Below are 57,671 nucleotides of genomic sequence, written 5' to 3'. Positions count from 1 at the left end.
CTGCACGCGGAACTGCTGCGGCCCCGGGAACACACCGGCCGCGCCCCAGGGCCCGCCCCGCACGGCACCGCGGCCGACGGGCCCGCACCGCACGGCACAGCGGCCGACGGGCCCGCACCGCACGGCACAGCGGCCGACGGGCCCGCGCCCGGCGTACGGCACCCGGACGGCCGGCGGCCGCGGGCCGCGGCACCCGACGGGGGCGGCGGCCCGCCGGTCCCCGGGAACCTGCCCGCCCGGCTCACCTCCTTCGTCGGGCGGGAGGGCGACATCGAGACGATCCGCGGCGACCTCGCGGCGGCCCGGCTCGTGACCCTGCTCGGGCCCGGCGGGGCCGGCAAGACCCGGCTGTCGCTGGAGGCCGCCGAAAGCATGCGGCACACCACCCCGGACGGGGTGTGGCTGGCCGAACTGGCGCCCGTCGACGACCCGGCCGCCGTACCGGAGGCCGTGCTCACCGCGATCGGCGCCCGCGAGACCGTGCTGCACGGCGCCGGCGCCGAGGGCATGCGGGCCGTCGGCGACCGCCATGACGACCCCGTCGGCCGGCTGGTCGAACACTGCGGCAGGCGCCGCATGCTGATCGTCCTCGACAACTGCGAGCACATCGTGGACGCGGCGGCCCGGCTGGCGGCCCGGCTCCTGGAGCGCTGCCCCGAGCTGACCGTGCTGGCCACCAGCCGCGAACCCCTCGGCGTACCGGGCGAGTTGGTGCGTCCCGTGCAGCCGCTGTCCGAGCCGGCCGCGCTGCGGCTGCTCGCCGACCGGGGCGCCGCGGCCCGGCCCGGCTTCCGTATCGAGGCCGACGAGGAGACCGCGGCGGCCTGCGCCGAGATATGCCGGCGCCTGGACGGGCTGCCCCTCGCCATCGAACTGGCCGCCGCCCGGCTGCGCCTGATGACACCGCGGCAGATCGCGGACCGGCTGGACGACCGCTTCCGGCTGCTGACCTCCGGCAGCCGCACCGTACGGCCCCGCCAGCAGACCCTGCGGGCCGTGGTCGACTGGTCCTGGGACCTGCTGGACGACGACGAACGGGACGTGCTGCGCCGGCTTTCGGTCTTCGCGGGCGGCTGCGACCTCGCCGCCGCCGAGGCCGTCTGCGGCCCGGGCGCCCTCGACGCGCTCGGCTCGCTGGTCGACAAGTCCCTGGTGGTGGCGGCCCCGGCACCCGACGGCGCGATGCGCTACCGGCTCCTGGAGACCGTCGCCGAGTACGCCGGCGAACGCCTGGAGCAGGCCGGACAGCGTGCGCGGGCCGAACGCGACCATCTGACGTACTACCGTGAACTCGCCCGCACCACCGACCCGTTGCTGCGCGGCCCGGGCCAGCGCGCGGCCATCCAACGGCTGGAGCTCGAGTACGAGAACCTGCGCACGGCCCTGCGCCACGCGGTCGCCGCCCGCGACGAGCAGGAGGGCCTGAGCCTCGTCCTCTCCCTGGTCTGGTACTGGCAGATGCGCGACCTGCGCGGCGAGGTCCGGCACTGGTGCGGCGAGGTCATGGCCCTCGGCCCCGACCCGTTCGCCGAACCCGTCCGCCCGGCCCGGCCGGTGTGGCAGCGCTGCACCGAGACCCCGCCCCCGCTGACCGGCGAACTCCTCGCCGAAGCCCGGCGCGGTGTCCATCTCGCCCATCTGGCCTGCATGGACAGCGAGATGGACGCCCTGCAGACCCCCGAGGCCCTGGCGAAGCTGCGCGTCATCACCCGCACCTACGAACCCGGCCTGCCGCAGACCTGTCACGCCCCCGGAATGATCTGGTTCTACGCCGTGATCCTGACCGGCGACATCGATCGGCTGCACACGATCCTGGACGTCTGCGTGCGCACCTGCCGGGAGACACCGGGCTACGACTGGAACCTCGCCAGCACCCTCCAGCTCCGCGCCGGCATGCGCGCCAACCGCACCGCCTGGGCGGGCGACGCGGTGCGTGACGCCGACGAGGCCCTGGGGATCTACCGGCGGCTCGGGGATGCCTGGGGCGCCGCCGAGGCGCTGTCCGCGCGCGGCGAGGCCCATGAACGCAAGGGCGACTTCGGCGCCGCCGCGGCCGACTTCGAGGCGGCCGTCGAGCACGCCGAAATCCTCGGCGCCCGCGCCCAGGTGGCGATCCTCACCGCCCGGCTCGGCGGGGTACTCCTCGAAGCGGGCGAGACGGAACGCGGCGAGCGGCTGCTGCGCGAGGTGCTGGCCCGCAAGGACGGCGTCGGCAACGAGGCGATGCCCGCCGCCCGGCTCTTCCTCGCCGGCTGGTTCGCCGCGGACGGCCGCGTCGCCGAGGCGCGCGAACAACTCCGGCTGGTGCGCGAGGAGTCCAAGGTGGTGCACTTCATCGTCTTCGACACCCTGCTGCTCGGCCAGGAAGCCTGGGTGGACGCCGCCGACGGCCGGCACGAGGACGCCCTTGGCAAGATCCGCGCGTCGCTGGCGCAGTGCACCGAACCGCTGGCCCAGGCGATCATGCCGCAGCTGCCGTCCATCGATCTGAGCGTCGCCGCGGTGTCCCTGGCCCGGGTCGACGGCGGCAGCCGTGCCGCGGACGCCGCCCGCTGTCTGGGCGCTGCCGACGCGCTGCTGCCGGCCGGTCACTTCCCGGCCGGCATGGAACGCGCGGTGCGCGGGCGGGCCCTGGACGGCATCCGCGCGGTGCTCGACGAGGCGGCCTACGAGGCCGCGTACACCGAGGGCGGTGGCCTCTCCCTCGCGGAGGCCATCGCCCTGGTCTGATCCGCGCCCCCCACCGGAGCCCGCAACGTCAGCTCTTCGTACGGAACTTGTGGATCGCGACCGGTGCCATGACCGCGGTGATGGCCGCCGACCAGGCCAGCGTGATCCACAGATCGTGGGCGACGGGACCGCCCACCATCAGTCCGCGGGCCGCGTCGGCCAGCGTGGACAGCGGGTTGTAGTCGGTGAAGGCCTGGAGCCAGCCCGGCATCGACTGGGTCGGCGCGAAGATCGACGAGCCGAACTGGAGCGGGAACAGCACCAGGAAGCCCATCGCCTGCACGGACTGCGCGTTCTTCAGGACCACGCCCAGGGTGAGGAACACCCACATGATCGACGAGGCGAACGCCGCGGACAGCCCCACGGCCGCGAACAGCCCGCCCCAGTGGTCGATGTGAAAACCGACCAGGACGGCCACGACCATCAGCACGGCGGTCGCGAACAGCATCCGCGCCAGTTCCACCGAGATCTTCGCGAAGAGCACCGAGCCGCGCCCGATGGGCAGCGAGCGGAAGCGGTCCATGACACCGGAGTTGAAGTCCTGGCTGAAGCCGGTGCCGACGCCCTGGGACAGCGTCATGCTCATCATCGCGATCATGCCGGGGATCACATACTGCACATACCCGTCCTGGCCGCCGCCCAGGGCCTGTCCGATCGAGCCGCCGAAGACGTACACGAACAGCAGCGTGAAGACGATCGGCATCAGCAGGGCGTCGAACATCGACTCCGGGTCCTGCCGGATCCACAGCAGATTGCGGCGGATCAGGGCCCCGGTGTGCCGCAGATGGCCGCGCAGCGGGATCCGGGCGTCGGATGCGGAAGCAGAAGTGGAAGCGGTGGCCGTACTCATACGGCGACCTCCTGGCGGGTGTCGGTGGGCGCGGCATCCTGCGGGGCACTGGCACGGTGGCCGGTCAGCGACAGGAACACCTCGTCCAGGCTGGGCAGTTCGGTGGTGATCGAGGAGACGGTGATGCCGCGCGCGGCGACCGCGCCGACCACGGCGGTCAGCTGCTCGTCGCTGAGGATCGGCACCAGCAGGCTGCCGGCCTCGCTGTCCACGGTCGTCGCGGCGAGCCCGGTGATGCCCAGTTCGTCCAGCATCCCGGCGAGCGGGCGCAGCTCCAGCGGGTCGGCGGGCCGGATCCGCAGCGTGCGGCCGCCGACCTTCGCCTTCAGCTCCTCGATGCCGCCGTTCGCGATGACCTTCCCGCGGTCCACGACGGTCAGCTCGGAGGCGAGTTGTTCGGCCTCCTCCATGTACTGGGTGGTCAGCAGGACGGTGACCCCGTCCCCGACCATGGCCTTGACCTCGTCCCACACCTCGTTGCGGGTCCGGGGGTCGAGACCGGTCGTCGGCTCGTCCAGGTACAGCACCTCGGGCCGTCCGATCATGGAGGCGGCCAGGTCGAGCCGGCGCCGCATGCCGCCGGAGTAGGTGGCTGCGGGCCGCTTGGCGGCGTCCGTCAGCGAGAACCGCTCCAGCAGTTCGTCGGCGCGGGCGCGGGCCTCCTTGCGGGGCAGGTCGAGCAGCCGCCCGATCATGTACAGGTTCTCCCAGCCCGGGAGCTTCTCGTCGACGGAGGCGTACTGCCCGGTCAGGCCGATCACCCGGCGCAGCTGGCGGGGCTGGCGTAGGACGTCGTAGCCGGCGACGGTCGCCTGGCCGGCGTCCGGTGCCAGCAGGGTGGACAGGATCCGTACGAGGGTGGTCTTGCCGGCCCCGTTGGGACCGAGCACCCCCATCACGGTGCCCTCGCGCACGTCCAGGTCCACGCCGTCCAGTGCCTTGGTCTCGCCGTAGTGCTTGACCAGCCCCCGCACGGTCACGGCGTCCCCACGCCCGCTGGGCTTGTTGTCGTTTCGTGTCATGCCGAAGACACTGCCACCCCCCACCGACAAACTCCCTACAGGCCACCGACAGCCCCGCGTACCGCCCCTGACGAAACCGCGACGAGCGACCGCCCCTGACGAAACCGCGACGAGCGACCGCCCCCGCCGGATTGAGCAACCACTCATCGAGCAACCCCGACGGCGAGCAACCACGTCCGCGAGAGCGGCGCCGGTTCAGGCGCAAAGAGGGGACGGCCCGCCGACGGGGGAAGATCGGCGGGCCGTCCTTGGTGTTTCCGAGATGGTCTCAAGGGGCGCGGGAACTGCGCGGAGCGCCTAATGAACCGAGTGCTCCTCCTGAGGGAATGTGCCGCCGACGACGTCCTCGGCGAAAGCCTTCGCCGCGCCACCCATCACCGCACGCAGATCCGCGTACTTCTTCACGAACTTGGGGACCCGACCGCCGGTCAGGCCCAGCATGTCGGTCCACACCAGCACCTGCGCGTCCGTCTCGGGTCCGGCGCCGATGCCGACGGTCGGGATGTGCAGCACCCGGGTCACCTCGGCGGCCAGCTCCGCCGGCACCAGCTCCAGCACCACCGCGAACGCGCCCGCGTCCTGTACCGCCTTGGCGTCGCGCAGCAACTGCTGGGCCGCCTCCTCGCCGCGCCCCTGCACGCGGTAGCCCATGGAGTGCACGGACTGCGGGGTCAGGCCGATGTGCGCCATGACCGGGATGCCGGACTCCACCAGCAGCCGGATCTGTTCGTGCGAGCGCTCGCCGCCCTCCAGCTTGACGGCGCCGACACCGGCCTCCTTCACCAGCCGGGTCGCCGAGCGCAGCGCCTGCACCGGGCCCTCCTGGTAGGAGCCGAAGGGCAGGTCGCCCACGATCAGGGCGCGCCGGGTGCCGCGCACGACCGCGGCCGACAGCATGGTCATCTCGTCGAGGGTGACGGGCACGGTCGTCTCGTACCCGAGGTGGCAGTTGCCCGCCGAGTCGCCGACCAGCATCACGGGGATGCCCGCCTCGTCGAAGACGGACGCGGTCATGGCGTCGTAGGCCGTGAGCATGGGCCACTTCTCGCCCCGCTCCTTGGCGAGGGCGATGTCGCGGACGGTGATGCGGCGGGTGCCCTTGCCCCCGTACAGCGCGTTGCTGCCGTCGGAGGACTTGGTCGGGGCAGCCGAAAGCTGCGTCATTGCAACAGCTCCTTCAGGTCATCTCGAAGCGCCCTGACGGCGTCTCCGGATCCCCTCCATGGTGGCACCTCGTGCCGGCGACGGCCAGGGGACCTCCGTGTGATCCACCCGGCCTCCGGGTGCCCGGCGTCCCGTAACCGGCTCTCCGGGTAAGGTCTGGGCAAAGAAATAAGATACGAGACGGTTCCGTATCGGAATGGTCCTAGGCTCGTTGCCATGACAACTCCCGCTGTAGCCGCCTCCCGGATACCCGAAGAGGTGCACCGGCGCCGTTGGGCCATCCTCGGCGTCCTCATGCTGAGCCTGCTGATCGTGGTGCTGGACAACTCGATCCTGAACGTCGCGGTCAAGACGATCTCCATGCCCGCGCCCACCGGGCTCGGCGCCACCCAGAGCGAGATCGAGTGGGCCATCAACTCCTACACCCTCGTCTTCGCCGGGCTGCTGTTCACCTCGGGTCTCGTCGGCGACCGGCTCGGCCGCAAGAAGGTCCTGCTCGGCGGGCTCGTGGTGTTCGGCATCGGCTCGGCCCTGGCCGCCGAGTCCGGCTCTCCGGGTCAACTCATCGGCTACCGCGCCCTCATGGCGCTCGGCGCCGCCTTCGTCATGCCCGCCACCCTGGCCGTGCTCATGAACGTCTTCGAGCGTGAGGAACAGCCCAAGGCCATCGGCATCTGGGCGGGCGGCGTCGGACTGGCCATCGCCATCGGCCCGATCACCGGCGGCGCGCTCCTCGACCACTTCTGGTGGGGCTCCGTCTTCCTCGTCAACGTGCCGATCGTGATCCTCGCGGTGGCCCTGATGATCTGGCTCGTGCCCGACTCGCGCGACCCCAGGCCCGGCCGCGTCGACCCCGTCGGCGTCGTCCTCTCCGTCGTCGGCCTGGTCCTGCTCGTCTACGGCATCATCAAGGGCGGCGAACTCGCCGACTTCACCGACCCCAGCGTGCTCGCCACCATCGCCGCGGGGCTCGTCGTACTCGTCGCCTTCGTCCTCTTCGAGAAGCGCAGCGACCACCCGTCCCTCGATGTCACCTACTTCAAGAACAAGGTCTTCTCGGCCGCCATGAGCGCCATCGCGCTGGTCTTCTTCGCGCTGATGGGCGTGACGTTCTTCGGCGTCTTCTACACCCAGAGCGTGCGCGGCTACTCGCCGCTGGAGTCCGGCGTGCTCATGCTGCCGCTGGCCGCCGCGCAGATGATCTTCGCGCCGCGCGCCCGGCTGGTCGTCGACCGGTTCGGCAACCGGGCCACCACCACGGCCGGGCTGCTCCTGATCGCCGCGACCCTGGCCGTCTTCGCCACCTTCGAGGCGGACACCCCCATCTGGCTGCTGGAACTGGTCTTCTTCCTGATGGGCACCGGCATGGCGCACATCATGACGCCGACCTCCGTCGTCATCATGCAGGCCCTGCCGCGCGAGAAGGCCGGCTCCGCGTCCGCGCTGAGCAACACCTTCCGCCAGGTCGGCGGCGCCCTCGGCATCGCCGTACTCGGCTCGGTCCTGTCCGCCGCGTACCGCAACGGCATCGAGGGCAAGCTCGGGGCGGTGCCGGCCGGACTGCGGGACACCGCGGCCGAGTCCATCGAGGCCACCCTCGGCGTCGCCGCCAAGCTCGGCCCGCAGGGCAAGGCACTGGTCGACCCGGCCAACGACGCGTTCCTGCACGCCATGCATGTGACCGCGCTGTGCGGCACCGGGGTCGCGCTGCTCGGCGCGCTGGTGGTGGCGCTCTTCCTGCCGGGCCGGCCGCCGGCCGCTCAGGACGGCGAACGGGAAGCGGAGTTGGTCGCCGCCGCGGACTGACCCGTCCGCGCACGCGTCCGGAGAGGCAGCACGGGGGAAGGAGGCCCCTGCGGGACAATTCCCGCAGCACAGCGAAAGGACGGAGTGACGTGAGCCTTGCCGACAGTCGCCCGCAGCCCTACGGTCCCGCCCGGGGCCGCCCGCGCAGCGAAGCAGCGGAACGCGCCATCCTGGAAGGTGTGATGAAGCTCCTGGAGGACGGCGTACCCCTCGCCGAGCTGTCCATCGAGCGGATCGCCCGCACGGCCGGCGTCGGCAAGGCCACCATCTACCGCCGCTGGAGCGGCAAGGAGGAACTGTTCGTCGACGTCATGCGCGCCGCCGAACCCTCCGACCCCGAACTCCCCGGCACCTCCATGCGCGACGACCTGGTCGTGCTGCTCGAAGCGCTGCGCCTGCGCGGCCTGGCCAGCCGCTCCTCGGCCATCCTGCACAACGTGCACGCGCAGATGAAGAGCAGCCCCAAGATCTGGGCCGCCTACCAGACCAGCGTGATAGCGCCGCGGCGCAGGCAGAGCCTGGAGATCCTGCGCCGCGGGCAGCGCAACGGGGAACTCCGGCCGGACGTCGACCTCGAACTGGCCAACGACCTGTTCGTCGGCCCCATGCTCGTACGCTCCGTGATGCGCCCCGACATGGAACTCCCCGACGGTCTCGCGGAACAGATCGTCGACGCCGTGCTGGCCGGCCTACGACCCGTCAGCAGGCCCGGCCCATAGCCTGAATGTGCGCGTTTCGTCACAGTCCACCCCCGCCCCCTTGATCACCGGAACTCCGGGCGCCCGCCTGTTCGTCCTGGACTTCCGTACGGCCGTCATGGGACGGCGGGAAGGGCGCCGATCATCCCCTAGGGTCGTGACCCAGGGGGACGACGGTGTGCACGGCAGGTAGTGAGGCAACGGTATGGCGCAGCAGGCGTACATCACGGAGACGGACAACGGCGGTTCGGGACCCGAGCCGCGGGGCTCCCGGTTCCGGCGCCTGGCGCTCCGCCTGCGCGAGGTCTGGCGCGACCCGGGCATCTGGCGCCGCGGCATCGTGCTCGCCGCGCTCGCCCTGCTCCTCGCCCTGGTGATGCTGCTGCACTCGCGCATCCCCAACACCGTGGGCAACCTCGGCAGCCTCACCGAGACCTTCCTGCCCTGGCTCGGCCTGCTCATCCCGGTCCTGCTGGTCCTCGGCGCCGTCCGCCGCTCCGCGACCGCGCTGATCCTGGTGGTGCTGCCGTCCGTGGTGTGGCTGAACCTCTTCGGCGGGCTGCTCACCGACCGCACGGTCGGCGGGGGCGACCTGGTGGTCGCCACGCACAACGTCAACGCCGACAACCCGGACCCGTCCGGCACCGCCCGCGAGGTGGCCGCCTCCGGCGCGGACCTGCTGGCACTCGAGGAGCTGAAGGCGTCGGCCGTCCCGGTGTACGAGGAGGCGCTGGCGTCGACGTACAAGTACCACGCGGTCGTCGGCACCGTGGGGCTGTGGAGCAAGTACCCGATGACCGCGGTCCGGTCCGTCGACATCCGGCTGGGCTGGCAGCGCGCCATGCGTGCCACGGTCGCCGCGCCCGCCGGCCCGGTCGCGGTGTACGTCGCCCATCTGCCCTCGGTGCGGGTGAAGCTGGCGTCCGGATTCACCGCCCGCCAGCGCGACAAGAGCGCCGACGCGCTGGGCGAGGCGATCGCCGACGAGCCGCTGCGACGGGTCGTGCTGCTCGGCGACCTGAACGGCACGATGAACGATCGCTCGCTCAACGCCGTCACCTCACAGATGCGCTCCACGCAGGGGGCGGCGGGCAGTGGGTTCGGGTTCAGCTGGCCGGCGTCGTTCCCGATGGCGCGGATCGACCAGATCATGGTGAAGGGGGTCGAGCCGGAGAGTTCGTGGACGCTGCCGAGGACGGGCAGCGACCACCTTCCGGTGGCGGCCCGTGTGAAGGTGGACACGTCCGCGTAACCCGCAGGAATACTGAGCCTGAAATGCTTTGTTCCGAGGCTGAACATTGCTGCTTCGTCCCCTTTCCCGAAAGGCACAGGCTCCTTCATGCCCCTGGCCCTGCTCGCCCTCGCCGTGGGCGCCTTCGGCATCGGCACCACCGAGTTCGTGATGATGGGCCTGCTGCCCGATGTCGCGGACGACCTGCACGTCTCCCTGCCGACCGCCGGGCATCTGGTCTCCGCGTACGCGCTGGGCGTCGTCATCGGCGCGCCGCTGCTCGCCGCGGTCACCGCGCGGAGGTCCCGCCGTACCGTCCTCATCGGCCTCATGGCCCTGTTCGTGGTGGGCAACGCGCTGTCCGCCCTCGCCCCCGGCCAGGAGTCCCTGCTGGCCGCCCGGTTCCTCAGCGGCCTGCCGCACGGCGCGTTCTTCGGCGTCGGCGCCGTCGTCGCGACGACCATGGCCGCCCCCGAGCGCCGGGCCCGCTCGGTCTCCCTGATGTTCCTCGGCCTGACCGTCGCCAATGTCGCGGGCGTCCCCGTGGCGACCCTGGCGGGCCAGCACTTCGGCTGGCGGGCCACCTTCCTCGGGGTGAGCGTGATCGGGCTCGCGGCGATCGCCTCCCTCGCCCTGCTCATCCCGCACGACCACACCCACGGCCCCGCCACCGGGCTGCGCGGCGAACTGGCCGCCCTGCGCTCGGTGCCGGTGTGGCTGGCCCTCGGTACGACCGTGGCGGGCTTCGGCGCGCTGTTCGCCGCGTACAGCTACATCACACCGATGCTCACGGACTCCGCCGGGTTCGACGGGTCCGGGGTGACGCTGCTGCTCGCGCTGTTCGGCGTGGGCGCGACGGTGGGCAATCTGCTCGGCGGCCGGCTGGCCGACCACGCCATGCGCGGCACGCTGTTCGGCGGACTCGCCTCGCTGGCGCTGGTCCTGGCCCTGTTCCCGGTGCTGATGCGGGCACAGTGGAGCGCGGCGCTCGCGGTGACCCTGCTCGGCACGGCCGCGTTCATCACGGGCTCACCGCTGCAACTCATGGTCATGGAGAAGGCCGCGTCGGCGCCCTCCCTGGCGTCCTCGGCCAACCAGGCGGCCTTCAACCTGGCGAACGCCGGGGGAGCGTGGATCGGTGGCCTCGCCCTGGCCGCGGGCTTCGGCGTGACGTCCCCCGCGGTGGCCGGGGCGGCGCTCGCGGTGCTGGGGCTCGGCGTGGCCGCGGTGGCTTACGCCGTCGACCGCGGGGGCCTGCCGGCCGCTCGGCAGCGTCTGGTCGCGTCGCATGTCCCGGACCATCAGGAGGCGGTACGTCCCTGAAGACGCCTGCGGGGCGCGGGCCGCGGGGCGCGGGGCGCGGGCCGCGGGGATGGGCGGGTAGTGGGTGCGTTGTGGCTGGGCAGCGGTGGGTGGCTGCGGGTGCGTCGTGGCTGGTCGCGCAGTTCCCCGCGCCCCTTTGGGGGGTGCCGGTGGTGGGTGGCTGCGGGTGCGTTGTGGCTGGTCGCGCAGTTCCTCGCGCCTCTTTGGGGGGTGCCGGTGGTGGGTGGCTGCGGGTGCGTTGTGGTTGGTTGCGCAGTTCCTCGCGCCCCTTTGGGGGGTGCTGGTTGTGGGTTGTGGTTGGTTGCGCAGTTCCCCGCGCCCCTTTTCGCGTTCCTCTGACCTCTGGGGTGGGGGTGTGTTTATTCTCGCCAGCCGTTGGTGATGGGGAGGCGGCGGTCCTTGCCGAAGCCCTTGGCTGAGATCTTGGTGCCCGGCGGGTACTGGCGGCGCTTGTACTCCGCCGTGTCCACCATCCGCAGCGTCCTGATGACCAGCGCCGGGTCGAAACCGGCGGCGACGATCGTGTCCGCGCCCTTGTCGTGGTCGACGTACAGGTCGAGGATCGCGTCCAGGACCGGATAGTCCGGCAGCGAGTCGGTGTCGACCTGGCCGGGGCGCAACTCGGCGCTCGGCGGCTTGGTGAGGGAGTTCTCCGGGATCGGCGGGGTCTGACCGCGCTCGGCAGCCGCCCGGTTGCGCCACTCGGCCAGCCGGAAGACCGACGTCTTGTACACGTCCTTGATGGGCCCGTACGCGCCCACCGAGTCGCCGTACAGGGTCGAATAGCCCACCGCCAGCTCCGACTTGTTGCCGGGGGCGAGGACGATGTGGCCCTCCTGGTTGGAGATCGCCATCAGCAGCGTGCCGCGCAGCCGCGACTGGAGGTTCTCCTCGGCCAGCCCGGTCAGCTCGGTCGACGCCATATACGCGTCGAACATGGGGGCGATCGGGACGGTCCGGAAGTTGAGGCCGGTGCGCCGGGCCAGCTCGGCCGCGTCGTCCTTGGAGTGCTCCGAGGAGTACTTCGACGGCATGGACACGCCGTACACCTGCTCCGCGCCCACCGCGTCGCAGGCGATCGCCGCCACCAGCGCCGAGTCGATGCCCCCCGACAGCCCGATCAGCACGGACCGGAAGCCGTTCTTGTGCACATAGGCGCGCAGGCCGGTCACCAGCGCCGAGTACACCTCCTCGTCGTCGTCGAGGCGGTCCGCGTAGCCGCCGGTCCGCTCCGGCGGGTAGGCGGGCAGCGGGTCCTCGGAGAGGATCACCCGCTCGATGCGCAGCCCGTCGTCCACCACTCCGGTGGGCGGCTGCGCCGAGGCCGCGGGCAGCTCCAGGTCCAGCACCACACAGTCCTCGGCGAACTGCGGCGCCCGCGCGATCACCTCGCCGTCGGCGTCGACGACGATCGAGTCGCCGTCGAAGACCAGCTCGTCCTGGCCGCCGATCATGGCGAGGTAGGCGGTCGTGCAGCCCGCCTCCTGGGCGCGCTTGCGCACCAGTTCCAGCCGGGTGTCGTCCTTGTTGCGCTCGTACGGGGAGGCGTTGACGGACAGCAGCAGGCCCGCGCCCGCCGAGCGCGCGGCGGGCACCCGGCCGCCGTCCTGCCACAGGTCCTCGCAGATGGCCAGGGCGACATCGACGCCGTGCACCCGCACCACCGGCATGGTGTCGCCGGGCACGAAGTAGCGGAACTCGTCGAAGACGCCGTAGTTCGGCAGATGGTGCTTGGCGAGGGCCAGGACGACCGTGCCGCGGTGCAGCACCGCCGCCGCGTTCTGCGGGGCGCCGGCCGGCTGGCCGTACCGCGGCTGAGCGGTTTCGCTGCGGTCCAGATAGCCGACGATCACCGGCAGCTCCCCGAAGCCCTCCTCCGCGAGCCGGGCGGCGAGCGAGCGCAGCGCGGCGCGGGACGCCTCCACGAAGGACGATCTGAGGGCCAGGTCCTCGACGGGATACCCGGTCAGCGCCATCTCCGGGAACGCCACGAGATGCGCTCCCCGCTCGGCGGAGTGCCGGGTCCAGCGGAGGATCGTCTCGGTGTTTGCGGCGAGGTCGCCGACGCGCGAGTCGATCTGGTTGAGGGCGAGACGAAGTTGAGGCACGCGCCCAGTGTAATCGTCAGAGCGACGCGATAGGGGTGGCGCGGAGTGTGGTGCACCCCACGCCACCCCCGTCCGGCGCCGCGGGATCAGCGACGGCGGTACGACTGGACGTAGCCGCCGGCGGGCGTGCCCACGCCGGTCACGTCGTCGTAGCCCTTCACGGCCTTGAGCGAGCTGTCCTTGCCGAGGCTGCGGACCGAGGTGAGCAGGCCGTCGGCGGCGTCGTAGCCGTTGGCGAAGTCGACGCGGGCGACCGCCAGGCCGGAGCCCGTCGGGTCGTCCGTGACGTCGTGGTACGCCTTCGAGCCGTACTTGGCGTAGATCGCCGGGTTGGCGAAGCCGATCGCCTTGCCGCCGCGCGCCTCCTGGGCCAGCGCCTGCACGGCCGCGATCACCGGCGCGGCCAGCGAGGTGCCGCCGATGCGGTACTCGCCGTACTGCGCGGTCCCGTCCGGGAAGGTCTGGGTCTGGCCGACGAGGAAGCCGGTGTTCGGGTCGGCGACCGCCGCGATGTCGGGCACGACCCGGTTGCCGGCCGCGCTGTTCGCCTTGGCGAGCGAGTTCGGGACGACGCCCCGCTGGTAGAACGGCTCGGGCACGGTCCGGCTGGTGCCGCCGCCCGCGCCGGAGGTGAACGCGCCGGGGAAGTCGGTCCAGCTCCTGCCGTCCGCGGACAGATTCGCCTTCTCGGTGCCCCAGCCGGTCTCCCACAGGTACGTCTCGCCCTTGCCGACGGCCAGCGAGGTGCCGCCGACCGCGGTCACCCACGCCGAGTTGGCCGGGGTGTCGACCTGTTTGGTGCCGGTGTTCGCGACCTCGTCGCCGTTGTCGCCGGAGGAGAAGTAGAAGCCGATGCCCTGGACCGCGCCGAGCTGGAAGACCTGGTCGTAGGCGGCCTGGACGTCCGGCGTCTCGTTGGCCTCGATGTCGCCCCAGGAGTTGGAGACGATGTCGGCCAGATGGTGGTCGACGATCTTGCCGAGCGAGTCGAGCAGATCGTCGTCGTAGCAGGAGGCGGCGCCCACATAGGTGACGGAGGCGTCCGGCGCGACCGCGTGCACGGCCTCGACGTCCAGGGTCTCCTCGCCGTACCAGCCGGCCGCCCCGCACTCCTCGGTCTTCGTGTAGTTCTCGGGCAGCACCTGGCGCAGCCCGCCGGACTTCCAGGCCGCGTCGCCGTTCTTGCGCGCGTAGGCGGCGGCGTCGAAGGCGATGGTCGGCGAGGCGTAGGCGTCGGTGATGGCGACGCGGACGCCCTTGCCGGTGTAGCGGCCGGCGCCGTAGGCGGCCCGCAGCTGCCTGCCCGTGTAGCCCTTGACGGCGTACGGGATCTTCTGGCCGTATGCGCGCGGCAGTGTCGTCGCGGTGTTCGAGCCGTAGTACGAGGAGAACGGCCCGGCGTTCTTGAACACGGCGTCCGGCGGCGGCAGTTGGTCCTGGTGGTGGGCCTTGTGCGGCGCGTTGTCCAGGCCCGTGACGGTCAGCACGGCGCCGCCCAGGCCCCGCGGCACGGAGGCGGTGCGGGCGGGCGCACGGTAGGTCTTCGAGCCCTTGGCGTAGTTGTGCAGCCCGGTGCCGAAGGCCCGCTCGGTGGCCGCCACATCACCGGAGACGGCGAGGTAGTGCCGGGTGACCTCGGTGACCTTCAGGCCGGCCGAGGACAGCCAGGACGTCACGGCCTTCACCTGGGCCCCGGTCGCGCCGAAGCGCGCCTGTGCCTGTGCGGCGCTCAGATATCTGCCGTACAGCGGCGAGGACGGGTCGGAGACCGCCTTCGCGTACGCCGTGAGGCCGGACGCGTTCCGGCCGGCCAGATACACCCGGGCGGTGACCCGGGCGCCGTCCGGGGTGGCGCCCCTGTCCGCCTCCGCCGTGGCCCACGCGGGTCTGGTGCCGGCGAGTGTGTCCCGGCCCGGGCCGTCCGCGGCGTGCGCCGCGGGTATGCCGAGCGCCAGTGCGCCGGCGAGCATCGGCAGTGTCGCCGCCATGCTCACACCGGCGCGCGCCTTGGCGCGGTTGGATCTCATAGAACCCCCTGCGATGCGGTTCGCATACACGTAGTGGTCGCGGTCGTCGCCGATCCGCACCGGGGCCCGCGGCGGTCAGGGGCCCGCGAGTGGATCACACGATGGGGGCCACTCTTACGGATGAACCGTTCATGTCAGGGGAACGCGGGAGTCAAGAGAAGCCCAAGTAACCATCAGCCGGGGAGAATTGAGGCTTTCGTCCGTCCGGGTGTCAGGAACGGGGCGCCGCTCCGCGCTTCTTGAGCATGTCGGCCATCAGCGCGATCTCGGACTGCTGCGCCTCGACCATGCCCTGCGCGAGCCGCTTCTCCACCCCGACGGCGCACCGGGCGACACACCCCTCGGCCATGTGCACACCGCCCTGGTGATGGGCCGTCATCAGCTGGAGGTAGAAGACCTCCGCCCGCTTGCCCGACAGCGTGCCCAGCTTCTTCAGCTCGGTGTTGGTCGCCATGCCCGGCATCAGCGCGCCGTCCTTGCCGGCGGGCATGTCGCCCATGCCCATCCAGGTCATCGGCGGCTCGGCCGACACCTTCGGCAGCCCCCACAGGTCCAGCCAGCCGAGCAGCATGCCCCGCTGGTTGGCCTGCGTCTGCGCGATGTCGTAGGCGAGCCGACGTACCTCCTCGTCGTCCGTGCGGTCGCGCACGATGTACGACATCTCGACGGCCTGCTGATGGTGGACCGCCATGTCCCGGGCGAACCCGGCGTCCGCCGACTCGGCGCCCGGCGCCGCCGCGCCCGAGCCCCCGTCCTCGGCGACCGCGTAGGTGATCGCGCCCGCCGCGACCAGCGCCGCCGCCGCGGTCCCGGCGACCCAGCCGATGTGCCGCTTCACCGCACCGCCCTCACTTCATCGTCCCGCCGGTGCACGAGGCACCCGGCTCGGGCGTCTGCTTGCCCTGCACATACGTCGAGAAGAATGTGTTCACCGCCGGGTCGTCCGCGCTCTTCACGGTCACCTGGTGGCCCCAGGCCGACAGCATCAGCGGGGCCGCCTGGTCCTCGTACGGGCTCATCAGCGAGTACGGCGTCTGCTTCACCTTGGCCGCGAGCGCGTCCACGTCCGCCTTCTTCGCCGCCGCGGTGTACGTCACCCAGACGGCGCCGTGCTCCAGCGAGTGCACCGCGTTCTCGTTCTTCACGGCCGAGGTGTAGACGTCGCCGTTGCAGTTGAGCCACACCGGGTTGTGGTTGCCGCCCACCGGCGGCCGCATCGGGTACGTCACACTCGTCCGGACGTGGTTGCGCGCCAGGTCGCCCTTCCAGGTGCGCACCCCGTCATCGCCGGTCACGAAGTGCCCCGAGTCGCCGGCGCCCTTGGAGTCGTCCGACGCGCTGTCCGTGGAATCGGACCGCGTGTTCACGAGGACGACACCGCCGACGACCAGACCGGCCACGACCACCACGCTCGCGGCGACGATGAGCAGCCGGTTGCGGCGCTCGCGGGCCCGTTCGGCCCGCTGCATCTCCGCTATGCGGGCCTTGCGTGCCGCGCTGCTGTTGTTCTTCGCGGAAGCCATGAGGCGTGTCCTTCTGGGGGAAAGGGGCGGAGGCGTGGTGCGCGGGCGTGGTGCGGGGGTGGCGCTCGCCGATCGTAAGGGGCGGGGGGCCGCGTTTCGTAGGGAGGGCACCGGAATCGGGGGAGGGCAGTGGAGTGAAGCACGGGGACATGCCGCCTCGGCGACGCGCACCAAAACGGGCGGGAACGATCGGGATCGGCCATTACGGATGGCGGTCCGGGCAGGCAAGATGGGCGGCAGAGCAGTACATCCGCCGAACCCGGCGCGTTCCGTGCCAGGCCGGCCGGGCGATCAAGGTCCGCAACGCGCACGAAATGGTGTTGTGGTGGGATGCTCAGGTGCCCGACCGCCTCCGGTGGCACCGGGGAAAGGCGGCCTGACCAGCAAGGATGGGGAAGCGGAAGATGGACAAGCAGCAGGAGTTCGTGCTCCGGACCTTGGAGGAGCGCGACATCCGGTTCGTACGCCTGTGGTTCACGGACGTGCTGGGCTTCCTCAAGTCCGTCGCCGTGGCCCCCGCCGAGCTGGAACAGGCCTTCGACGAGGGCATCGGCTTCGACGGCTCCGCCATCGAGGGCTTCGCCCGGGTCTACGAGTCCGACATGATCGCCAAGCCGGACCCGGCCACCTTCCAGGTCCTGCCCTGGCGCGCCGAGACCCCCGGCACGGCCCGCATGTTCTGCGACATCCTCATGCCGGACGGCTCCCCGTCCTTCGCCGACCCCCGCTACGTCCTCAAGCGCGCCCTCGCCCGCACCTCCGACCTGGGCTTCACCTTCTACACCCACCCGGAGATCGAGTTCTTCCTGCTGAAGGACCGCCCGCTCGACGGCTCCCGCCCCACCCCCGCCGACAACTCCGGCTACTTCGACCACACCCCGACCAATATCGGCATGGACTTCCGCCGCCAGGCGATCACCATGCTGGAGTCGATGGGCATCTCCGTCGAGTTCTCCCACCACGAGGGCGCCCCCGGCCAGCAGGAGATCGACCTGCGCTACGCCGACGCGCTCTCCACGGCCGACAACGTCATGACGTTCCGCCTGGTCATGAAGCAGGTCGCGCTGGAACAGGGGGTGCAGGCCACCTTTATGCCGAAGCCGTTCAGCGAGCACCCCGGCTCCGGCATGCACACCCACCTCTCACTGTTCGAGGGCGACCGGAACGCGTTCTACGAGTCGGGCGCCGAGTACCAGCTCTCCAAGGTCGGCCGCTCCTTCATCGCCGGGCTGCTCCGGCACGCGGCGGAGACCTCGGCGGTCACCAACCAGTGGGTCAACTCCTACAAGCGCATCTGGGGCGGCTCCGAGCGCACCGCGGGCGCCGGCGGCGAGGCACCCTCGTACATCTGCTGGGGCCACAACAACCGCTCGGCCCTGGTCCGGGTGCCGATGTACAAGCCGGGCAAGACGGGCTCCGCACGCGTGGAGGTCCGCTCCCTCGACTCGGGCGCCAACCCGTACCTGGCCTACGCCGTCCTGCTGGCCGCCGGCCTCAAGGGCATCGAGGAGGGCTACGAACTGCCGCCCGGCGCCGAGGACGACGTCTGGGCCCTGTCCGACGCCGAGCGCCGCGCCCTGGGCATCGAGCCGCTGCCGCAGAACCTCGGCGAGGCCCTGACGCTGATGGAGCGCAGCGACCTGGTCGCCGAAACCCTCGGCGAACACGTCTTCGACTTCTTCCTGCGCAACAAGCGTGCCGAATGGCACGAGTACCGCTCGGAGGTCACGGCCTTCGAACTCCGCAAGAACCTGCCGGTGCTGTAAGAGCAGGCCAGAGCGGGTTTCCTGCTGATTCAGCGAGTGGGGCCGACAGTCGCAGAGTGTCAGCCCCACCGAGTTTTATGGGCCCTGAGCCGTCAGTGCGCCGTTTCAGCTTTCGCTGGGGCGGTCGGTTCCACGGCTTTGGGCAGCCACTTTGGTGCGAGCCTCGAAGATCATGGCCCCGACGTCATGCTTTACCGGGCCCGCCTATCCCTCGTTCAGCCCAGCCAATCGTCATGCAACCTTTTGTGGGCGGTCTGTACAGACATCGTGAGTTTTTTTTCGGTGCATGGCTTCAAGGGATTGGGTGGTGTGCTTATGAAGGGGAATTCAATGCGCCGGCTACTGGCCGCGGCGTTCTTGGCTGTCTGCGCAGTCGGTATGAGTGCGCCCACAGCCAGCGCGGCAGGCAGTGCCGACCTGTCCATCAAGATCGACGGTCCGCAGCCCGCCCCCGGTCCGGGGCCTGCCCCTGGAGAGAATGCCACGTATCAGGTGACCGTGAGCAACAATGGTCCGGATACGGCCACTGGCTGGTCGTTCTATCTGCCTGTGATTGTTCGCTTGGACAACGGGCAACCTTATGGCGCCGGGTTCGCTCCGAGTTCGTATGATGCGCGCTGCAGCACTACAGGCGGAGGCTCTGTCGGTATCCCGAGCAACGTTTTGTCGGCCCTTTCTTGTGCCGGTGATGCTCTGCCCGCGGGCGCCAGTACCACCTTCAGCATCACCGGAGGTCTTTTGTTCGATTCACAGAGGATGGTTTACCTGATCCCGGGGAATGAGACTGATCCCAATCAGGCGAACAACACCGCTTCTTCTGTGGATGTCGTACCGGTTCCGATGATTGATCCAGCAATCGGAGCCGGTGCTGCTGCTGCCTCCCTGGGGGCTGTCGGGGTGGCCTCCTACCTCCGTCGCCGTGGCACCGGAAGGGCGCAAACCGTACGCGTTTGATGAGTGACAGCGGGTGGCGCCGGTGCCGGCAGCGGAGAAGTACCGTGACCAGCCGCCTGCAGTCCGCATCGAGGTGCCCCAGGAGCCTCCGTCGGCTTTCACTGACGGAGGCTCCTTGCGCGCATCCGCGCTGCTGGAGCGATCTCGCTGAAGGTGTCGCGCTCGCGCTTCCAACGTCGCGGTCCTGCCGGCCCTGAGCCCTCCTTCGCCCTGACCGGTCGCGTCACCTGCCAGTTCGCGCGGCCTTCAGCGGTGTGACTAATGTGTCGCGTGCCAGGCATATGCGTCCTGCCACGAGGGGACTCGACCCTCCCCTGAACGGGATGCATGGACCTTTGTCCTGGTGGAGCACGGTCCGGGCGAGTGGGTATGCGAGCTATCTGGTGATGCGCGAGCTGGACGAGACGGCCGCCGGCGGTCCGATTGGGGTCCGCCTGGCCGTCTGGCGTCGCCGCCGGGAGCTGAGCCGGGATGACCTTGCCTCCCGCACCGGCCTGGGGCTCGATTACCTTGCCGGGCTGGAGACGGGTCGGGAGTGGGTGGACCGCCGCGGCCGGCTGGCGGCGCTGGCCACCGCCTTGCGGGTGGATATCGCGGACCTGACCGGACAGCCCTACCCGCCGCGCGGGGAGGAGAACGCGGCGGTGCGGGCAGTCGCCTTCCACCTGCGGCGCAGCCTGGCCCGCCGACAACCGGCTACGGCCCCCGGCGTGCTGCTGGAGGAACTGGCGGAACGGACGCGGGCCGCCGCACAGGCCGATACCGCGGGCGACGAGCACCATCTCGCGCTCGCGCTGCCGGAGTTGATCGAGGCGGCCGACCACGCGATGGCCGCCGCTGCGGGGCCCGGGCGGGACGAGGCGGTGCGGCTGCGCGTGGACGCGCATGTGCTGGCCGCTGGGCTGCTGCGACGCCTGGGTTACAAGGACCTGGCGTGGATGCTGCTGCACCGGGCCCGTCCCGGCACACGCGAACCGCTGCCGGTGCTGGTCGAGGAGGTGCGGCTGCTGATCGACCTCGGCCTGCCGGAGTACGCGCTGGCCCGCGCCGACCGCGCCGAGGACCTCGGAGCCGACTGGGAGCTGCCGGCGCTGGCCGCCGTCGCCCAGGCCATGGCCGGACGCCGCCCGGAGGCCGAACGACTCCTTGCCACGGCCGCCGAACGGGCCGCCGACACACGGGAGTCGGCCCTGGTGATCGCAGCCCGCGCCGCCGTCGCCGCCGAACACGGCGACGCGGCCGAGGCCGCCGACCACGTACGCGCGGCGGATCACGCCGCACTCGACGGCGCCCACCGCTCCAGTTTGCTGGTGGTCGCCGCGGCGGCCGAGGCCCGCCAGGACCGTGCCGAAGAGGCTGCTGCCCGGCTGATCGAGGCCGACGCGGCGGCACCGCTGCGGCTGCGGCTGGACCCCTTCGCTCGCGACCTGGTCGCCGCGCTCACCGACCGCACCACCGTTCACACTGCGGCGGTGCGGGATCTGGCCGAGCGGGCCGGGCTGCGGTGATGCCGCCCGTCTGGCGGGAAAGCCCCTGGGGGCGGCAGGCTCGCCCTACGCTACGGCCGAGGCACGGGAGTTGAGGCGGGGGAGATGAACGAAGAGCAGGCCGTCAGGATCGGCGAGCGTCTGCGGTCGGCTCGCCGCCAGCGCGGGATAAGTCTGCGCAGTCTCGCGGGCCTGGCCGGGGTGTCGGTCGGCTACCTGTCGATGGTGGAGAACGGCCAGCGGCTGCTCGACCGCTCCAGCCTCATCACCTCCTTCGCCGAGGCACTGCAGATCGCCCCGTCCGAACTGACCGGCCAGCCCTTCGCCCCGCTGGACCCGCACACCAGCGCGGCCCACGAGGCGATCCCCGCTCTGCGGCTGACGCTGATGGGCCTGACCATGGCCACCCCACCGGACCGCCGCCCGCCTCTGGTTCCGGCGGCGGCGCTGACCGAACGGGTGGCGAAGGCCAACCGGCTCTATCACGGGGCCGAATACGGCACCCTCGCCGCCGGGCTGCCGGCGCTGCTGGCCGACCTGCACGCAGCCGCCAAGGACGCCGGCGGCGCCGCCCGCCGCGAGCTGCTGAAACTGCTGGCGGACGCCTACCATCCGGCCTGCACCCTGCTGCTGAAGAACCTCGGCTACACCGACCTGGCGTTCATCGCGGTGACCCGTGCCGCCGAGGCGATCGCGGAGCTGGACGACCCGGTCTACTCCGCCCTGTCCGGCTTCTTCCACACCCATGTGCTGATGGCGGCCGGCAGCCCCACGGTGGCCCTGGCACAGGCCACCGCCGCCGCCAACACCCTCGAAGCGCACCTGACGAGCCCTGATGCTCATGCGCTGCTCGGCGAACTTCACCTGATCTCCGCCACCTCGCTGACCCTGGACCGGCAGCGGCCCGGGAACACCCGCGCCGAGGATGTCCGCGGCCACCTGGCGGAGGCCGCCAAGCTGGCAGGCCGCACCGGCGAGACGCGGGCCTGGCATCTGAACTTCGGCCCCACCAACGTCGGCATCCACAAGGTGAGCCTGAACACCGACCTCGGTCTGCACGGAGCGGCCGTCACCGCCGGGGGCGGGGTCCATCCCGAGACGCTGGCGGAGGCTCCGGGACGGCAGGCGGCCTTCCACGCCGACCTGGGCCGGTCGCTGGCCCATCTGCGAGGCCGGGAGGCCCAGGCGGTCGCGGCCCTGCTGACCGCCGAGGAGATCGCCCCGCAGCGCATCCACGCCAACGCACCGGTGAGGAACACCGTCGAGTTCCTCACCGACCGGCAGCTGCCCGCCCACGCAGCGCGGGACCTGCGGGGCCTGGCCCACCGCATCGGCCTGTCTCTCTGACCAGCAGTGTCTCCCTGATCCGGCTGAGTACATAAGTCCGTACGCGGCTCAGGACGTTCCTCGGTACCTGACTTCTGCGCGAATGCCGTACGCGGTTGAGCACGTTGGTCTGTACGCAACTCCCGCGCCCGGCGTTCCTCACCGGCCGACCCTGATCCGGGGCTCGGGGATTGCGGGTTCACCGTCGTGAACACCTCTGCGTGCTGGGTCTCTTACCTTCGGTCACGGTCCGGGCGGCTGCCGCTCGGAGAGAGGGTGAGTCCCGCGATGCCCAGCACTGTGATGCGCCACGACTTCCAGGTGGTCTCCGAGGCCGAGTACGTCCCGCTGGCCCGCCACGAGACGGCCAAGGTCCTTGCCGACTGGGGCATGTCCGAGGAGGTCGTGGGCACCGCCTGCCTGATCATCAGTGAGCTGGTGACGAACGTGGTGCGGCACGCGGCCGTGCTCTCGCCCACCGCCGCGGTCAGCCTCGCTGTCGAGGAGCAGGCCGCGCTGGTGCTGGCCGTCGCGGATGCCCACCCGCTCAAGCCGAAGCCGCTGCCCACCGCCCACGACCTCGGTGGCCGCGGCCTGTTCCTGGTCGACGCCCTGGTGAGGGGAGTCCACGGCAGAGCCGAGGTTCTCCCGGAGACCGCCACGGGCGGCAAGCGGATCGTCATCCGTCTTCCCCTGGCTCCCGTTGTGGCCTGATCCACCCCCGGCACTGCATCAGACGGCGGCTACAGCGCCGTCGACGACTTGCACCTCCCACCACAAGAAAGAGGACAGCTGATGCTCGAATCGGTCCGCCACCTTGACCAGGTGGCCCGCGAGTGGAACAGCAACCCCGAGGACGTGCTGCTGATCGCGCTGAACGCCTCCGGCGCCCGGTCCCCGCTGACCAAACCGCGCATGCGCTTCCGGCTGCGGCTGGACTCCCGCCCCAACACCCCGCTGTTCCTGATCCTCTCGCTGGGCCGGGAGGACTCCCCGTTCGAGCTGGACGAGCACGAACTGCGGCTGAACGGTGAGAAGGTCGGCGAGGTCGACGGCATCGAGGACGACGACGCCGTGCTGGGCTACTGGCGCAACGGCACCAAGATGCTCACCATCAACTCCAACGCCCGCAGCCAGTGCACCGGCTGCGTGTTCTGCCCCAACACCCTCGAAGACGCCTCTGACCCGAAGATCAAGGCCCTGGACCTGCCCGGCTACCTCGGCGCTCTCGCGGTGAACTCGGGCATGGAGGACCTGTCGGCGGTGGAGACGGTCACTGTCTGCACCGGCTGCTTCCTCTACGAGCACCTCGCGCTGGATCATCTCGCCGAGGTCCGCGCGGCGATGGGCCACAACGGCTGCACCGGCACCCTGCACTTTCTGTCCTCGGTGCTGAGCAGCAACGAGGGGATGGACGCCGCCGCCGGTCTGGGCCCGTTCCACCTGACGCTGACCGCCGAGTGCTTCACCGAGCGGCGGCAGATCCTCAAGGAGTCCAAGGCCAAACTCACCCCCGCCGAGATGACCGCCGCCCTGGGCCGGGCGAAGCAGCGGGGCATCACCACCGACTTCACCTACATCGTCGGACTGGACCCGATCGAGGACGCGATCGAGCACCTGAAGGACTTCGTGCCGGTCACCACCGCCTTCCCTCGGTTCCAGACCTACCAGGCCCACAACGCCTTCATGGAGGTCTACCGCACGCCGGGCTCAGACACGATCGAGTGGCACCTGACCATGCGCCGGCACCTGGAGGAGCTCTTCTCCCCGACGGGCTTGCGTCCGCAGTGGTGGCAGAACTACCGCAGTCCGTGGTGCTTCACCTTCGCCGGGGAGGAACTGACGGGGGCGAAGATCTGATGACGACCCTCACGGTTCGCGCACCCGCCCAAGCCGGGGTGGCCACGAAGACCGTGGTCCGCGCCGTCCGCGCCTGGCAGTTGCCCCCGCAGCCCGCCGGGCTGCCGCCCGAACTGCCCGAGCAGGTTGCCGCCGCGGCAGGTGAGCCGCCGGCGGGCCCGGCCTGGGCCGAGCACCGCACCCGGTTCGCCATCGAGCTGGTCGGCGACGGAGTCTCCGGCTGGCAGGCCCCGGTCGCCGAGACAGTCGTGCAGATCATCGCCGACGATCTGGCCGCCGGGCTGATCGGGCACGATGCCGCCGCACCCCGCCGCCTGACCTACCGGCCGAAGGCCGGGCGGCACCGCAACGGCACACACGCCCGGCAGGCCGCCTCCGCGGTCGAACTGGCCTGCTGGGATCTGGCCTCCCGTGCCACCGGGCTGAGCGTGACCGGACTGCTGGGCGGCACCATCCGGCCCAAGGTCCCCGCCTACGCCTCGGCACTCGGCCTCGACCCGTCCCACGCCTCGGCCCCGGAGGCGGCGGCCTGGATCACCGCGGCGGGGTTCTGGGGGCAGAAGTGGCCGCTGCCCAAACCGCTGATCCTCGCCGGACCGAGGGCGGTCGCGAAGACGCTCGGGCGGTTACGGGAGGCAGCGGGCGAGGGCCGCTTCATGGTCGACGCCTTGGGCCGATGCCGCCTGGACGAGGCGATGCAGTTGCTGCCCGTCCTGGCCGATCTTCAGGTCACCTTCGCCGAGGAACTCCTGCCGCCCGGCTCCTTCGGCTGGCACCGGCTGCGCGCGGCCGGAACCGGAGTTCCGCTGGCAGCGGGCGAGCACGCCGTCGACGAGGCCGAGCAGACCCGGCTGCTGACCGGCGAGGCGGTGGATGTCTGGCAGGTCGATCCGGGCTGGTCGGGCGGGCTGGCCCGCTCGCTGCACACCACCGAGACCGCCGCGGACCTGGGCATGGCGACCTTCCCGCACGGCGACCGGCTGCCCGCCGCCCTCGCCCTGGCCGGCGCCTGCTGCCGCGACAAGATCCCGGCTGTCGAGTGGCACCTGACCCTGGAGCCGCTGCGGCAGCAGATCTACCCCGCCCCCGTCCGCGTCGAGGACGGGATGCTGTCCGTCCGCACCGTCCCGGGCCTCGCCGAGGCCCCCACACTGCCTGTGAAAACGGCAGTGCTGGAGGTGACGGGCTCGTGACCACCCAGCATCGGTTGCTCCGCCCCCTCTGGGAGGGGGTGCGTGGCATCTGCTTCGACCTGGGCGGCACCCTGGTACGTCCCGAGGCCGAGCCGACCACCGGGCAGGTCGCCCGGCTGCTGGGCATCTCGCTGGAAGAGGCCCGCGCGGTGATGGAGCAGGGAGCGAAACGCCGCCGGGTCACCCCCGAGGGCCTCGCCCGCGACCTGGCAGCCGCCTTCCGCCGCCCTGCCCTGGTCGGTCCGCTCATCCACGTGCTGGAGCGGGTCCGGCAACGGGCCGCCGAGCCGGAGCTGTTCCCGGATGCCCAACCGGCACTGACCGCGCTGCGCGAGCGGGGCTACGCGCTGTTCGCCCTGACCAACAGCCTCGGATCCTCCATCCCGGCCGAGCCCCCGCAAGCATTCCGCAACCTGCTGGACCAGGTGATCTATTCGGCTGAGACCGGCGCGGTCAAGCCCGAACGCGAAGCCTTCGCCGCCGTCGAACACGCCTGCGGGCTCGGCCCGGACCGGCTCCTGCACGTCGGGGACTCGCCCCGGGCGGATGTCGCCGGAGCCGCCGCGGCGGGCTGGCACACCGCCTGGCTGGACCGCCACATGCCCTGACCACCGAACGCGTCGCAGACCCGGCCCCGCCTGGCTTCGCCGACTGGAGCTACGCGGCACGGCAGGCTGCCGAGGCCGTGCCCCACCAGGCCATCGACGCCTGCTGGCGGGCGTTGAACCACCTGTCCGCGGCCCAGCTCTACCTCACCGACAACGCCCGCCTCGCCCGCCCGCTGAGGCCCACAGACGTCAAGGAGACTCCCCGCGGGCACTGGGGAGTCTGCCCGCCGGTCAACTACATGCTCGCTCACCTCGGGCCGCTGACCGCCCGGCGGCCCGCCGGGTCCGAACTGCTGGTGCTGCACGGCGCCGGGCACGCCAGCCCCTCGGCGCTCGCCCACGCCTACCTGGGCGGCAGCCTGCACCTGACCGGGAACGGGCCGGGCTGCTCGATGCCCGAACTGCGTGCCCTGATCACCGGCTTCCCCCACCCGGAGCGGTTCGGCGGGGAGATCACCCCGCTCATCCCCGGCGTCCGGCACACAGGCGGACAGCTCGGCCCCGCCCTCGCCATCGCCCAGGGCATGGTGCTGGACGCCCCGCACCGCCTGGTCGTCCCACTGATCGGGGACGGCGAGCTGGAGACCGGGGCAACCGCGGCGGCCTGGCTCGCCCGCCGAGCCCTGCACGGCAGCGGAGAGCACGGGGCGGTGCTGCCGGTGGTGCTGGCCAACGGACTGAAGATGGGCGGCTCCTCACTGCTGGCCGGCATGAACCAGGACGAGGTACGCGCATATTTCACCGGCCTCGGCTACGAGCCGCTGATCCACGACGGCGCCGACCTGCCCGGTTTCCGCCAGATGCTGGCCGACGCCCTCACTCGGCAGCGGCCGCTCGGCGAGCCCGGTCGGCAACCGGTGATCGTGCTGACCATGCCCAAGGGCCACACCGGACCAGAGCAGGTGGCCGGGCGGCGGATCGTGGGCACCCCGGCCGTCCACAAGACTCCGCTGAAGGACCCGCGGAACAACGACGCGGAGTTCGCGGCACTGGCGGCCTGGCTCGCCTCCTACCGGCCCGCCGAGCTGTTCACCACCCAGGGCCGGCCCACCGACCTGGTCCGCCAGGCCATGGCCGGCCCTCCGCGCGAGCCGGAGACGGCCCGGCCCCCGGCCCCACTGGCCGCCCGCGGACCGCAGTCCTGGCCGGATGTCTCCTCGGTCGTCCGCGAGCGGGCGGCGAACGGGGCCTTCCGCCTGTTCAGCCCGGACGAGATCGCCTCCAACCGGCTGGCGGTGACGACGGACGATGCGCTGCCGCCCTGGGCGACCGAGATCCTGAATGAGGAGATCTGCCACGGCTGGCTGCAGGGCTACACCGAGACCGGACGGGACGCGCTGCTGGCCACCTACGAAGCCTTCGCCCCGGTCAACACCAGCCTGTTGGTCCAGCACCTCAAGCACCGGCGGCTGTGCTACCTCGCCGGGCAGGGCGGACTGCCCTCGGTCAACTACCTGATCACCTCGCTGGGTTGGCGCAACACCTACACCCATCAGAACCCCGGCCTGGTCTCATCGATGCTGGAGACCGAGGACGGCTTCGTGCACGTCTACACCCCGGCGGACGCCACGCGGGCCGCCGCCGTCCTCGCCGTGATCCTGGCCGGGCACGACCGCGTTAACTTCCTGATCACCGACAAACATCCCGGCCCCGCCTTCCCGCCGGACCCGTTCCGCGACGAGCTCACCGACGGCGCCGCCGTCTGGCCTCACCTGAGCCACCACGGCCGCCCGCACCTCATCCTCGCCTCGGCCGGGGACATCCCGGCCCGCGAGCTGACCGCCGCCGTCACGCTGCTGCGCCGGTCGCATCCCGAGATCAAGATCCGCTATTTGCACGTCAATGACCTCGCGGTCCTCGGCCCGGCCCCGCACTGGCCCTACGCTCTTGATGAGAGGACCTTCACCCGCCTGTTCGGCATCGACACCCCCGTCCTGATGGCCGTCCCCACTCATCCCGCTCCCGTCCGCGCGCTGCTGGCCGCCCGCGGCGAGACCAGCCGGTTCCACGTCGTCGGCTACCGGGAGCCCAGCCGTCCCACCACCCCCGAGGGACTGCTGGAGCACTGCGGCCTCTCGGCCGCCGCCCTCTCTGCCCGAGCCGCCCTGATGATCAAGGAGCACAGTGGATGACAACTCTCGATACGGCGTTTTTGCCCGGCCCGAAAGTCCTGGACGCCTTCGAACGTGGCGGCTTCGTCGTCCTGCGCGACGTGATCACGCCCGAGTGGCGCGAGCAGGCCGCCGCGGCGGCGATGCGGCTGCTGGCCGACGACCGCACCCTCGGCAGGGACCGCAGCGTCGACGGCAAGGACGGCTTCCGCGGCATCGTCGCCATGGACGACACCTTCCTGCCGCTGGTCACCAACCCGAAGGTGCTGCCCACCCTCGTCGCGCTGCTGAGCGCGAACCTGCACCTGATGTCCAGCAACCTGATCTACCTGCCGTCCATCCCGCCCGGCGGCAAGCGCACCATCCGCGTCCCCGAGCGGCACGGGTGGCACCGCGACATGAGCAGTGCCACCCGCGACCTCGGCACCGATGCTGTCCCGCGTATGTCGATCAAGGCCGCCTACTTCCTGAGCGACCTCACTCCCGACGCCGGCGTCACCATGGTCCTCCCCGGCAGCCACACCGACACCGGACCCGTCACCGTCCCGGCCGGAGCCATCGACCCATTCGGCGCGATCACGCCCGACCTCGGCCCCTGCGACGCCTTTCTCTTCGAGAACCGCACCTGGCACGCGGGCGGTCTCAACACCTCCGGCCACCCCCGGCTGGCAGTGATGATGCAGTACGGCTACCGCTGGCTCGCCCCCGTCGACGACCCCGCCCCCCAGCTACTACAACGCGGGGACCTGACCGACATCGAGCAGCAGCTGCTCGGCCGCCCCGACCGCAACCCGGACGGCTCCGTTACTCACGAAGGCGCCGGAACCGCGCCCCTGCGCGCCTGGTGGCAGCACCTCAACCCGGACCCGGCTCGTTCTCCGGGATGACACCGCACACGCCCAACCGAACGCGAAAGACTGACGAGATGACCTACACGCCCGACGAGCTGTTCGCCTCCACCGCCCCCTACTACGCACGCTACCGACCCGGCTACGACCAGGCTTTCTACGACATCCTGGCCGCGCGCTTCGCCCTGGACGGCACTCAGCGCGTTCTTGACCTGGGCACCGGCACAGGGGTGCTTGCCTTGCCCCTCGCCAAGCTCGTCGGCCAGGTCACCGCCGTCGACCCCGAGCCGGGCATGTTGGAAGAGGGCCGCAAACTCGCCGCCGAGCAGGACATCACCAACATCGACTGGCGGCTCGGCGACTCCGCCACTGTGCCCGGCATGGGCCTGGGACCGGTGTTGCTGACCGTGATGGGGGCCGCCTTCCACTGGATGGACCGCGACCAGGCCCTTCGCGACCTCGATCAGCTCATCCAGCCGAACGGGGCCGTCGTCCTCGCCTCCGGCGGCGCCCCCGGCGACATCGAGCCCGCCCCCTGGCTCCAGGTCATCGCCGACGTCCGCACCCGCTACCTCGGCCCCGAGCGCCGGGCCGGATCAGGCACCTACTCCCACCCCAAGGAACGCCACCAGGACATCCTCGCCCGCTCCCCGTTCTACAACGTCGAAACCGCCAGCTGGGACCGCACCGTCACCCGCACCCTTGACGAGGTGATCGGCCTGCAGTTCTCCTACAGCTACTCCAGCCCCGCCCAACTCGGCGCCCAGAAGGACGGCTTCGAACGCGACCTGCGCCAGGCGCTCAGCGAGTTCGCCCCCGACGGTGTCTTCGACGAAGTCGTACGCACCGAAGCCATCATCGCCACGCGCCCCTGACAAGCCGCCCGCTGCTGCGAAGCGGCCCCTGTGGCATCCCGTTCACCGAGCCGGGAGGCCATCGCCCGCATCGACCTGGCCCTCGCCCATGCCCAACTCGGCAACCCCGACGACGCCGTTGCCCTCGGTCACCAGGCCCTCGACTCCGCCCGCGTCGTCGACTCCGTCCGCCACCGTGCCGGCGACCTCAGCTCGTTCCTGACCCGCCGCTATCCCCGCCAGGCAGCCGTCGAAGGACTGCGCGAACGCCTGGCCGCAGCCGACGCCGCCACTCGACCGGCCTTACCGACGGCATCCCCTTGAGCGCGAAGGACACCGCGATGACGACCGACGGGCCGCGGCCCGGTGAGCACTCCCTCACCATCCGCAAGCCGTACTTCGACCTGATCGCCACCGGCGCCAAGACCATCGAGGTCCGCGTCGGCTACCCCAAGATCCGCAAGATCAACCCCGGGGACACCCTGCGGATCACCTGCGCGGACGAGTCCCTGACCACCCGCATCACCGCGGTCGAGGAGTACGACTCCTTCACCGCGATGCTGGATGCCGAGGACCCCGCCGCGATCGGTGGACCGGACCTGACCCACGACGAACTCGTCGCCGCGATCCGCGACATTTACCCGCCCGAGAAAGAGTCCCTCGGCGTCTTCGCCCTCCATCTCACCCTCACGCAGGCGGACACCTGAGAGTCACTTCCCAGTGCGGGCTCGGGCGGCCGGGCCGGTCAGGGCGTTCCGGGCTGCCGTGGTCGGCTCTGCCGGCTTTCTGACTGGGGTAGGGGGCCAGGGGGCCGGGCCGGCGGGCGACCGAGCGTGGGTCCACCACCAGCGAGGCCCCGCCGCACCCGCTGTACCCGCCGTGTCGCTGCACCCGCTGTTGCCCGTTGCGTCGCCGTTGCCCGCCGCACCTGTCCGTGTCCGCCGTGTCCGCCGCACCTGTCCGCGCCCGCGGCACCCGTCCGTGTGCGCCGCGCCTGCCGTGTCGCTGCACCCGCTGTTGCCCGTTGCGTCGCCGTTGCCCGCCGCGCCCGTCCGTGTCCGCCGCACCTGTCCGTGTCCGCCGCGCCTGCCGTGTCGCTGCACCCGCTGTTGCCCGTTGCGCCCGTTGCGTCGCCGTTGCCCGCCGCACCTGTCCGTGTCCGCCGCACCTGTCCGTGTCCGCCGCACCTGTCCGCGCCCGCGGCACCCGTCCGTGTGCGCCGCGCCTGCCGTGTCGCTGCACCCGCTGTTGCCCGTTGCGCCCGTTGCGTCGCCGTTGCCCGCCGCGCCCGTCCGTGTCCGCCGCACCTGTCCGTGTGCGCCGCGCCCGCCGTGTCGCTGCACCCGCTGTTGCCCGCCGCGCCCGTCCGTGCCCGCCGCGCCGCCGCGCCGCTGCACCCGCCGCGCCCGTCCGCGCCCGTCCGCGCCCGTCCGCGCCCGTCCGTGCCCGTCCGCACCCGTCCGTACCCGTCGTGAAGGCCGGCGCCAGGACCGGACTGGGTTCGAAGCAGCCGTCTCGCACCTCGAAGGGCCGGAACGCCTCGTACTTCGCCTCCCAGGCCGCGGCCGGCTCCCGCAGCCGCCCGTCGTCGGCGACCCGCACCACCGCGCTGCGCGCCGTGCGCTTCCGTGCGCCGGTGCGGAAACGCGGCGCCCCGCCCGCACGGCGGGCAGCGGCGTCACGTGCGGGCGCCCGTCCGGCCGTACGGTCGAGATCCAGAAACGCAGCAACGCCTCGGCCTCGGACCAGGCGGGTGCGCCCGTGCCGGAGCAGCGGCGGTCCGGTTCGCCCTCGGGTTCCCGCATCGTGCCCCCCCCGTGATCGGCCGGCCGACGGCCCCTGCCCAGTACGGACCAGACCGGTGCGCGAACCCCATCGCCGTCCGCCCCGGCGCTTCACCGGGGCTCTCCGGTTAGGCTCTCGCCAGGACGACCTTGATCCGACCCGACCCGAGGGGAGGCCGCGGATGACGCCGGGGCGCAGGAGCAGCACCTTCACGCGACTGCTGCGGCACGGCTTCACCGACCCCTCCGGCGCGGAGCGGCTGCTCGACGGCGCCGAGCTGGCCCCCGTCCGCAGCGACCCGGTCCTGCTGGAGGCGCTGGGCGCCACCGCCGACCCGGACCTCGCGCTGAGCGGCCTGGTACGTCTGCTGGAGGCCCAGCCCGACCCCACCGCACACCGCGAACTGCTCGACACGCTGATAGCGGCCAAGCCGCTGCGCGACCGCCTGCTCGGCGTGCTCGGCGCCTCCGCGGCCCTCGCCGACCACCTGGCCCGGCACCCCCGGGACTGGGCCGAGCTGGTCACCTACGAGCCGCACGACCTGCACCCCGGCGTGGCGGAGTTCGAGCGGGGCCTGTCCGAGGCCACCGACCCGGTCTCGCTGCGCGTCGCCTACCGCCGCTGTCTGCTGTCCATCGCCGCCCGCGACGTATGCGGCACCACCGACATCGCCCAGACCGCCGCCGAACTCGCCGACCTCGCCACCGCCACCCTGCGCGCCGCCCTCGCCATCGCCCGCGCCGCCGCCCCCGGCGACGCCGCGCTGTGCCGGCTCGCGGTGATCGCGATGGGCAAGTGCGGCGGCCATGAGCTGAACTACGTCTCCGACGTGGACGTGATCTTCGTCGGGGAGGCCACGGACGGCGCCGACGAGGCCAAGGCGCTCAGGGCCGCCGCGAAGCTCGCCTCACACATGATGCGGATCTGCTCCGAGACCACCGTCGAGGGCTCCATCTGGCCGGTGGACGCCAATCTGCGCCCCGAGGGCCGCAACGGCCCGCTGGTGCGCACCCTCAGCAGCCATCTCGCCTACTACCAGCGCTGGGCGAAGACCTGGGAGTTCCAGGCGCTGCTCAAGGCCCGCCCGGTGGCCGGGGACATCGAACTGGGGGAGGAGTACATCAGCGCGGTCGAGCCCCTGGTCTGGACGGCCGCCGAGCGCGAGAACTTCGTCCCCGACGTGCAGAAGATGCGTCGGCGCGTCGTCGAGAACATCCCCGCCGCCGAGGTCGAACGCGAGCTGAAGCTCGGCCCCGGCGGCCTGCGCGACGTCGAATTCGCCGTACAGCTCCTGCAGTTGGTGCACGGCCGGTCCGACCCCGCGTTGCGCAGCGGCACCACCCTGGACGCGCTCGCGGCCCTGGCCGCCGGCGGCTACGTCGGCCGCGCCGACGCCGCCCGGCTGGACGAGGCGTACCGCTTCCTGCGCTGCCTGGAACACCGCATCCAGCTCTACCGGCTGCGCCGCACCCATCTGGTCCCCGACGACGAGGCCGACCTGCGCCGCCTCGGCCGCTCCCTCGGTCTGCGCACCGACCCGGTGGACGGGCTGCTCCGCGAATGGCGGCGGCACACCGGCGTGGTCCGCCGCCTGCACGAGAAGCTGTTCTACCGTCCGCTGCTCGACGCGGTCGCCCAACTCGCCCCGGGCGAGGCCCGGTTGAGCCCCGAGGCGGCCCGGGAACGGCTGGTCGCCCTCGGCTACGCCGACCCGGCCGCCGCGCTGCGCCACCTGGAGGCGCTGGCCGCGGGCGTCACCCGCAAGGCGGCCATCCAACGCACCCTGCTGCCCGTCCTGTTGGGCTGGTTCGCGGACTCCGCCGACCCGGACGCGGGTCTGCTCAACTTCCGCAAGGTGTCCGACGCGCTCGGCAAGACCCCCTGGTATCTGCGGCTGCTGCGGGACGAGGGCGCGGCGGCCGAGAACCTGGCCCGCGTGCTGTCGGCCGGCCGGCTCGCCCCCGACCTGCTGATGCGCGCCCCCGAGGCGGTGGCCCTGCTCGGCGACGGCGACGGCGACGGCCTCGAACCACGCGGACGCGCCGGCCTGGAACAGGAGATCCTGGCCGCCGTGGGCCGCGCGGAGAACGCCGAACAGGGGGTCACCGCGGCCCGCGGGGTCCGCCGCCGTGAGCTGTTCCGCACCGCCGCCGCCGACATCGTCGACTCCTACGGCACCGAGGCCAACCCCGTCGAGGCCGACCAGGGCGCGCTGGTGGACCGGGTGGGCGGCGCGGTCTCCGACCTGACCGCGGCGACCCTCGCGGGCACGCTGCGCGCCGTGGTCAGGGCCGGCTGGGGCGACACCCTGCCGACCCGCTTCGCGATCATCGGCATGGGCCGCTTCGGCGGCCACGAACTGGGCTACGGCTCCGACGCCGACGTGGTCTTCGTACACGAACCGCAGGACGGTGTGAGCGACCACGAGGCGGCCGCCGCGGCGGGCAAGGTCGTGTCCGAGATGCGCCGGCTGCTCCAGCTGCCCAGCGCGGACCCGCCGCTCTTGATCGACGCCGATCTGCGCCCCGAGGGCAAGTCGGGCCCCCTGGTGCGCACCCTCAAGTCGTACGCGGCCTACTACCGCAGATGGTCCCTGGTCTGGGAGTCACAGGCACTGCTGCGGGCCGAACCGGTCGCCGGGGACGCGGACCTGGGCCGCAGGTTCATCGAACTGATCGACCCGCTGCGCTACCCGGCCGAGGGCCTGGGCGACGACGCGGTCCGCGAGATCCGCCGGCTCAAGGCCCGCATGGAGTCCGAACGACTGCCACGCGGCGCCGATCCGAAGCTGCACACCAAGCTCGGCCCCGGCGGGCTCTCCGACGTCGAGTGGACGGTGCAGCTGCTCCAGCTCCGTCATGCCTGGGCCGAGCCGGCCCTGCGCACCACCCGCACCCGCGAGGCCCTTGCCGCCGCCCGCGCGGCCGGGCTGATCTCCGCCGAGGACGCCGCGACCCTGGACGAGGCGTGGGTGCTCGCGACGCGGGTGCGCAACGCGGTCATGCTGGTCCGCGGCCGGGCCGGCGACACATTCCCCACCGACCCCCGTGAACTGGCCGCCGTGGGCCGCTACCTCGGCTACACCTCGGGTCACGCCGGCGACATGCTGGACGCCTACCGCCGCACCACCCGCCGGGCCCGAACGGTCGCCGAGGAGCTGTTCTACGACGCTTGAGCCCAGGACGGCGGGCGCCGTCCCGGTGGCTGCTTCGTCACCAGGCGGGGCAGTGCGTAGGGCAGGGAGCCGTACCACAGCCCGGCCAGGGTGTAGCCGAACGCCAGGCACAGCATGCCGCCGACCGCGTCGAGCCAGAAGTGGTTGGCGGTGGCGACGATGACCACCAGGGTCGCCGTCGGGTACAGCAGACCGAGTACCCGCACCCAGGGCACCGTGGCCAGCGCGAACACCGTCAGCCCGCACCACAGCGACCAGCCGATGTGCATCGAGGGCATCGCGGCGTACTGGTTGGACATGTGCTTCAGATCGCCCGAGGCCATCGAGCCCCATGTCTGGTGGACCATCACCGTGTCGACGAAACGGCCGCCGTCCATCAACCGGGGCGGGGCGAGCGGATACAGGTAGTAGCCGACCAGGGCCACGCCCGTCGTCGCGAACAGCACCAGACGCGTCGCCGCGTAGCGCCCGGGGTGGCTGCGGTACAGCCACACCAGCACCGTCAGTGTCACCACGAAGTGCAGTGTCGCGTAGTAGTAGTTCATCCCCACGATCAGCCAAGTCACCGAGTTCACGGCGTGGTTGACCGATTCCTCGACGGCGATCCCCAGCCGGTGCTCGGTCTGCCAGATCCAGTCGGCGTTGCGCAGCGCCTTGCCCCGTTGTTCCGGAACCGCGTTGCGGATCAGGGAGTACGTCCAGTAACTCACCGTGATGAGCAGGATCTCGTACCACAGGCGGGGCCGTCGCGGGGCGCGCAGCCGACCGAGGAAACGCTGCTCGCCCTCGCCCGTGACGGCCTGCGGAACGGCCCCCTCCTCGCGACCTTCCGACTGTGTCACGGTCGAGTCACTCATAAGCACAGAGTCTGCCAGAAAAGCTAGGTCCGGCAGATCATCCCAAGGTCGGGTCCGCAACGCATGTTCTACGCCACAGGGCCCCCACCGCACGCCCCGCCCCTCCTCCCACCGCACGCCCCGCCCACCGCGCCCTCCACCCTGCGGAGGAGGGGTGCGGGCGGGTTCAGGGGCGGGTTCGGTCGCCGGGGGCCGATGCCGTCGAACCGCGTACCACCAGTTCCGGCATGAACACGAACTCGCTGTGCGGGGCGGGAGTTCCGCCGATCTCCTCCAGGAGCGTACGCACCGCAGCCTGCCCCATCGCCGGTACCGGCTTGCGGATCGTGGTCAACGGCGGGTCGGTGAAGGCGATCAGCGGGGAGTCGTCGAAGCCGACCACCGAGACGTCCCGCGGGACGTCCAGGCCGCGCTGCCGTACCGCCCGTATCGCGCCGAGCGCCATCATGTCGCTGGCGCAGACCACGGCCGTACAGCCCCGGTCGATCAGCGCGCCGGCCGCCGCCTGGCCGCCCTCCAGCGTGTACAGCGAGTGCTGGACCAGCTCCGCCTCGACCGTCTGCGCGGCCAGCCCCAACTGGTCCTGCACCGCCCGTACAAAACCCTCGATCTTGCGCTGCACCGGCACAAACCGCTTCGGCCCGAGGGCCAGCCCGATCCGGGTGTGCCCCAGCGACACCAGATGGGTCACCGCCAGCGTCATCGCCGCCCGGTCGTCGGGCGAGATGAACGGCGCCTGCACCTTCGGCGAGAAGCCGTCGACGAGGACGTACGGCACGCCCTGCGCGCGCAGCCGGTCGTAGCGCTGCATATCGGCGGTGGTGTCCGCGTGCAGCCCGGAGACGTAGATGATCCCGGCGACCCCGCGGTCGACCAGCATCTCGGTCAGCTCGTCCTCCGTCGACCCGCCCGGGGTCTGTGTGGCGAGCACCGGCGTATAGCCCTGGCGGGTCAGGGCCTGCCCGATGACCTGCGCCAGGGCGGGGAATATCGGGTTCTCCAGCTCCGGGGTGATCAGCCCGACCAAACCCTCGCTGCGCTGCCGCAGCCGTACCGGCCGCTCGTAGCCGAGCACGTCGAGCGCGGCGAGCACGGACTGGCGGGTGGTGGCGGCGACGCCCGGCTTCCCGTTGAGGACGCGGCTGACGGTCGCTTCGCTCACCCCCGCTTGCGCGGCGATGTCCGCAAGCCGTGTGGTCACGCCACCGGACTGTACCGGTCGGCTCACTCCCTGCCCACCGATCGGACGCCGGGCACGACCCGTCGCACGGCTCGCTGCGGGTTGCTGCGTCATCGCGGTCCCTCGTCCCTCTGGTCGGCCTCGGATGGCAAGAGCTTGCAGAGTCTTGCACAAGGTGCCCCGGACCCGCGGATCGGCCGCGTTCTCGGGTCGCGAGGGGGCGAGGGCCGATGACGCCAGGGTAGCCCAGGACCTCTCTTGCGCTTTTTTTCTGCAAGGTCTTTCGCAACGCTTACATCGCTGTTACGTTCACGTCGCCCGGCGGACGCAACGGCGCAGTCGGCACGTCGCGGGGACGGCGGACGGGCCCGCTCCCCGCACCACTCGGGCTTTTCACCCTCAAGGAGAACTCATGCGGCGTGGCATAGCGGCCTCCGCGCTGGTGGCGTCCCTCGCCCTCACGGCGACGGCGTGCGGCGGCGACAGCGACAACGGCGGCAACGCTGACGGCCCGGTCACCATCACCTGGTGGGACACCTCCAACGCCACCAATGAGGCGCCGACGTACAAGGCCCTGGCCAAGGAGTTCGAGGCCGCCAACAAGGACATCAAGGTCAAGTACGTCAACGTCCCCTTCGACCAGGCACAGAACAAGTTCGACACCGCCGCCGGCGCCAAGGGCGCCCCCGACGTGCTGCGCTCCGAGGTCGGCTGGACCCCGGCGTTCGCCAAGAAGGGCTACTTCCTGCCGCTGGACGGCACCACCGCCCTCACGGACCGGGCCGAGTTCCAGCCCAGCCTGATCACCCAGGCGCAGTACGAGGGCAAGACGTACGGCGTACCGCTGGTCACCGACACCCTCGCGCTCGTCTACAACAAGGCCCTGTTCGCGAAGGCCGGCATCACCGAGGCCCCCAAGACCTGGGACGAGATGAAGTCCGCCGCCGCCAAGATCAAGGACAAGACCGGCGCCGACGGCTACTGGGGCTCCACCCAGGCGTACTACGCCCAGTCCTTCCTGTACGGCGAGGGCACCGACACCGTCGACGCCGCCGCCGAGAAGATCACCGTGAAGTCGGCCGCCGCCAAGAAGGCCTACGGCACCTGGCTGAGCCTGTACTCCGGCAAGGGCCTGCACAAGGCCGACACCACCGCCGACGCCTACGCCCACATCCAGGACGCGTTCGTCAACGGCAAGGTCGCCGCGATCATCCAGGGCCCCTGGGAGATCACGAACTTCTACCGGGGCTCCGCCTTCAAGGACAAGGCCAATCTGGGTATCGCCACCGTCCCGGCCGGCTCCACCGGCAAGGCGGGCGCCCCGACCGGCGGCCACAACCTCTCGGTCTACGCCGGCTCCGACAAGGCGCACCAGGAAGCGGCCCTGAAGTTCGTCGACTTCATGACCTCGGCGAAGTCCCAGGAGAGGGTCGCCCTGAAGAACTCCACGCTGCCCACCCGCGACGACGCCTACACGGCCCAGGTGAAGGCCGACCCCGGCATCGCCGGCTTCCAGGGCGTGCTCGCCGCCGCCCAGCCGCGTCCCGCGCTGCCCGAGTACAGCTCCCTGTGGGGCCCGCTGGACACCGAACTGCCGAAGATCGCGGGCGGCAAGGAGTCCCTGGACACGGGTCTGGGCAACGCCGAGGTCGCCATCGAGAAGCTGGTCCCGGACTTCAGCAAGTAAGGCCCGGGTGGCCGCCGGCTCCGCCCCCGAGCGCGCGACGTCGCTCGAACAGGGGAACCTCGCGCGCAGCGGAGGGAACCGGCGGCCACCGGCCTGCGCCCGCCCCACTCCTGAACCGCAGACCTGCGAGAAGGTTGTCGAACCATGACAGTCGCCATCGATCGCGCGACCGGCAAGCGCCACGGTGACCGCGCACCTCGGCCCGGGCCGGGGCAGCGCCTGAAGCACGGCTACCAGAGACACTGGTACGCCTACGCCATGATCACCCCCGTGGCCGTGGTGCTCGGCGTCCTCGTGCTCTATCCCCTGGTGTACGGCCTCTACCTCACCCTCACCGACGCCGACAGCCTCAATACGGCGCGCACGATCGGCGTCAACCACATCGAGGCCACCTACGAGTTCATCGGCCTGGACAACTACAAGGACGTCCTGTTCGGCCCGACGGCCTACGACCGCTTCTGGTCGCACTTCGTCTGGACGATCGTATGGACCGCGCTGTGCGTCGCGCTGCACTACTGCCTCGGTCTCGGCCTCGCCCTGCTGCTCGACCAGCGGCTGCGCGGCCGCACCGTCTACCGGCTGATCCTGGTCCTGCCATGGGCCGTGCCCACCTTCGTCACCGTCTTCGGCTGGCGCTTCATGCTCGCCGACGGGGGCGTCATCAACTCCGCCCTCGACACGCTGCACCTGCCGACGCCCCTGTGGCTGGAGGACACCTTCTGGCAGCGGTTCGCCGCCATCATGGTCAACACCTGGTGCGGGGTGCCCTTCATGATGGTCTCGCTCCTCGGCGGCCTGCAGTCCATCGACACCGCCCTCTACGAGGCCGCAGAGATGGACGGCGCGAACGCCTGGCAGCGGTTCCGCCACATCACCCTGCCGGGCCTCAGATCCGTCAGCTCCACCGTCGTACTCCTCGGCATCATCTGGACCTTCAACCAGTTCGCCGTCATCTTCCTGCTGTTCGGCACCACCGCACCCGACGCGCAGATCCTGGTGACCTGGGCCTACTACCTGGGCTTCGGACAGCAGCCACGTGACTTCGCGCAGTCGGCCACCTACGGCATGCTGCTGCTGGCCATCCTGATCGTCTTCACCTCGTTCTACCGCCGCTGGCTGAACCGCGATGAGCAGCAGCTCGCGATCTGAGGCAGGAGTTCCCATGAGTACGACCACCGCCGAGACCTCCGCCCCGGTGACCGAGGACCGCACGGCGCCCGCCGGCCGCAGGCACCGCGCCCGCGGCGAGCGCGGCCTCGCGGCGTCCCTCGCCTCGCACGGCATCCTGGTCGCCGGGAGCGTCGTGGCGCTCTTCCCGGTCGCCTGGCTGGTGTTCCTGTCCCTCGGCCCGGACAAGGACGACTATCTGCACCCGGGCGGCATCTGGCGGAAGATGACGTTCGACAACTACACGTTCGTCCTGCGGCACACGAACTTCTTCGACTGGCTGAAAAGCTCCCTGATCGTCTCGCTCGGCACCACCGTGCTGGGCGTGCTGGTCGCCGCCACCACCGGATACGCGGTCTCCCGCATGCGCTTTCCGGGCTACCGGAAGTTCATGTGGGTGCTCCTGGTCACCCAGATGTTCCCGGTGGCCGTCCTCATGGTGCCGATGTACCAGATCCTGGCCGACCTCCAGCTCATCGACAGCTACTTCGGCCTGATCCTCGTGTACTGCTCGACGGCGGTGCCGTACTGCGCCTGGCTGCTGAAGGGCTACTTCGACACCATCCCGTTCGAGATCGACGAGGCAGGACGCGTCGACGGGCTGACCCCCTTCGGCACGTTCGCGCGCCTCGTCCTGCCGCTCGCCAGGCCGGGACTCGCGGTCGCCGCCTTCTACAGCTTCATCACCGCGTTCGGCGAGGTCGCCTTCGCCACCACCTTCCTGCTGGACGACCAGAAGTACACGCTCGCCGTCGGCCTGCAGAGCTTCATCAGCGAGCACGATGCCCAGCGCAACCTCATGGCCGCCACCGCGGTGCTGATCGCGATACCCGTCTCCGCGTTCTTCTACCTCGTACAGAAGAACCTGGTGACCGGCCTCACCGCCGGCGGCACGAAGGGCTGACGCCCGCCGTGCCCAAGGGCTGATGCCTGCTGTGCGAAGGGCTGATGCCCGCCGTGCGAAGGGCTGATGCCCGCCGTGCCCAAGGGCTGATGCCTGCTGTGCGAAGGGCTGATGCCCGCCGTGCCCAAGGGCTGATGCCTGCTGTGCGAAGGGCTGACGCCCGCCGCGCCCAAGGGCTGATGCCTGCTGTGCGAAGGGCTGATGCCCGCCGCGCCCAAGGGCTGACGCCCGCCGTGCGAAGGGCTGATGCCCGCCGCGCCCAAGGGCTGACGCCCGCCCGACCCAAGGCAGATGCCCGCCGCACCAAGCCCCCCCATGACCGAACTCCTTTACGCACCAAGGACGCCATGAGCCAGCACTCCGCCGACCCGGCCCCGAACACCGCCCTCGCCACCGTCGCCGGCCACCGCGACTGGTGGCGGGACGCGGTGATCTACCAGGTCTATCCGCGCAGCTTCGCCGACAGCAACGGCGACGGCATGGGCGACCTGGAGGGCATCCGTTCCCGACTTCCCTATCTGCGCGCCCTCGGCGTGGACGCCGTGTGGCTCAGCCCCTTCTACGCCTCGCCGCAGGCCGACGCGGGTTACGACGTCGCCGACTACCGCACCGTTGACCCCATGTTCGGCAACCTGCTGGACGCCGACGCGCTGATCCGCGACGCCCACACGGAGGGCCTGAGGGTCATCGTCGACCTGGTGCCCAACCACTCATCCGACCAGCACGAGTGGTTCAAACGCGCGCTCGCCGAGGGCCCCGGCTCGCCGCTGCGGGACCGCTACCACTTCCGTCCCGGCAAGGGCGCCGACGGTGAACTCCCGCCCAACGACTGGGAGTCCATCTTCGGCGGCCCGGCCTGGACCCGGCTGCCGGACGGCGAGTGGTATCTGCACCTGTTCGCCCCCGAGCAGCCCGACTTCAACTGGGAACACCCGGCCGTCGGCGACGAGTTCCGCTCCATCCTGCGGTTCTGGCTGGACATGGGTGTGGATGGCTTCCGTATCGACGTGGCGCACGGCCTGGTGAAGGCGGAGGGCCTGCCCGACCTCGGCGCGCACGACCAGCTCAAGCTGCTGGGCAACGATGTCATGCCGTTCTTCGACCAGGACGGCGTGCACGCCGTCTACCGAGAGTGGCGCAAGGTCCTCGACGAGTACTCCCCGAACCTGCGGCCGGGGGCGCACCCAGAGAAGATCTTCGTCGCGGAGGCATGGACCCCGACCGTCGAGCGCACCGCGAACTACGTCCGCCCCGACGAGCTGCACCAGGCGTTCAACTTCCAGTATCTGAGCACCGACTGGAACGCCGCGGAACTGCGCCGGGTCATCGACCGCACCCTGGACGCCATGCGCCCGGTCGGCGCGCCCGCCACCTGGGTGCTGTCCAACCACGACGTCACCCGGCACGCCACCCGCTTCGCCAACCCGCCCGGCCTCGGCACCCAGATCCGCACCGCAGGCGACCGCGAGCTGGGGCTGCGCCGGGCCCGCGCCGCCACCCTGCTGATGCTGGCGCTGCCCGGCTCGGCGTATCTCTACCAGGGCGAGGAGCTGGGCCTGCCCGACGTGGTCGACCTGCCGGACGAGGTCCGCCAGGATCCGGCGTACTTCCGCGGCGCGGGACAGGACGGCTTCCGCGACGGCTGCCGGGTGCCGATCCCGTGGACCCGCGAGGGCTCCTCCTACGGCTTCGGGCCGGGCGGCAGCTGGCTGCCGCAGCCGTCGGTGTGGGGCGAGCTGAGCGTGCAGGCGCAGGAGGGCGTGCCCGGCTCGACGCTGGAGCTGTACCGCTCGGCGCTGGCCGTACGGCGTGCGCAGCCGGACCTCGGCGCGGGCGACGGTGTGCAGTGGCTGCGCGCCCCGGAGGGCGTACTGGCCTTCCGGCGCGGGGAGTTCGTATGCGTCACGAACACGACGCAGGAGTCGGTCACGACCCCGGCGTACGGCCGCGTGCTGCTCACCAGCGGTGAGGTGACCGAGACGGCCGGCGAGACAAAGCTCCCCTCCGACACGACGGTGTGGTGGACGACGACCTGACCACGCAGACGACAACCTGACCACGCAGGGGCCTGCCGCTCATCGGGGCGGCGGGCCCGCAAACCAGCCCTCCCCTCACCCCGGCCTTCTCCGAAGCACCCACCAGCACGCCGCCACCTTTTTCTTCCTGGTGGACATGCCCAAGGTCGGCCAGGTAGCTTTCACTGTGACAGTGATGCGGATGAGAGTTAAACGGGGGAGCGGTGACGCGCACCATCAGGGTGGACGACGAGGTCTTCGCTAAACTGCAGAGCCTGGCCGAGCCGTTCGTCGACACGCCGAACAGCACGCTGCGCAAGCTCCTCGGCCTGGACAGACCCGTCTCGGGCGGCGGTAGCAATGCCCTGGGCCCGCTGCTGGCGGAAGGAAGACTGCGCGTGGGCCAGCGTCTGGTGTGGCGGCGGCGCAACCTCAACCAAGTGCACTATGCGACGGTCATGGACGGCGGTGGCCTGTGCCTGGAGGACGGCAGCGTGCACACCTCCCCGTCGGCCGCCGCCACGGCTCTGGCCGGTAACCAGCAGAACGGCTGGAAGGCGTTCGCCACCGAGGACGGCACGCCGCTGGGGGACCTGCGGTGACCCGCGCCGCCGGGGGTGCGTCGGCTTACGATGTGAACGCCCCAGGAGGTGGATCATGGCCGGAGTGACCCAGCCAAAGGTGAGCCGTGTCGCTCCGCCCGAACTCGTCGCGTGGGCACAGAACGGACGGATCCGGGTGCCGCAGTTCCAGCGGTCGTATCGCTGGGACTCCGAGGACGCCGAGCGACTGTTCGACAGCATCTTCCGCGGGTATCCGATCGGCAACCTGCTGATGTGGCGCAAGCCCGCGCCCGCCGCCGAGATCTCCCTGGGAGAACTCCGCTTCAAGGCGCCCGAACGCTCCGACGCGCTGTGGGTCGTCGACGGACAGCAGCGCCTCACCACACTGATCGGTGCGCTGACCGCTTCCCAGGAGACCGTGGACCGCCGCTTCCGGATCTTCTACGACCTGCGGGACAAGAGGTTCCTGTCCGCGCCGCACTCGAAACAGCCGGCCGACCACTGGCTCCCCGTCTGGGTAGCGGGTGACAACCGGAGCCTTCTCGCATGGCAGCGCGAACGGAACTGGCTGACCGACGAGGACTTCGATCGCTGCGATGCCGTCGCCACGGCCATTCAGACCTACGAGATCCCCATGTACGAGATCGAAGGGGACGACGAGCAGGCACTTCGGGAGATCTTCGATCGGATGAACACGTTCGGGAAGACGCTGAAGCGCGCGGAGATCTTCCAGGCCCTGCACTCCGCCCCTCTCGATGTCCAGCCGTCCGACCTGGAGGCATTGCGGGCGCGTCTGCGTGCCCTGGAATTCGGTGACTTCACCTCCCAGATACTGATGCAGAGCGTCATGGCCCTGCGTGGCGGAAGGGTGGATCGCGACTTCCGGCAGGAGTTCAAGGACGACGAAGATCTGCACTCCGCGTTCGCTGCCACGGAGAAGGCCCTGCGCCTGGTGGTCGAGTTCCTCAGAACCGATACCCGTATCCCGCACATGCGTCTTCTGCCGTACGCGCTGTTCGTGCCCGTCCTCGCCCGCTTCACCCACCTTTTCGGCCGCCCCCATGGCCGGGCCGCCGAGTTGCTGCGCCGCTGGATCTGGCGCGGTTCCGCGATCGGCGCGGCCCCACAGGGCAACACCGTCGCGCTGCGGCGCAACGCGAGCGCGATTGAGGACGACCCTGTGGCCAGCGCCGGCAGACTGCTGGAAGTCCTGCCGCCGGGCGGTGAGCAGTGGCAACCTGATCTCGCGCAGACCGCACTGAACCGGGCGCAGGCGAAGATCAATTTCCTTGGCCTGCTCTCCGCGCACCCGGTTCTGCTGGTCGATGTCCGGGACGCCGAAGGAAACCTTCACCCCGCGGGAACGCGGATCGAGCGAACGCGGCTGCTCACCGAGCTTCTCGACACAGGTGTCTCGCCGCTGTTCCCGGTCGTGGCTGGCCTCGACAGAAGCATCGGTAACAGACTGGTTCATCCCAGCCTTCCTGTGTCGGAGGCGGGGCCGCTTCTCGTGAACACCACTTCGGAGGTGTGCCGCTCCCACTGTGTCGATGACACGGGCGTGGAACTCCTCGCCTCGGGGCACCTGGACGACTTCGTGCAACGCAGATCGGAGCTGGTCCGCAAAGTGATCGCTGACCATGTCCAGAGCATGGCCCTGTGGGGCTTCTCCGACGGCCCGGAACCGGAGAGCCTCTTCTCCGACGGCCTGTGGGGAGACTCCGGTGCAGCCTGACGTGACCGCATCGGTCTTCCTGGACGAACGCCGCGTAGGTGTCCTCGGTTATCACAAGGGCAACACCTGGTTCGACTACACCGATCTCAGCCCCGACCATCCAGTCCTGGGCCAGACCTTCGAACAGGACCCGCGCAAGCGGCGCTCGGGCAGCGGGAGCGTGCCCGAATGGTTCGCCAACCTGCTCCCAGAGGTTGGCAGCGGGCTGCGGCAGCTGGTGGCCACCGAAGTCGGCAAGCGTCGCCTCCACGACTTCGCCCTCCTGTGCCACCTCGGGGAGGATCTTCCCGGCGCCGTGCGAGTCGTACCCGATGTGTCACTTGATGGACTGCCCGATCACGAGGCGGAGGACGAGTGCGGCCACGACCACGGGTTGCGTTTCTCGCTGGCCGGTGTGCAGCCCAAGTTTTCCATGCGTCACGAGGGTAAAGCCCTGGTGCTTCCGGCCACGGGCAGCGGTGGGAACTGGATTGTGAAGCTACCCGACCAACGTTTTCCCGAAGTGCCGGCCAACGAGTTCGCCATGCTGGAGTGGGCACGCAGAGCCGGAATCGATGTGCCCGATGCTCAGCTGGTCAAGGGCAGCGATCTGCGCAATCTGCCAGAGGACGCGATCGAGCCGGGTTCTCACGCTCTTGCAGTGCGCCGGTTCGACCGCACCGAGGGCGGGCGGGTCCATCAGGAGGACTTCGCACAAGTACGCGAAGTGTCGGCCGACGCCAAGTACAACAAGGCCACGTACGAGGGGGTCGGCCGGGTGATCAGGGCCGTGTGCCCGCCCGAGGATGTCATCGAATACGTGAGGCGCCTGGTCGCCATCATCGTCATGGGGAACGCAGACGCGCACCTGAAGAACTGGACCCTCCGCTACCCGGATGGCAAGCGTGCACGACTCTCCCCTGCCTACGACCTGGTCTGCGTCACCGCTTACCCTAAGTCCAGGGCCGACCCCAATCTCGCGTTCCCCCTGGGCGGCACCGTCAAGTCGGAACTGATCACTTCCGAGAGTTTCCGAAAGCTCGCTACGGCGCTTCAGATGCCCGAGAGCCAGGTGATGGGCACCGTGCAGGGAACTGTCGACGCATTGGCTTCCTCATGGGCCGACATGAAGCGTGACTGCCCTGTCCCGAGCTTCGTCAGTGACACCGTCGGCGAGCGACTCAGGAACCTTCCACTCGTGCGCGGCTGACCCTTCTGTCGGGTCGGCAAGAGGACCGGTCCACGTTGAAGATCGTCTGCACCGTGTCGCCGGAGCCGTCGCCTGCGTTGCCGCAGCCGGCCGTGCAGCGCGGCTGACCGAGACCGTGCTGGACCTGCTGCGCACGCACATCACGGACGAGGGCGCCACCCTGCACGCCTCAGCCGAGGTCCGCGACCTCGACCCGTCCTACCGCAAGTTCGACCGTCAGGGCCCGAGTTCGCCGGGGGCGCCCTAGGAGGCCAGGGCCACGAGCCGGCCGATCAGTTCGGCGAACGGGCCGTCGGCCGGCTCGTCCTTGACCATGTCGCGCAGCAACCCGGCCATCTGCTCGTCGTAGGCGGCGCTCACCGCCGCCAGCGCGGCGAAGTCGTACACGAGTTGGGCCTCCAACTCGGCGCGCGGGACGCGCCGTCCGTCCAGCCAGATCAGGGCCGTCGACTCGGCGAGCGAGATCCAGGAGCGGATGACCAGTTCCAGTCGCGGGGGCGCGTCCACGATCCCCAGATGCGACAGGATCTGGTCGTACGCGGCCTGCCGTACGGAGACGACGAGCGCGTTCGTCGCGGAGGAACCGACCGCCGGGCCACCGCGCATCAACGCCGAGAAACCGTGGCCGTGTTCTTCGACGAAGTCGAAGAACCGGCGCATCACCCGCAGCAGTCGGCCCCCGAGCGGGCCCTCCTGCGGCTCCGCGAACCGGTCCGCGAGATCCTCCGCGGCCCGCTTCAACGCGGCCTCGTACAGGCTGAGTTTGCCCGGGAAGTAGTGGTAGACGAGCGGACGCGAGATACCGGCGGCCGACGCTATCTCATCGATGGAGACCTCATCGGGCGAGCGACGGCTGAACAGTTCGAGGGCCACGCCGATCAACTGCTGCCGCCGCTCCTCCACTCCCATCCTGCGGCGAACCCCGGTACTCATACGAACACCTTACCGATCGAATCAGGCCCACCCGCCCCCGCACCAGGGGCAGCGCCTCCAGGGGCGCGGGGAACTGCGCGACCGGCCACGACGCACCCGCACCCGCCAGCCTGCCGCAACGCACCTCTGCGTGCCGCAAACGGCAGGTTAGAAGGCGGGGTGGAGCCCGGAGGGGCGCGGGGAACTGCGCGCGCAACCACGACGCACCCGCACCGTCCCACCGCCGCAACGCGTCCCTGCGTGCCGCAACCGGCAGGCTAGAAGGCGAGGTGGCGCTTCGAAGGGGCGCGGGGAACTGCGCGATCGGCCACGACGTGCCCGCAGCGGGCAGACTGCCGCAACCGGCCGCAACCGGCCGCAGCGGTCGTCGGCTAACGCAGCGCAGCGACCCGGCTACCGTCCCCCAGGGTTCCGCTCAGCGTCGCCTGCGCCCCCCGCTCGGCCCGCGCAGCGAGCACGCGGCCCTGCGCGGACGCGGTGACCCCACCGCTCGTACGGATCGACGCCGTGTCCTCGCTGCCCGCAGCCAGCAGGTACCAGGACCCGGCCTCCGACTTCCACAGCACCCCGGCCAGCACATGCGGATCGCGCGGACCGCACGCGGCCACGTCGGTGGCCTTGGCGGCGACCGCCCCGTACCGGCCGCCCGGCGTGTGGAACTGGGCCAGCACCGCCGTGCCCTCGCCCCGCCAGGTCTCCGCCCGCGTGCACACCCAGTCCGCCGTCCCCGCCTTCTCGGGCAGCGCCTGGTCGGCGTACGCCCAGGCGTTCACGCTCCGCACGCCCCCCGCGCGTTGCGCGGCCAGCGAGCAGGCGAACGGCGCCCACGTGGCCAGCGTCTCCGCCCCGGCCGACTTGGTGGCACCGGGACGACCGGTGGTGAGGTGGGCCGGGACCAGTTCGCCGAGATCGGTGGACAGGTGCGTGCCGGACGCGTCGGTCAGTTGCAGCACGTTCCACGACGTACAGGCGTCGGGTTGCTGCACCGGACTGGCCAGCGGCGCCGTGACCCCGTCGGTCAGGTCGAGGTCCATCGCACCCCCGCTCGGCTTGCGCAGGTCCCGTTCGGCAGCCTTCGTCACCCAAGGCGCCGTCAGATAGCGGACGTTGCCGTCGGCGCGGCCCAGCACGAGCGCGCTCGCCTCGGGGCCGGCCGCCCCGTCCACGCGGGCCAGGTCGAGCGCCGCGCCCTCCGTGCCGTCCTTCGGTTCGGCGTACCGGGCGATGCGCAGACCGTCGTAGAGGATCACCACATGGGCGTTGTCCACCTCGCCGGCGTACAGCAGTTGGGGCGGGCCCGCCGGGCCGCCCGTCTGGGTGCCCGGGGTGGCCGAGACCCGGACGGACGCACCGGGGCGGGCCCAGACGGCGAGCGCGCGGCGCAGCAGCGCGGTGTCCTTGGCGAGGGCGCCGCGGGCCGGCCACACGGAGAAGTCGGTGCGCGCCGACGACTTCCAGGCCGTCGGGGCGACCCGGGCCAGCCTGCCCGGGTCCAGGGCGGCCTCCGCCGCCGGATTCTGCGCGTACTCGGGTGCCGCCGCGCCGTCCGGACCCCAGCCGCCACCCGGCAACGCGACGAGGGCGCCGCACACCGCGATCGCGGCCGCGGCGGCGATCGCGGCCTTGGTGTGCTGCCTGCGCCGCATCAGATCGGTGGGCCGGGCCTGGAGCGAGCAGGGGTCGAACTCGGGGGAGTCGAGCAGCGCGTGCTGTGCGGGGACGCCGTTCGCCTCCGCGAGCGCCGCGTCGGGGTCGGTCACCTTGGCGGCGGTCAGTACCCGGCGTACGTCGGCGTCCGGCAGTTTCTCCAGGCCGCGCAGGACGTAGGCGGCGCGGGCCGGTCCACTGAGCGTCGCCAGGCGCTGGTCCAGGGCGAGTTCGTCGGCGCCGCCAGACCGCGGGAACAGCCGCAGGCCCCACACCTGGGGGAGCAGCGGCGGCAGCTGGGACCGCTTGGGCCAGGCACGGCGCCTGAGCGGGAGCCCCGCCTCCAGGGCCGTACGCACCACCCTGAGGCGCACGAAGGCGTACCCGGGGTCGCCGTCACGCCCCGTCGACTGCGACGGGATCACCGAAGCCGACGTACGGCCCCGGGGCAGCGCCCGCTGGACCAGGGCGTGCGCGGTCAGGACGCGCCGGCTGCGGCCCATCGCAGGCGGCAGCACCAGATAGCCGAGCCGGACCAGCCGCGGATAGTGCTCGACGAGCGCGGCCTCGGCCTGCTCGACATCGACGACCGAGCCGTCGGCTGCGGTCGGGGTGGGGGTGTGACGCTGGGCTACATCCTGTGGCTGCACGTCCGGGAGAACGATCGGAACGACGGTTGGTCACCGGGGGGTGACTCGCTATCCGTCCGTTCATTGCGGCGTCGTCGCGGTCGGCCGTGCACCCCCTGCGGGGCCTTGGCAGGTTGAGTTTCGTCTCCGGCGCCGTCGTGGCTGGTCGCGCAGTTCCCCGCGCCCCTTTGGGCGCTGCCGAAGTGCGGGGGCTTGGGTTCCCTGGGGGCCGGCGCGCCGGTCTTCGGCTGCGGCGTCGTTGTGGCTGGCCGCGCAGTTCCCCGCGCCCCTTTGGGGCGCTGGCGCCAGGTTGGTTTGAGTGGGAGGCGGGTGGGGCTCGTATCGATGGTTGGGGCCCCGTGTCGGGGCTTCCTGCGGCATGCTGTCGCCGACCGGGACCGGAGGAACACATGAGGTTGACGCGACCGATGCTCGTCGTGACGGGTGTCGCGGCCGTACTGGCGCTGGCGGGCTGCGGATCCGGCGGCGACGCGAGGGCGGTGCCGGCCACGGCCACGGGCAGCCTGGAGAGCCTGGCCGCCGAGGTGAAGTGCGCGCCGGACATCCAGACCGACGCCGACGAGATCCGCCAGGCCATCTGCAAGAACCGGGACGGCAAGTTCGTCCTCGCCACCTTCGCCACCGACCGCGGCCAGCGCGAGTGGATCAACGACGCGAAGGACTACGGCGGTCACTACCTGGTGGGCCGCAAATGGGTGGCCGTCGGCGAGGACGGAGTGGTCAGGGCGCTGCGCGGCACGCTCGGCGGCGACCTGGAGGTCGGCACGGACCACAGCGCCCACAGCGGCTGACGCGCCGGTCCGGGCATGACGAAGGCCGGTGGCGGGAGGGACCCACCACCGGCCTTCGAACCGGAAGCCCGCCACCGGCCGTCAAACCGGAAACCCACCACCGGCCTTCGAACCGGAAGCCCGCCACCGGCCGTCAAACCGGAAACCCACCACCGGCCTTCGAACCGGGACCCGCCTCAGCGGATCACTGGCACCGCTGCCCGCGGTTGACGCAGTTCGCGATCTTGTTCGCCAGGCCACCGGTCGTGACGCTGATGAAGTCGTCGTGGTCGGTGGACGGTTTGTGCAGCTGCTCAGGGAAGCCGTCCACCGCGTAGGCGTTCTTCACCACGCCGTTCTGGATGCTCGGCTGCGGAACGCTGTACACCAGGCGCATCGTCAGCTGCGGGATCGCCTTGAACCCGTTCTGGCAGTTGCCGTTCGCGTCGGCGAAGGCCACGTGTGTGCGGTGGTTCGCGCTGTCGACGTTCTGGCCGTCCCAGCAGCTCTGGAAGGCGAAGCTGCGGACCACCTGGCTGCCCTGCGGGCAGATCGGGTACTGCTCGGTCAGCTGCACCTTGTTCTCGAAGCCGGTGCAGCTCCAGTGCGCGTTGGCGTTGGCCAGGCCGTTGGTGGTGGTCTTGGCGTCACCGGTGATGATGCGCAGGAACTGGGGCATCGCGACGACCTTGGAGGCCGGGCTGCCGACGTACTTGATCTCCGCCTGCTGGGGGACCAGGATGCGGCCGACGTTGCCCTCCTTGCCGCCGCCGTCGGCGTTCTGGTCGAAGTCCTGCGTGCCGTCCTGGACGCGGACCACCGGCCAGTAGTACGACGACAGGTCGTTCTTGTTCTGGCAGCTGGTGCCGCCCTGGAGGAACGTGTCGTTGGTGGAGAACGCGTTGACCTTCTGGTTGCCGACGTAGTCGTGCAGGTGGTGCGCGCCGTTGGTCACGCCGGGCGCCACGATCACGTTGTCGGTGTTGTGGTTCTTGTTGGCGTTCACACCGCAGCGGGTGGTGAACGTGCCGGTCGACGCGCTGCGGGTCTTGCGCGGCTTCGCCTTGACGTTCGGCTGCACCTTGGTGATGTCGACGAAGTCGGTGGCGACCGGGCCGTTGCCCGCCTGCCCGCCGATGCCGCCCTGCTGGCCGTCGCCGCCGTTCTGGCCGTCGCCCTGCTGGTCTCCGCCGTTCTGCTGACCGCCGCCCTGTTGACCGCCGTTCTGCTGCTGACCGCCGCCCTGCTGCTGGCCGTTGCCGCCGTTCTGGCCGCCGGCGTTGGTCTGGTTGGCGCTCTGCGTGGTGCAGGCGGACAGCTGGGCCAGCGAGGTGTCGAAGGAACCGCCGACCCGCTGGATGCCGATCCTGATCCGGTCGATCGTCGCGGCCCGCTTCTCCTTGAGGGGGCCGACGATGGCGTTCTGGACGAAGTTCGCGTCGTTCTGCTGCGCCTGGCGGGTGGAGGCGAGCCGGGCGTAGGCCTCGGTGATCTGCTTGTCGAGTTTCGCCAGCTCCGTCGCCACCCCGGAGCGGGCCGCGTTCGGCACATTCGTCAGCTTCTGGCCGACGTCCGGGCAGGAGATCGTCGCCACCTGCGCGGCGGCGGCCTTCGTCCGGTTCTGCGCCGAGTTGTTCGACTCGTGCGCCGAGGCATAGAAGTTCGCCCAGATCAGCCCGCCCCCACCGAGCGCTAGGGCCGCCGATGCGGCTATGGCCTTGGTGGCCAGCGGCGTACGGCGTTTTCGTGTGTTGCGTCCCATGGAACTCCTCTGACTTCCTTGCGGGGCAGCATCGAGGCGCCCGACAGGAGTGAAGCGGCGCCCTTTCATACGGACCCGGCCCCAGGGGTGTTCAGCCGTCCCACGAATTCCTCACAGGTTCGATGTTTCAGCAGCGCTCAACCGCCTCTTGAGCAGCGGGAGTTGCCGAACAAGTCAAAGGAGCGGCGAGGCGTCAGCGGTCCCGGTCGAGGTAGGCGAGCACCGCCAGAACGCGTCGATTGTCGTCGTCCGACACCTCAAGTCCCAGTTTGGCGAAGATATTGGAGGTGTGCTTGGCGATCGCCCGTTCCGTGACGACGAGTTGACCGGCGATCGCCGCGTTCGACCGGCCCTGCGCCATCAGTTCCAGCACCTCCAGCTCCCGGGGGGTCAGCCCGCCGAGCGGTCGGTCGGCGGCCCGCCGGGACAGCAGCTGCTGGATCACCTGCGGGTCCATCGCCGTACCGCCCGCCGCCACCCGCCGTACGGCGTCCACGAACTGCTCCGCGTCGAACACCCGGTCCTTCAGCAGATACCCGACCCCGCCGTTGCCGTCGGCGAGCAGTTCACGCGCGTACAACTGCTCCACGTGCTGCGACAGGACCAGCACCGGCAGCCCCGGCCGGTCCCGGCGGGCCGCGAGCGCGCACTGCAACCCCTCGTCGGTGTGCGTCGGCGGCAGGCGTACGTCGACCACCGCGACGTCCGGCCGCAGTTCGGCCAGCGCACGGGCCAGCTCGGGGCCCGACTCGACGGCCGCGGCGATCTCGAAGTCATGGGCCGCCAGCAGCCGGACCAGTCCGTCGCGCAGCAGGAACAGGTCTTCGGCTAGGACAACGCGCACGGAATCTCCATGGTCACCATGGTGGGACCGCCCGCGGGACTGCTGACGGCCAGGATGCCGTCGAATGTACCCAGTCGCCGCTCGATCCCGGGCAGCCCGGAGCCGCCCGTGAGCACGGCGCCGCCCCGGCCGTTGTCGGTGACCGCGATCCGCAGCAGGCCGCCCTCCTGCGGCACATGGTGCAGGTCGACCCAGATCCGGTCGGCGCCGGAGTGCTTGACCGCGTTGGTCAGCAGCTCGCTGATCGCGAAGTAGGCGGCCGACTCCACCGGAGCGGCCGGCCGCCCGGCCAGCTCCACGGTCACCTCGGTGGCCACGGGCAGCCGCAGCGCCAACGCCCGTACGGCGTCGCCGAGTCCGCGTTCGGCCAGCACCGGCGGATGGATGCCGCGCACCAGGTCGCGCAGTTCGCCGAGCGCCTCGGCGGAGTTGCGGCGGGCCTGCGCGAGCAGTTCCCGCGCCTGCGCCGGGTCCTTGTCCAGCAGCGCCTCGACGGTGCCCAGGTCCATGCCCATCGCGACGAGCCGGGCCTGCGCGCCGTCGTGCAGATCACGCTCGATGCGGCGCAGTTCGGCCGCGGAGGTGTCCACCGCGTCCCGCCGGGTCTCGGTCAACACCCGTACTCGTTCGGTGAGTTCGCCCTGACCCGTGGCGAGCACCGAACGGGTGAGCAGAAAGTGGAAGCGCAGCAGCGGCGGGGCGAGGACATACGCGGCGGCCAGCAGCGCCGCGCCGAGCAGCCCGGCCAGCAGCGCGCTGCCCTGCCCCGAGACCGGCACAAAGCCGTACCACCAGCCGACCCGGCTGCCGTCCGTGAAGACCCGCCACAACCCGGCCGCCAGCGCGAAGCCCTCCACCGGGTAGATCAGCAGGGCGGCGGGCAGCAGCGCGGTGACGAACCCCGCCGTCATGTCCACCAGGAGCCAGCCGAGGTCCCGCCAGGTCGCCGGGTCGCCGAGCATGCCGAAGGTACGCGCCCACGGGTTGGCCCCCTCGGCGAGCGGCCGGTAGGCGGGCGGGATCCGCACCCCGCACCACTGCGCGGCCACCAGCCGCCGCCAGTTCGCGAAGGCCCGCACGCCGGCCAGCACCGAGGGCGTCGTGACGATCCCGAGGCCCAGCGGGACGAGCGCGATCGACACGACGGACAGCACGAACAGGGTGATCGAACCGGCGAGCGCGACGACCGCGAGGGCGAGCCCCCGCGCTCCGGCGGTCACGACGGCGCGCGTCCGGCCGCCGCCGGTCCTGGCATCCCTGCTCCATGTGTCCATGCCGTCAGTCTCGCCGAACCGGGGGCGGCGGTCACGGGGCGAAGCCCCCGGTCGGCAGGTGGTGCCAGCTACACCCCCCGCCGGCAGACGGGGGACGCCGACGCGGACGGTGCGGTCAACGCCCGGTCGGAGGCGTGTACTTGTAGCCGACCCGGCGCACCGTCTGGATCGTCCGGCGGTGCTCGGCGCCCAGCTTGCGGCGCAGCCGGGCGATATGGACGTCGACGGTGCGTCCGTCGCCCACGTGGCCGTAGCCCCAGACCGTGGTGACCAGCTGGTCGCGGGTGTGTACCCGGTGCGGGTGCGCCACGAGGTGGGCCAGCAGCTCGAACTCCAGATAGGTGAGATCGAGGTCGCGGCCGGCCACCTGGGCGGCGCGCCGTACGGTGTCGATACGGACCAGCGGATCGCCGTCGTCGGTGTCCCCGGCCGGCCCGGTCTCCGGCCGGTCCGGCACCGCGACTGGCGGGAACGGCGAGAACGGCGGCTGCCGGTCGGCCGGGACCAGCACCAGATAGCCGACCATCGGCGGCTGTCCTGGCAGGCTGGGCAGGGTGTGCTGCGGAGCCGGCAGCCAGGTGGCGCCCGGCGGCAGCAGATCCGCGACGTTGTTCGGGCTCTGGACCGGGGCGGGGTGCGGGAGGGCCCATTCCTCGTCCCGGTCGACGGCGCGCAGCCGGTGCCGGGCGCCGGATGCCGGGGGCGGGGTGGGATGAGCGGCGGTGATGAGAGGACGAGTGGTCGCCATGAGAGGTCAGCTCTTTCGCGCGAGAAGTTCGTCGGGCGGATCGACGGCCGCGATTCGTGGTCGGGCACGCCGGGACGTTCGTCGTTTCGCGCTGGCCGAAGGCCGGGGTGTGCGGCTTTAGAGGGCCCGCGCGTTCCACGCGCGGCAACACACCCGGTCGAAGTCGTGGTGCTGACGGGAAGGCCAGAAGGGCTCAAGGTCATGGCGACCCGTCGCGGTGTACTTCTGGATGCTGGCCATGCGCCCATTGAAGCAGACACAGGCCCGTAACAGGACCCTCCTCTCACTGCTCGGACGCTTCCTTGGTGGGAAGTTGACGGTGCCCGACCCCCCTTGTCGGGTGTTCACACCAGGTCAGGCGCCTGATCTCGGCCGTCCTGTCCGCTCCGCCGTCCCACATGCCGGACAGCCGCCCGGCTCCCCGCGCCCGCACGAGACCGCGACGACTATGCGAAAGGGGGCACCCACCGTCGCGGTGGGTGCCCCCTTGGAAGCGGTGGCGGGGCTCAGAGCCGGCCGGCCTTCTCCAGCGCGGAGCAGCAGGTGTCGACCAGGAGGCGGGTCACCACGTACGGGTCGACGTTGGCGTTCGGACGGCGGTCCTCGATATAGCCCTTGCCGTCCTTCTCGACCTGCCACGGGATACGCACCGAGGCACCGCGGTCGGAGACGCCGTACGAGTATGTGTCCCAGGGGGCCGTCTCGTGCAGCCCGGTCAGCCGGTCGTCGATGCCGGCACCGTAGTGCTTGACGTGGTCGAGCGGCTTGGAGCCCTCGCCGAGCGCCTCGCAGGCGGTGATGATCGCGTCATAGCCCTTGGGGCCTTCACGCATCGCCTTGGTGGAGAAGTTGGTGTGCGCGCCGGCGCCGTTCCAGTCGCCCTTGACCGGCTTCGGGTCGAGGGTGGCGGAGATGCCGAAGTCCTCGGCGGTGCGGTAGAGCAGCCAGCGGGCCACCCACAGCTGGTCGGAGACCTCCAGCGGGGACAGCGGGCCGACCTGGAACTCCCACTGGCCGGGCATGACCTCGGCGTTGATGCCGGACAGGCCCAGGCCGGCCTTCAGACAGTTGTCCAGGTGGGCCTCGACGATCTCGCGGCCGAAGATCTCGTCGGCGCCGACACCGCAGTAGTAGCCGCCCTGCGGCGCCGGAAAGCCCCCCTCGGGGAAGCCGAGCGGACGGGCGCCGTCGAAGAAGGTGTACTCCTGCTCGATGCCGAAGACCGGCTCCTGCGCGGCGAACCTCTCCGCGACCTCGGCCAGCGCGGCGCGCGTGTTGGAGGCGTGCGGGGTGAAGTCGATGTCCAGGACCTCGCACAGTACGAGGATGTCGGCGCCGCCGCGGATCGGGTCCGGGCAGCTGAAGACCGGCTTGAGCACACGGTCCGAGGCGTGGCCCTCGGCCTGGTTGGTGGAGGACCCGTCGAAGCCCCAGGCCGGCAGCTCGGCGCCCTTCGCGTCGTCGCCGAGAATCTTCGTCTTGGAACGCAGCTTGGCCGTCGGCTCGGTGCCGTCGATCCAGATGTACTCAGCCTTGAAGCTCACGGGCCACTTCCTTCGAGGTGGGTCTGGGCGCACTTGCGGCCGTCGCGGCCTGGACGGGTGCCGCGCCCGGTGCTGCGGCGCTCGGCACTGGGCGCCGCGGGTACTGCCCGGCAGCCTGTCAACAGGCGATTTCCCGACCATTGCCCCCATGTGAACGCCGTGTTACCCGCCGGCTCCGCGTAACAACTCACGGTGTGAGCGGGCGCGTTCGGGGGCGGAGCCGCGGTGCGGCGCCGGTATGAGCCGGGTCTGCCGCTCCCGGAGGGGAGCGGCAGACCCGGGACACACACCTCAGCGATCCGGTACGGGCCCGACGCTCACCCCACCTTCTCGATCAGCGCGCGACGGATCAGGAACTTGCCCGGCTCCCGGACCTGTTCGAAGGCCGCGTCGTTCAGCAGGACACAACTGCCGGACACGGACGTCACCTGCACGGTCGTGGACTTGTCGTTGTCCAGGTTGGTGACCTTCAGCGTGGTGCCCGCCGGGAACTGGTTGCTGGACGCCGCCGGTGCGCCGCCCTCACCGGAGAGCGTGACGGTGGAGCCGTTGCACACCTGCTGTCCGGAGGCCGCGTCTCCCGTGCCCCCTGTGGCCGCGTCTCCCGCGCCGGCGGTGGACGTGGGCTGCCCGCCCTGCCCGCCGCCCTGCTCGCCGTTCTGCTGTCCGCTCTGGGCCGGCGGTGTCGACTGGGAGCCCTGAGCCGACTCCCCGACGACGCAACCGGACGCCTTCTGCTGGACCTTGATCTGCTCGATGACCGCCTCCCGGTTGGCGATCCGCGCCGCCGACTGGGCGTCCGGAGCGGCCCGTTGACCGTCGATGAACCGCTCGTTGTTGCCGAGCGCGGTGGCCAGCCCCTGGCAGACCGTCGAGTCCGCGGCGGACAGGGTCCGCGGGCTCTGCGCGGCGTTCGACGTGGCGGCCATGGCGAAGGCACCGCCGCCGGCCACCGCGGCGGCGCCCACGAGCAGCGCGATCTTCTTCTTGGTGCTGAGCGTTCTCCTGCGCGACATGCGCGCCTCCTGAACAGCTAGGGGAGCGTACGCCGCTAGGTACGAGATACCGAACGACGTTACTCAGCGGTCATGGAAGTCGCCCAAGTGACCTGCGCCACAGGGCGTGGGGTTGTGACCGGGGTCCCCGCACGCCCTCTGTTCGATTTCCCCACCGCCTCTGCCGCCCCTCGCCGCCCATCCATGACATACCATCAATTTTGCTTCTCACCTGGGCCTTTGGCGGGTCCTTAGGACTCCTCGATTGTCAGTGCCGGGCAGTAGACTGGAGTCAGTGTTCGAGAACGCGACAGGAGGATGCCCGTGCCCGCTGCCGCACTGAAGCCGAAGCCGTTGCCGACCCAGTCCACCGTGAAGCGCCCCGTCCAACTCGACCTGCCCTACGTCCCCGTGATGAAGCGTCCGCTGCCGCCCGGACGCCCGCGCGAGTGGTACATCACACACAACCGCCGCCTCAAGGCGATGCGGCTCGCCATAGCCCTGCTCGACTCGGGTGTCTACGTCCCCGACCAGGCCCGCAACGAGACGATCCGCAGCACGGCCGAGCGGATCGGCATCCACCCGCCGTCGGACACCACGTGCCACATGGTGCGGGCGTTCATGCGCTACAACCGCTGACACCCGGCACCGCACCCGGGCACTGCGGGCACCCCGGAAGCGGGGTGCCCGCAGCTCCCGTCAGGCCGTGTGCCGCATGCCGTGCGTCCGCACCGCCGTCCGGTCCCCGAACAGCGCAC

47 protein-coding genes (1 of these 47 running past the window's edge) are annotated in these 57,671 nt (G+C 71.1%); 29 read left to right on the top strand and 18 right to left on the bottom strand.

All coding sequences use genetic code 11. The annotated features are described in order from the left end of the window. A protein-coding gene (locus ABT245_RS04815; RefSeq protein ID WP_351728593.1) for an AfsR/SARP family transcriptional regulator crosses the window boundary here: on the top strand, window positions 1–2,730 show its 3' portion. 702 nt of this gene lie to the left of the window's left edge; the window shows 2,730 of its 3,432 coding nt (coding positions 703–3,432); its start codon lies off the left edge, out of view; its stop codon occupies window positions 2,728–2,730. A 28-nt stretch (window positions 2,731–2,758) separates the two neighbouring features. On the opposite strand, the gene ABT245_RS04810 is transcribed toward ABT245_RS04815, so the two are convergent. From ABT245_RS04810 to panB, 3 genes are all read right to left on the bottom strand, one after another. After that, window positions 2,759–3,580 (bottom strand): ABC transporter permease, encoded by an 822-nt coding sequence (locus ABT245_RS04810; RefSeq protein ID WP_351728591.1) that lies wholly within the window; start codon window positions 3,578–3,580, stop codon window positions 2,759–2,761. Beyond that, window positions 3,577–4,602, bottom strand: coding sequence for an ATP-binding cassette domain-containing protein (locus ABT245_RS04805; protein WP_351728588.1), 1,026 nt, complete (start codon window positions 4,600–4,602; stop codon window positions 3,577–3,579). Before ABT245_RS04805 ends, ABT245_RS04810 begins: the two co-directional genes overlap by 4 nt. Window positions 4,603–4,899: 297 nt before the next feature. Then, a complete protein-coding gene (gene panB, locus ABT245_RS04800) occupies window positions 4,900–5,766 on the bottom strand; it encodes a 3-methyl-2-oxobutanoate hydroxymethyltransferase (RefSeq protein WP_351728586.1) in 867 nt (288 codons plus the stop codon). 216 nt (window positions 5,767–5,982) lie between these two features. On the opposite strand from panB, the gene ABT245_RS04795 reads away from it, so the two are divergent. The 4 genes from ABT245_RS04795 to ABT245_RS04780 all read left to right on the top strand — a co-directional run bounded on the left by ABT245_RS04795 (window position 5,983) and on the right by ABT245_RS04780 (window position 10,824). Beyond that, window positions 5,983–7,572 (top strand): MFS transporter, encoded by a 1,590-nt coding sequence (locus ABT245_RS04795; protein ID WP_351728583.1) that lies wholly within the window; start codon window positions 5,983–5,985, stop codon window positions 7,570–7,572. Between the two features lie 89 nt (window positions 7,573–7,661). Next, window positions 7,662–8,291: a TetR/AcrR family transcriptional regulator gene (locus tag ABT245_RS04790; protein ID WP_351728581.1), complete on the top strand. Its 630-nt coding sequence runs from the start codon at window positions 7,662–7,664 to the stop codon at window positions 8,289–8,291. 184 nt (window positions 8,292–8,475) lie between these two features. Next, window positions 8,476–9,522 carry an endonuclease/exonuclease/phosphatase family protein gene (locus ABT245_RS04785; RefSeq protein WP_351728579.1) on the top strand — a complete coding sequence of 349 codons (1,047 nt, stop codon included), beginning with the start codon at window positions 8,476–8,478 and terminating at the stop codon, window positions 9,520–9,522. Window positions 9,523–9,609: 87 nt separating this feature from the next. Next, window positions 9,610–10,824: an MFS transporter gene (locus ABT245_RS04780; RefSeq protein WP_351728577.1), complete on the top strand. Its 1,215-nt coding sequence runs from the start codon at window positions 9,610–9,612 to the stop codon at window positions 10,822–10,824. Window positions 10,825–11,183: 359 nt separating this feature from the next. Here the strand turns inward: ABT245_RS04780 and ABT245_RS04775 are convergent, their stop codons facing one another. From ABT245_RS04775 to ABT245_RS04760, 4 genes are all read right to left on the bottom strand, one after another. After that, window positions 11,184–12,932, bottom strand: a complete 1,749-nt coding sequence (locus ABT245_RS04775; protein WP_351728574.1) for an NAD+ synthase — start codon at window positions 12,930–12,932, stop codon at window positions 11,184–11,186. Window positions 12,933–13,018: 86 nt separating this feature from the next. Beyond that, a complete protein-coding gene (locus tag ABT245_RS04770; RefSeq protein ID WP_351728572.1) occupies window positions 13,019–14,959 on the bottom strand; it encodes a S53 family peptidase in 1,941 nt (646 codons plus the stop codon). Between the two features lie 211 nt (window positions 14,960–15,170). After that, on the bottom strand, window positions 15,171–15,797 hold the full coding sequence (locus ABT245_RS04765) for a DUF305 domain-containing protein (RefSeq protein ID WP_351728570.1): 627 nt from the start codon (window positions 15,795–15,797) through the stop codon (window positions 15,171–15,173). 10 nt (window positions 15,798–15,807) lie between these two features. Continuing rightward, the gene (locus ABT245_RS04760) at window positions 15,808–16,482 is read right to left on the bottom strand and encodes a thioredoxin-like domain-containing protein (protein ID WP_351728567.1); all 675 of its coding nucleotides are present in this window, start codon (window positions 16,480–16,482) and stop codon (window positions 15,808–15,810) included. A 404-nt stretch (window positions 16,483–16,886) separates the two neighbouring features. On the opposite strand from ABT245_RS04760, the gene glnA2 reads away from it, so the two are divergent. The 14 genes from glnA2 (at window position 16,887) to ABT245_RS04685 (ending at window position 34,449) form a co-directional block, all read left to right on the top strand. Continuing rightward, on the top strand, window positions 16,887–18,248 hold the full coding sequence (gene glnA2, locus ABT245_RS04755; protein WP_351728565.1) for a gamma-glutamylpolyamine synthetase GlnA2: 1,362 nt from the start codon (window positions 16,887–16,889) through the stop codon (window positions 18,246–18,248). Window positions 18,249–18,515: 267 nt separating this feature from the next. Next, a complete protein-coding gene (locus ABT245_RS04750; protein WP_351728563.1) occupies window positions 18,516–19,202 on the top strand; it encodes a hypothetical protein in 687 nt (228 codons plus the stop codon). Window positions 19,203–19,525: 323 nt separating this feature from the next. Then, complete coding sequence (locus ABT245_RS04745) at window positions 19,526–20,710, top strand: helix-turn-helix domain-containing protein (protein WP_351728561.1); 1,185 nt, start codon at window positions 19,526–19,528, stop codon at window positions 20,708–20,710. A gap of 84 nt (window positions 20,711–20,794) precedes the next feature. Then, complete coding sequence (locus tag ABT245_RS04740) at window positions 20,795–22,036, top strand: helix-turn-helix domain-containing protein (protein ID WP_351728558.1); 1,242 nt, start codon at window positions 20,795–20,797, stop codon at window positions 22,034–22,036. A gap of 267 nt (window positions 22,037–22,303) precedes the next feature. After that, window positions 22,304–22,729 (top strand): ATP-binding protein, encoded by a 426-nt coding sequence (locus ABT245_RS04735; RefSeq protein WP_351728555.1) that lies wholly within the window; start codon window positions 22,304–22,306, stop codon window positions 22,727–22,729. Window positions 22,730–22,810: 81 nt separating this feature from the next. Then, window positions 22,811–23,875, top strand: a complete 1,065-nt coding sequence (locus ABT245_RS04730; protein WP_351728553.1) for a radical SAM protein — start codon at window positions 22,811–22,813, stop codon at window positions 23,873–23,875. Beyond that, on the top strand, window positions 23,875–25,068 hold the full coding sequence (locus ABT245_RS04725; RefSeq protein ID WP_351728551.1) for an enolase C-terminal domain-like protein: 1,194 nt from the start codon (window positions 23,875–23,877) through the stop codon (window positions 25,066–25,068). Before ABT245_RS04730 ends, ABT245_RS04725 begins: the two co-directional genes overlap by 1 nt. Continuing rightward, entirely contained in the window at window positions 25,065–25,676 is a 612-nt protein-coding gene (locus ABT245_RS04720) for an HAD family hydrolase (protein WP_351728549.1), read from the top strand. Before ABT245_RS04725 ends, ABT245_RS04720 begins: the two co-directional genes overlap by 4 nt. Before the next feature lie 77 nt (window positions 25,677–25,753). Continuing rightward, on the top strand, window positions 25,754–27,808 hold the full coding sequence (locus tag ABT245_RS04715) for a phosphoketolase family protein (protein ID WP_351728547.1): 2,055 nt from the start codon (window positions 25,754–25,756) through the stop codon (window positions 27,806–27,808). Then, the gene (locus tag ABT245_RS04710) at window positions 27,805–28,674 is read left to right on the top strand and encodes a phytanoyl-CoA dioxygenase family protein (RefSeq protein WP_351728544.1); all 870 of its coding nucleotides are present in this window, start codon (window positions 27,805–27,807) and stop codon (window positions 28,672–28,674) included. Before ABT245_RS04715 ends, ABT245_RS04710 begins: the two co-directional genes overlap by 4 nt. A 38-nt stretch (window positions 28,675–28,712) precedes the next feature. Further along, complete coding sequence (locus ABT245_RS04705; protein ID WP_351728542.1) at window positions 28,713–29,510, top strand: class I SAM-dependent methyltransferase; 798 nt, start codon at window positions 28,713–28,715, stop codon at window positions 29,508–29,510. 30 nt (window positions 29,511–29,540) lie between these two features. After that, entirely contained in the window at window positions 29,541–29,813 is a 273-nt protein-coding gene (locus ABT245_RS04700) for a hypothetical protein (protein ID WP_351728539.1), read from the top strand. Between the two features lie 17 nt (window positions 29,814–29,830). Further along, a complete protein-coding gene (locus ABT245_RS04695) occupies window positions 29,831–30,196 on the top strand; it encodes an ASCH domain-containing protein (protein ID WP_351728536.1) in 366 nt (121 codons plus the stop codon). Between the two features lie 1,259 nt (window positions 30,197–31,455). Then, on the top strand, window positions 31,456–34,449 hold the full coding sequence (locus tag ABT245_RS04685) for a bifunctional [glutamine synthetase] adenylyltransferase/[glutamine synthetase]-adenylyl-L-tyrosine phosphorylase (RefSeq protein ID WP_351728533.1): 2,994 nt from the start codon (window positions 31,456–31,458) through the stop codon (window positions 34,447–34,449). Here ABT245_RS04685 and ABT245_RS04680 read toward each other — a convergent pair. Further along, a complete protein-coding gene (locus ABT245_RS04680; protein WP_351728530.1) occupies window positions 34,437–35,306 on the bottom strand; it encodes a phosphatase PAP2 family protein in 870 nt (289 codons plus the stop codon). The genes ABT245_RS04685 and ABT245_RS04680 overlap by 13 nt on opposite strands. 166 nt (window positions 35,307–35,472) lie before the next feature. After that, window positions 35,473–36,507 carry a LacI family DNA-binding transcriptional regulator gene (locus ABT245_RS04675; RefSeq protein ID WP_351728527.1) on the bottom strand — a complete coding sequence of 345 codons (1,035 nt, stop codon included), beginning with the start codon at window positions 36,505–36,507 and terminating at the stop codon, window positions 35,473–35,475. 391 nt (window positions 36,508–36,898) lie between these two features. Here ABT245_RS04675 and ABT245_RS04670 point away from each other — a divergent pair, with 391 nt between their 5' ends. The 8 genes from ABT245_RS04670 to ABT245_RS04635 all read left to right on the top strand — a co-directional run bounded on the left by ABT245_RS04670 (window position 36,899) and on the right by ABT245_RS04635 (window position 45,993). Next, window positions 36,899–38,173 carry an extracellular solute-binding protein gene (locus ABT245_RS04670; RefSeq protein WP_351728525.1) on the top strand — a complete coding sequence of 425 codons (1,275 nt, stop codon included), beginning with the start codon at window positions 36,899–36,901 and terminating at the stop codon, window positions 38,171–38,173. Window positions 38,174–38,317: 144 nt separating this feature from the next. Then, window positions 38,318–39,322, top strand: a complete 1,005-nt coding sequence (locus ABT245_RS04665) for a carbohydrate ABC transporter permease (protein ID WP_351728522.1) — start codon at window positions 38,318–38,320, stop codon at window positions 39,320–39,322. A 13-nt stretch (window positions 39,323–39,335) separates the two neighbouring features. Next, window positions 39,336–40,244, top strand: coding sequence for a sugar ABC transporter permease (locus tag ABT245_RS04660; RefSeq protein WP_351728519.1), 909 nt, complete (start codon window positions 39,336–39,338; stop codon window positions 40,242–40,244). 347 nt (window positions 40,245–40,591) lie between these two features. Next, on the top strand, window positions 40,592–42,280 hold the full coding sequence (locus ABT245_RS04655; RefSeq protein WP_351728517.1) for a glycoside hydrolase family 13 protein: 1,689 nt from the start codon (window positions 40,592–40,594) through the stop codon (window positions 42,278–42,280). 203 nt (window positions 42,281–42,483) lie between these two features. Further along, window positions 42,484–42,861: a DUF4357 domain-containing protein gene (locus tag ABT245_RS04650; RefSeq protein WP_351728515.1), complete on the top strand. Its 378-nt coding sequence runs from the start codon at window positions 42,484–42,486 to the stop codon at window positions 42,859–42,861. Window positions 42,862–42,916: 55 nt separating this feature from the next. Next, window positions 42,917–44,557 (top strand): DUF262 domain-containing protein, encoded by a 1,641-nt coding sequence (locus ABT245_RS04645; RefSeq protein ID WP_351728513.1) that lies wholly within the window; start codon window positions 42,917–42,919, stop codon window positions 44,555–44,557. Next, complete coding sequence (locus ABT245_RS04640; RefSeq protein ID WP_351728511.1) at window positions 44,547–45,746, top strand: type II toxin-antitoxin system HipA family toxin; 1,200 nt, start codon at window positions 44,547–44,549, stop codon at window positions 45,744–45,746. Before ABT245_RS04645 ends, ABT245_RS04640 begins: the two co-directional genes overlap by 11 nt. Before the next feature lie 115 nt (window positions 45,747–45,861). After that, entirely contained in the window at window positions 45,862–45,993 is a 132-nt protein-coding gene (locus ABT245_RS04635) for a hypothetical protein (protein ID WP_351729018.1), read from the top strand. Here the strand turns inward: ABT245_RS04635 and ABT245_RS04630 are convergent. Both ABT245_RS04630 and ABT245_RS04625 read right to left on the bottom strand, forming a co-directional pair. Beyond that, window positions 45,990–46,679 carry a TetR/AcrR family transcriptional regulator gene (locus ABT245_RS04630; RefSeq protein ID WP_351728508.1) on the bottom strand — a complete coding sequence of 230 codons (690 nt, stop codon included), beginning with the start codon at window positions 46,677–46,679 and terminating at the stop codon, window positions 45,990–45,992. The genes ABT245_RS04635 and ABT245_RS04630 overlap by 4 nt on opposite strands. Before the next feature lie 371 nt (window positions 46,680–47,050). Beyond that, window positions 47,051–48,976 (bottom strand): hypothetical protein, encoded by a 1,926-nt coding sequence (locus ABT245_RS04625; protein ID WP_351728505.1) that lies wholly within the window; start codon window positions 48,974–48,976, stop codon window positions 47,051–47,053. Window positions 48,977–49,365: 389 nt separating this feature from the next. Between ABT245_RS04625 and ABT245_RS04620 the strand changes: the two genes are divergently transcribed. Further along, window positions 49,366–49,767 (top strand): hypothetical protein, encoded by a 402-nt coding sequence (locus tag ABT245_RS04620; protein ID WP_351728503.1) that lies wholly within the window; start codon window positions 49,366–49,368, stop codon window positions 49,765–49,767. A gap of 184 nt (window positions 49,768–49,951) precedes the next feature. On the opposite strand, the gene ABT245_RS04615 is transcribed toward ABT245_RS04620, so the two are convergent. From ABT245_RS04615 to ABT245_RS04585, 7 genes are all read right to left on the bottom strand, one after another. Then, window positions 49,952–51,508 carry a DUF1996 domain-containing protein gene (locus ABT245_RS04615; protein ID WP_351728501.1) on the bottom strand — a complete coding sequence of 519 codons (1,557 nt, stop codon included), beginning with the start codon at window positions 51,506–51,508 and terminating at the stop codon, window positions 49,952–49,954. A gap of 193 nt (window positions 51,509–51,701) precedes the next feature. Beyond that, window positions 51,702–52,352: a response regulator transcription factor gene (locus tag ABT245_RS04610; RefSeq protein WP_351728498.1), complete on the bottom strand. Its 651-nt coding sequence runs from the start codon at window positions 52,350–52,352 to the stop codon at window positions 51,702–51,704. Continuing rightward, window positions 52,337–53,626 (bottom strand): sensor histidine kinase, encoded by a 1,290-nt coding sequence (locus ABT245_RS04605; protein WP_351728495.1) that lies wholly within the window; start codon window positions 53,624–53,626, stop codon window positions 52,337–52,339. Before ABT245_RS04605 ends, ABT245_RS04610 begins: the two co-directional genes overlap by 16 nt. A 115-nt stretch (window positions 53,627–53,741) precedes the next feature. Then, window positions 53,742–54,374 carry a winged helix-turn-helix domain-containing protein gene (locus tag ABT245_RS04600; protein WP_351728493.1) on the bottom strand — a complete coding sequence of 211 codons (633 nt, stop codon included), beginning with the start codon at window positions 54,372–54,374 and terminating at the stop codon, window positions 53,742–53,744. Window positions 54,375–54,491: 117 nt separating this feature from the next. Beyond that, window positions 54,492–54,614: a hypothetical protein gene (locus tag ABT245_RS04595; protein ID WP_351728490.1), complete on the bottom strand. Its 123-nt coding sequence runs from the start codon at window positions 54,612–54,614 to the stop codon at window positions 54,492–54,494. A gap of 266 nt (window positions 54,615–54,880) precedes the next feature. Next, window positions 54,881–55,918, bottom strand: coding sequence for a glutamine synthetase (glnII, locus tag ABT245_RS04590; protein WP_351728487.1), 1,038 nt, complete (start codon window positions 55,916–55,918; stop codon window positions 54,881–54,883). 317 nt (window positions 55,919–56,235) lie between these two features. Further along, window positions 56,236–56,934, bottom strand: a complete 699-nt coding sequence (locus ABT245_RS04585; RefSeq protein ID WP_351728485.1) for an SCO2207 family protein — start codon at window positions 56,932–56,934, stop codon at window positions 56,236–56,238. Window positions 56,935–57,237: 303 nt separating this feature from the next. Between ABT245_RS04585 and ABT245_RS04580 the strand changes: the two genes are divergently transcribed. Continuing rightward, window positions 57,238–57,552, top strand: coding sequence for a hypothetical protein (locus ABT245_RS04580; RefSeq protein ID WP_351728482.1), 315 nt, complete (start codon window positions 57,238–57,240; stop codon window positions 57,550–57,552). Window positions 57,553–57,671: the final 119 nt, after the last annotated feature.

This window comes from Streptomyces sp. NPDC001508 (assembly GCF_040298665.1).
Taxonomy (GTDB): domain Bacteria; phylum Actinomycetota; class Actinomycetes; order Streptomycetales; family Streptomycetaceae; genus Streptomyces.
Note: the sequence above shows the minus strand (reverse complement) of the source record. Positions and strands in the feature narration are given on the sequence as shown.

Excerpts from the sequence above, each read along its gene's own strand:
- ABT245_RS04810 (WP_351728591.1), bottom strand. The coding sequence starts at position 3,580 with ATGAGTACGGCCACCGCTTCCACTTCTGCTTCCGCATCCGACGCCCGG.
- ABT245_RS04805 (WP_351728588.1), bottom strand. The coding sequence starts at position 4,602 with ATGACACGAAACGACAACAAGCCCAGCGGGCGTGGGGACGCCGTGACC.
- panB (WP_351728586.1), bottom strand. The coding sequence starts at position 5,766 with ATGACGCAGCTTTCGGCTGCCCCGACCAAGTCCTCCGACGGCAGCAAC.
- ABT245_RS04795 (WP_351728583.1), top strand. The coding sequence starts at position 5,983 with ATGACAACTCCCGCTGTAGCCGCCTCCCGGATACCCGAAGAGGTGCAC.
- ABT245_RS04785 (WP_351728579.1), top strand. The coding sequence starts at position 8,476 with ATGGCGCAGCAGGCGTACATCACGGAGACGGACAACGGCGGTTCGGGA.
- ABT245_RS04780 (WP_351728577.1), top strand. The coding sequence starts at position 9,610 with ATGCCCCTGGCCCTGCTCGCCCTCGCCGTGGGCGCCTTCGGCATCGGC.
- ABT245_RS04770 (WP_351728572.1), bottom strand. The coding sequence starts at position 14,959 with ATGAGATCCAACCGCGCCAAGGCGCGCGCCGGTGTGAGCATGGCGGCG.
- ABT245_RS04760 (WP_351728567.1), bottom strand. The coding sequence starts at position 16,482 with ATGGCTTCCGCGAAGAACAACAGCAGCGCGGCACGCAAGGCCCGCATA.
- glnA2 (WP_351728565.1), top strand. The coding sequence starts at position 16,887 with ATGGACAAGCAGCAGGAGTTCGTGCTCCGGACCTTGGAGGAGCGCGAC.
- ABT245_RS04745 (WP_351728561.1), top strand. The coding sequence starts at position 19,526 with ATGCATGGACCTTTGTCCTGGTGGAGCACGGTCCGGGCGAGTGGGTAT.
- ABT245_RS04740 (WP_351728558.1), top strand. The coding sequence starts at position 20,795 with ATGAACGAAGAGCAGGCCGTCAGGATCGGCGAGCGTCTGCGGTCGGCT.
- ABT245_RS04735 (WP_351728555.1), top strand. The coding sequence starts at position 22,304 with ATGCCCAGCACTGTGATGCGCCACGACTTCCAGGTGGTCTCCGAGGCC.
- ABT245_RS04730 (WP_351728553.1), top strand. The coding sequence starts at position 22,811 with ATGCTCGAATCGGTCCGCCACCTTGACCAGGTGGCCCGCGAGTGGAAC.
- ABT245_RS04725 (WP_351728551.1), top strand. The coding sequence starts at position 23,875 with ATGACGACCCTCACGGTTCGCGCACCCGCCCAAGCCGGGGTGGCCACG.
- ABT245_RS04710 (WP_351728544.1), top strand. The coding sequence starts at position 27,805 with ATGACAACTCTCGATACGGCGTTTTTGCCCGGCCCGAAAGTCCTGGAC.
- ABT245_RS04705 (WP_351728542.1), top strand. The coding sequence starts at position 28,713 with ATGACCTACACGCCCGACGAGCTGTTCGCCTCCACCGCCCCCTACTAC.
- ABT245_RS04695 (WP_351728536.1), top strand. The coding sequence starts at position 29,831 with ATGACGACCGACGGGCCGCGGCCCGGTGAGCACTCCCTCACCATCCGC.
- ABT245_RS04685 (WP_351728533.1), top strand. The coding sequence starts at position 31,456 with ATGACGCCGGGGCGCAGGAGCAGCACCTTCACGCGACTGCTGCGGCAC.
- ABT245_RS04680 (WP_351728530.1), bottom strand. The coding sequence starts at position 35,306 with ATGAGTGACTCGACCGTGACACAGTCGGAAGGTCGCGAGGAGGGGGCC.
- ABT245_RS04670 (WP_351728525.1), top strand. The coding sequence starts at position 36,899 with ATGCGGCGTGGCATAGCGGCCTCCGCGCTGGTGGCGTCCCTCGCCCTC.
- ABT245_RS04665 (WP_351728522.1), top strand. The coding sequence starts at position 38,318 with ATGACAGTCGCCATCGATCGCGCGACCGGCAAGCGCCACGGTGACCGC.
- ABT245_RS04660 (WP_351728519.1), top strand. The coding sequence starts at position 39,336 with ATGAGTACGACCACCGCCGAGACCTCCGCCCCGGTGACCGAGGACCGC.
- ABT245_RS04655 (WP_351728517.1), top strand. The coding sequence starts at position 40,592 with ATGAGCCAGCACTCCGCCGACCCGGCCCCGAACACCGCCCTCGCCACC.
- ABT245_RS04645 (WP_351728513.1), top strand. The coding sequence starts at position 42,917 with ATGGCCGGAGTGACCCAGCCAAAGGTGAGCCGTGTCGCTCCGCCCGAA.
- ABT245_RS04630 (WP_351728508.1), bottom strand. The coding sequence starts at position 46,679 with ATGAGTACCGGGGTTCGCCGCAGGATGGGAGTGGAGGAGCGGCGGCAG.
- ABT245_RS04620 (WP_351728503.1), top strand. The coding sequence starts at position 49,366 with ATGAGGTTGACGCGACCGATGCTCGTCGTGACGGGTGTCGCGGCCGTA.
- ABT245_RS04615 (WP_351728501.1), bottom strand. The coding sequence starts at position 51,508 with ATGGGACGCAACACACGAAAACGCCGTACGCCGCTGGCCACCAAGGCC.
- ABT245_RS04605 (WP_351728495.1), bottom strand. The coding sequence starts at position 53,626 with ATGGACACATGGAGCAGGGATGCCAGGACCGGCGGCGGCCGGACGCGC.
- ABT245_RS04600 (WP_351728493.1), bottom strand. The coding sequence starts at position 54,374 with ATGGCGACCACTCGTCCTCTCATCACCGCCGCTCATCCCACCCCGCCC.
- ABT245_RS04595 (WP_351728490.1), bottom strand. The coding sequence starts at position 54,614 with ATGGCCAGCATCCAGAAGTACACCGCGACGGGTCGCCATGACCTTGAG.
- ABT245_RS04585 (WP_351728485.1), bottom strand. The coding sequence starts at position 56,934 with ATGTCGCGCAGGAGAACGCTCAGCACCAAGAAGAAGATCGCGCTGCTC.